The following is a 54,984-nucleotide window of genomic DNA, read 5'->3' as shown; positions in this document are numbered from 1 at the left end:
ACCTGAAGGACCCTGAGATCCGCGCCCGTTACGCGGGCAAGCGCACCGCGGTCATCGGCTCCGGCGCCTCCGCCTTCACCGCGCTGGCCTATCTGGCCGACCTCGCCAAGGACGCCCCGGGCACCCACGCCGTCTGGATCCTGCGCCGCGGCATCAGCGGCTCGACCTTCGGCGGTGGAGCCTCCGACCAACTCCCCGCCCGCGGCGCGCTCGGCCTCGCCGCCAAGGCCGCCGTCGACAACGGCCACGCCGACGCGGTCACCGGGTTCCGCACCGACACCGTGGAGGAGGACGGCCGGCAGGTGGTGCTGGTCGCCGACGACGGGCGCCGCCTGGAGCCGGTCGACGAGGTCATCGTCCTGACGGGCTTGCGCCCCGACCTGTCGTTCCTCTCCGAGCTGCGCCTCGGGCTCGATGAGCGCCTTCAGGCCCCCCTGGAGCTGGCCCCGCTGATCGACCCCAACCAGCACTCCTGCGGCACCGTCTACCCGCACGGGGTGAAGGAGCTCTCCCACCCGGAGAAGGACCTCTACCTCGTCGGTATGAAGAGCTACGGACGCTCCACGGCCTTCCTCGCCATGACCGGCTACGAGCAAGTCCGCTCCGTCGCCGCCTTTCTCGCCGGCGACCGGGAAGCCGCCGAACGCGTCGAACTCACCCTGCCCGAGACCGGCGTCTGCGGCGGCGCCGGCCTCTTCGACCAGCCCGAGGCCGCCGAGCCGGCCGGTGGCAGCTGCTGTGCAGCCCCCGCCACGCTCACGATCGGCGCCCCGGCCTCTTCCGGCGGCTGCTGACCACCGTGCAACCCATCCAGGCCGACGCGGCCGCGACCGGAACGGGGACCCGGGCGCGGCCGCGCGCCGTACTACCCGCGCTCTGCGCCACGCAGATCACCAGCTGGGGAATCGTCTACTACGCCTTCCCCGTCCTCCTGCCACGCCTGACCGCCGACACCGGCTGGTCCACCAACGCGGCAACAGCCGCCTTCTCCCTCGCGCTCCTGGTCTCGGCCCTAGCCGGAATCCCGATCGGCCGAATCCTCGACCGGCGAGGTCCGCGCGCCGTGATGACCGCCGGCTCCGCACTCGGCACCCTCGCCCTGCTGCTCATCGCGGCCGCCCCCAACCTGATCACGTTCACCCTCGGTTGGCTGCTCGCGGGCGCCGCCATGGCCGCCACCTTCTACCCGCCCGCCTTCGCCGCCCTGACCCGCTGGTGGGGCCCCGACCGTGTCCGCGCCCTGACCATCGTCACCCTCGCCGGCGGACTGGCATCCACCGTCTTCGCACCCCTGACCGCGCTCCTCGCCGAGCACCTGAGCTGGCGGGAGACGTACGCGGTCCTCGCGCCGATCCTCGCGGTCATCACCATCCCCGCGCACGCCCTGGCCCTGCGGGCTCCCTGGCCGACCGCCCCACCGCAGCCACCCACCGTCAAGCGCACCTCCGTCCCCCGCAGCCGCCCGTTCCTCCTGCTCGCCGCGGCCTTCACCCTCTCCAGCTTCGCCATGTACGCCGTCGTCATGGGACTCATCCCGCTCCTCACCGAACGCGGCGCCACACCCACCCAAGCCGCCTGGGCACTCGGACTGGGCGGAGCAGGCCAGACCCTCGGCCGCACCCTCTACGCGAGCCTGTCCACCCGCACATCCGTCACCACCCGCACGGCCACCCTCATCGCACTCGGCGGCGCGACCACCGCATCACTGGCCCTCATCTCGGGACCGATGCCGCTGCTCGTCGTCCTCGCGGTCCTGGCTGGTGTCGTACGAGGCAACCTCACCCTGCTCCAGGCCACCGCCGTCACCGACCGCTGGGGCACCACCCACTACGGCCGCCTCTCCGCCCTCCTCGGAGCCCCTGCCCACATCACGGCAGCCCTGGCCCCCTGGGCATGCGCCGCCCTCGCGGGCCCCCTCGGCGGCTACCCCCAACTCTTTCTCCTCCTCGCGGGCCTATCCGCCGTGGCCACAATCCTCTCGCTCGTTCGTATTCGGGTGATCACGTGAACCTGTCATCTTTGCCCACAGGGATGAACCTCGCGGGAGGCGGCCAATGACGGCAAAGGGGCGCCGCGGCCCCGGCCGGCCCAGCGACTTCGTCCTCGGGTGCGAGCGCCGATTACGGGCGGCAGGCATTTTGAGCCGAAACGGTGAGGCGTCTGCAGCTCGGTGACACCGTCGATCACACTGAGCGTCAGCCATCACCGCTGCTCGCCGCGGCTTGCTGCGGATGTGGACGCCGAGTCCAGCCGTTGAAGAGGAGGCCCCTGTGGCTCTCAAGAGTGTGACCGACGCTTCCTTCGAAGAGGACGTCCTCAAGAGCGACAAGCCCGTACTGGTGGACTTCTGGGCCGAGTGGTGTGGTCCATGCCGACAGGTCGCCCCCTCCCTGGAGGCCATCGCGGCCGAACACGGAGACAAGATCGAGATCGTCAAGCTGAACATCGACCACAACCCGGCAACGGCCGCCACATACGGCGTCATGTCCATCCCCACGATGAACGTCTACCAAGGCGGCGAGGTCGTCCAGACCATCGTCGGCGCCAAGCCCAAAACCGCCCTCGAGCGGGAGCTGGACCCCTTCCTCAGCGCCCACTGACGCCGGGAGAGGCGAGGCCGTCCGGACAGCGTCTCTCTTTGAGGGAGGAACACCCCACCAGCTGCGGATCGGCTACCGGTCCCAGGACTGTCTCGCAGACCGAACCGGTCCTACCTCAGATCGCTGCGGGCAGGCCACCTGCCCAGCAGATCTCAAGAGGCCATGGTTCCGCGCGTTGCGCCGCGTTGACGGGGAAGGCTCCCCGCCTAATGGTGCGGCCGCAACAATCGCAGAGCAGCCTGGTGCGGGCGCCCGCGTCCTCAAGAATCCCAGCCGCCTCGACAGCGGCTTCGAACCAGCCGGCTGCCGCGATCTCTACGGGTGCGCCGGCGAGCAGAAGCTTGCTGTTCCAGAGACTGAGGCCGGTGACCGTCCGTATCGCACGAGTTGCCTCCATCTTCCGGTCTCCTGCTTCTGTCAGCAGCACACGGAATCCTGGCTCTTCCACACGCTCTCCCCGGCCGTCCTGAGCTGTCCGGCAAGTGAACCATCACGGCACGGCTGACTGCCGTGGGGTGCGGGTGGTCGATAGGCCCAACGATGAATTCCTCTGCGCGCGTGCCAGGGGAAACAGGCAGCCCTACGGCCGCCTTTGGGCAGCAAGGTTGCCTAGGCTTCGGCTTCCTCAGCCTCGGTCAGCGCCCTCTCCGCCCTGCCCAGCTCGCCCCGCGAATACGTGACCAGCGTCCGCAGACGCGGCAGGTGACTGTATTCACGGGTTGTGGTGCTGTGCCAGAACCCTGTCTCATGAACAAAGTCAGTGGTGGGATTCGGCGACCTGCCCCGACTCGCGCCGAGTAGCATCCCGCACCAACGCACATCCCCCTGAGAAGGAGCGTGGATCCCAGTGGCGAACGAGCCGGTCAACACCCCGACCCAGACCGAGTACACGGACCACCTGGCCGCGGCTCTCGCGGCCAACCAGGCCGAGCAGGCGATCCTCACCGGTCGCCTGAGCAAGCTCCAGGGAGAGGAGAAGTGGCTCGCCGCGGCGCTGGCGGACACGCCGCAACATGTCCGTGCTGAGCCGACGCTGTCACCGGTGCCGGCACCTGCACCTGTTCAGCCCGCACGCCGCACTCCCCCTGTCGTCGACGGCACGGACCCGGCGGCCGTGCCGCTGCCCAGGACGGAGAGGACCGCAGACAGCGACGCTCCGGCGAAGCATGCGACCACGACCAAGAAGCCGGCAGCCAAGAAGGCCACGGTCAAGAGCGGCACGGCCCCCGCGAAGAAGACCGCGGCCAAGAAGACGGCGGCCAAGAAGACCGCAGCATCCGGGGGCAACGAAACCGCGAAGGCGGAGCCCACCCTTGGTCAGCTCCTCAGCGCGCTCCTGTCCAAGCAGCCCGGCGAGCCCAAGAAGGTCAGCGAGATCCAGAGCGAACTCCAAGCGGCGCACCCCGAACGGGCAACCTCGGTTCAGACGGTCCGCAACGCCCTGCAGAGGCTCGTGGAGAAGGAAGAGCTCGAGCGGGTCAGCCAGCAGGGCACGGTGTTCTACACCTGGCCCGCGCCCGAGGCCATCCCTGCGTCGGCGGACGAGACCAAGGCAGAGGAGCCTGCACCGGCCGCCGTCTGAGAGCAGCCCGCCGGCCCCGGCGGTGAAGGCACCGTCCTCAGCTCATACCCGGACGCGGAGCTGTCCGCGCGACCTGGCCGTCGGGCTGCTGCGGCTGAAGCGTCGTGGGCGCCGTCGCTGTGGGCGACGGCGCCGGTGATGAATGGAGGGGTCCCGCTGGAGGAGGGATTCGGTGACGCGTATGCCGGTGTTCAGGTTGGACCGAATGGGCATGCCGCTCGTCGCCACCGACGGGGCGATGAGGAGCAGCCGCTGCGCTTGCGGATCCGCAACACCCGCAGACTGCTGACCGTCGCCGCCCACGCTCAGCGCAACGCCAGGCCCATTGAAGGACCCGGGTCTGGGGCAATACACGCTGGTCAGGGGACTGTACGCGTCAGGACGCGAGGCGAAGCCGCAGGGGGGCACTACGGAAGCTGACCGACTACCGCGTTCGCCTACCTCGGATCGTCGCTTTCCCATGGATGGATGAAGAGGTCGGGTTGGACTTCCCATGCGTCGAGCACGGTGTTCAGCTGAGACTCGTCCCCGGCGTCGGCGGACCCGAGGAGGGCTGCGTCGATGTCGTAGTCGAAGCCATCAATGCGCTCGCGGTCGTACTCCCAGTGCTCGATCCGGAAGCTACGTTCAACGTCGCTGCGAACCCATCCCTCGTCCCGAGCCTGGACATCAGGCTTGCTTTGCTGGGGGCGGATGTCCACGAATGCGCGGCGATCTGGCCGTGAGGCCGGAACCTCCGCAACCAGCCTCCTACCGAGTCGGAGCGCGGTCAGTTTGTCCGTCGGCCAGCCCGATCCGTCCGTCATTCACAAGGCTCATTCTGTTCCTGCCTCTGGAGGGCTGGGGAGCGGGGGCTAGGCCGGAACTCTGTGAGCCACTCAACCGGGCCCCGCCTGAACAGGTGCAGCGCACTTCCGCGGACAACGCATCCGTGGGTCGGCTGGGAACTCCGAGCCGATCCACGGCTCACGCCGCTCGCCAGACAGGGCAGTGATTACGTGTTGCGGCGATCCCTGGAATCCGCCTGATGCCGGAGGGCGGGGTCGCAGGCTGCATTGGCCTCAGCCCTCCCAGTAGACGTAGCCGTCGGGGCGGACCAGCATCGCGGTGCGGCGGGCCGGGTCGGCCCAGGTGGCGGTGGTGGCCGCGCCGGGGGCCTTCGGCGCGTCGGGCGCGTCGGCGCCTTGGGGGGTGATGAGGACGAACGAGCCGTCGCGGAGCAGTTCATAGAGCCGGCCGCGGTCGAGTGCCGCGTCGGGCGCGCGGTGGCCTCCGGTGCGGTGCGCGGCGGGGCCGGTTCCGTACGCGATGCCGATGCCGCTGATCATGCCCGCCGCCTTGTCCGAAGCCGGGCGTATCGCGCCGATCAGGCTCGTCGTGACGGCGCGGAACGCGCGCTGCAGTGGGGTGCGGGCCATCGCGAGCCGGACGGCGGCACCGCTGCTGCGCAGCACTGCCGCGCCGACGGGGTGACGCTCGGACTGGTAGCTGTCGAGCAGCGCGTCGGGGTCGGAGGCGTCGCCGCGCAGGACGGTGGTGAGCTTCCAGGAGAGGTTGGCCGCGTCCTGCAGGCCGGTGTTCATGCCCTGGCCGCCGGCGGGGGAGTGGACGTGGGCGGCGTCCCCGGCGAGGAACACGCGGCCGGAGCGGTAGGCGGGGGCCTGGCGCTCGTCGCTGTGGAAGCGGGAGATCCAGCGGGCGTCGTGCATGCCGAAGTCGGTGCCTAGGGCGAGACGGGCGATCTCGCGAACCTCGTCGAGGTCGACGGGCTCGCTGTCGGGGACCTGGCGGGAGCGGTTCCAGCCCATGACGCGGTACCAGCCGTCGCCGAACGGGGCGATGAAGGCGAAGGCATCCCCGACACCGTTCACGGTGAGCAACTCCTTGGGCTCCTCGGCCAGCTTGACGTCGGCAAGGACCATGGAACGGATGACCGAGACGCCGGGGAAAGGTATTTCGAGGGCGGTGCGAACGGCGCTGCGGATCCCGTCGGCACCGACGAGGTACCGGGCGGTGAGGGTGCCGGGCCTGCCGGCGGGATCGGTGATCTCGGCGGTGACCATGTCGGTGTCCTGACGCAGTCCGCCGAGTTCCGTGCCGTAGCGGAAGTCGACCCCGGCGCCCAGCGCCCGGCGCTCCAGGAGGCGCTCCACCTCATATTGCGGAGTGATGAGCAGGTACGGGTAGCGGGAGGGCAGCCGGCCCAGGTCGAGGGTGAGCCGGTTGAACAGCCGCAGCCGCGTGCGCGGGGTGCCCTTGTCGACCAGTTCGTCGGCGAGGCCGCGGGCGTCGAGGACTTCGAGGGTGCGGGCGTGGACGCCGAAGGCCCGGGTCATGTTGCTGATGCCGTGCGGGCGGCGCTCGAGGAGGGTGACCCGCACGCCGGCGGCGGCGAGGTCGCCGGCGAGCAGGAGGCCGGTGGGGCCGGAACCCACGACTAGAACGTCCGTGTCGGTCTTCGTGTGCTGCACGACTGCCTCCCCGGGGTGGCCGACTGCTGTCGGTCCGCTGTGGTGTGCCAACGCTTGTTGGTCAACGATTGTTGGCAACTGTAGGCCCGACCGGATTGGCATGTCAACACCTGTTGGCCTACAGTCGTTGACATGATGACCGCCCCACGCCGTTCCGATGCCACCCGCGCCGCGATCCTTGAGGCCGCACGCGAGCGATTTGCCGCTGACGGCTACGAGCGCGCCACCATCCGCGCCATCGCCCGCGACGCGGGGATCGATCCGTCGATGGTCATGCGGTACTTCGGCAACAAGGAGGGGCTGTTCGCGGCCGCCTCCGCCTTCGACCTGCGGCTGCCCGAGGTGGGCACGCTGCCCGCGCAGCACATCGGGGCCGTCCTCGTGACCCACTTCCTCGACCGCTGGGAGCGGGACGAGGTGCTCACCGCGCTGCTGCGCGTCGGCGTCACCAACGCGGCGGGCGCGGAGCGCATGCAGGCGATCTTCAGGGAGCAGTTGGGCCCGATCGCGGCCGGCGTCTGCCCCGACCCGGCCGAGGCCCCGGCCCGCGCCGCACTCGCCGCCTCCCAGATCCTGGGCATGGCGCTCGCCCGCTACGTCCTGCGGCTGCCGCCCGCCGCGGCCATGTCCTGCGAGGAGGTCGTCGCCTGGCTGGGGCCGACGGTGCAGCGGTATCTGACGGCGGAGGCACCGTAGGGCCCCTGTGCCGGAGCGGCTCCGTTACGGATTCGGTGCTGTTCCTGGACTGGGACGGGGATGGCCACGGGCACCGGCGCCACGACTACCCAGGCTTGCCCGTCATCTGACCCGCTTGGGCCGGTCGGCGGGCGGTGTCACCCGTCACCCGCGGTCGGGGTGCCAGTCGGCGGGGCCGCCCCCGCGCCGTTCGATGATGTCCCCACCGTCTGCGGCGACGTCGTCGAGGTCGAGGCTGCGCGGCCCTACTTGCCTCGCACAAGGGGTTGGCAGGGGCCCGTCCCTTCGGGCGTTTCACGCTGCACCGGGAGACGGATTCCGGACCGGACCGGACCGGACCCGACGCGGATGCCAACCGCCGTCCCTTCGGCGTCCAGGGTCCCGCGTCAGCCGGTGCGCACCGCCGTGACCGTGAAGCGCTCGACCGCGGAGATGTGCCCGCCGGTGGACGCGACGATGGTCAGCACCGGGTCACTGGCGCCGGTGAACGACACGGTCGCATTCCAGGGCTGTTGGTTTCCGCCGGCCGGAACGCAGCAGGATGTGCCGATCGGGGCGGTGGACGAGGGCTGGCGCACGTCCACGCGGATGCTCTCGTCCACACCGGTGAGCCGGCCGCCGGTCCCCACCGGGGAGCGCACGACCGATCCGTAAGCTGGCGTGGTCAGCGAGAACGTCGTGTCGTCGGTGCCCACGACCTCCCACGGGGCGTCCGGGCCGGCGCCGTACCGCACGAGGTGGATGACCGCGACGGTGCTCTTGTAGCCCTCGGCGCCCGGGGGCAGGCTCAGGCCGACGCCGATCCGGGCATCGCGGCCGGTGACGGTGCGCTGGGTCACTCGGCCGACATCCTTGAAGCCGAGGTAGCCCTGGGTGAAGGAGAGCGCGGTCTGGTCCGGGTCGAGGTGCCAGGGCTGGTGGCCCCCGGACCGGTACTCCTGTTGCCAAGCCTGGGCTTGGGCGAGCGTAGTGAACGGCCACACGGGCTGGAGGTGCGCCGAGCCGAGGGGCGGCGCGTCTCCGTCGGGCTCGGGCGTGGTGGAAGCGGGCGTACTGGGGGTGGTGGTCCCGGGCGCGCTGGGTGCGGTCGCAGCCGCGGTGGGCGCCGAGGACGTGCCCCGTACGACGGAAGGGGATGGCCGCGGAGGTTGCCCGCCGGAGCCGCCGCAGGCGGTCAGCGCACCCAACGCGGTTGTCGCCACGAGGAACTGGGTGAATCGGTTGAGTCGGCCGAGTGGGAGCCGGATGTTCATGTTGACCCCAGAACGTCGGTACCGAGCGTCGGCACCGCCTGAACTCATGGTGCCATCGAGTGAGGTCGGCAGCGAGAGGGCCGGGGGGTGAAAGTGTTCCGGCGCCGCCGAGGCGGGAGGGGTCCCCGTCCACGCGCGGTATGGGGAGTGTCCGCTGCCCCGTGGTCAACGCACGCACGGGCAACGCCCAGCGGCAGGATCACCCCCCACGCAGGGGCACCGGCTCGAACGGGCCGGTGCCCCTGGGACAGTTCGCGGGCCGGCAGGAATCAGGCCTGCGTCTCGGCGCTGCAGACCCAGTCGCCGTAGCGGACGCCGTCCTTCGAGCGGACGATGCAGGTCCGGACCGTGTCGTTCTCGGTCAGGTCGTAGTTGCAGAACGAGTAGCCGTCGGTCGTGTCGTTCTTGGTGGTCGTGTCGTAGCAGCCGGTGCGGTGGTCCACCCAGCTCCACGCGTCGATGTTGACCTTCTGCCAACGCTGGATCTTGGCCTGCACGGAGTAGCCGTCCGCAGACGAGTCCTTCACCCACAGTTCGTCGCCGTAGGTCTTGAAGGTTGCGGTGCCCCAGGTCCGGGAGATGGTCACATTGCTTCCACTTGCGTAGGCCGAGCCCGCCATGCCCCCGACGATGATGACGCTCGCCGCGAGAGTCATACCAGCCTTTGCCACCATGTCGCGCTTCATCGAACGTTCCCCCTGTAGGTGTCGGGTCGTACGCGTGCTAGATCAAAGCGCCGTCCCGGATCACCTGTCAACTGACCTTCTGGTGCCATGGGTTGTGCTGATCCAGGGCCGGTCGTTCCAGCTGCGCAGGACATGGGATCACTTCGTCCGGCCGAGACGCCTGGAGGTCCGACTCGATGACGAAGTCGCGAGCCGGTGAGCAGGCACGGCCAGTCATCGACTCTCCCTCCGCTGTGGAGGTGGTACCGGGCCACCGCCGATGAAGTTACCCAGGGGTAGCCATGGGTGCGCCGGGACGGTAGCGTCGGCCGCCGAGAAGGGGAGAGCCATGGCTCGTACGTTCACCGTGTCCGACAGCATCGTCGTCCACGTCCGTCCCGCCGACGTCTACCGGCGCGTCTCCGATCCCGCGCGGATGGGGGACTGGAGCCCGGAGAACCTCGGCGCCACCGTCCACGGCGGTGCCGGCGAGATCCGTGTCGGGATGGTCTTCGACGGGCGGAACAAGCGCGGGGCCTTCCGCTGGACCACTCGGTGCACGGTGACGGCGGTCGAGAAAGACCGGCTGTTCCGGTTCCGAGTGCACGCCATCGGGGTCCGGCGCCCGCGGATACGAGGCCCCATCGCCACCTGGGAGTACCGCTTCGAGCCGGTCCCCGAGGGCACCCGGGTCACCGAGACGTGGACCGACGACCGCCGCTCGTGGCCGGACTTCGCGGCCCACGCCTTCGACCGGGTCGCGACGCGTGGACACACCTTCGCCGAGTTCCAGCGCTGGAACATCAGCACCACCCTGCGCAACCTCAAGCAGGCCTTGGAGCCGGCACCCGACAGGGCGTGACGTGTGAAGGGGCGGTCAACGCGTTGACGTACTGGGCGAATTAGGTTCGTTGCCTGTCGGTCGGTGTGGTGTAGAGCGGCGCCTATAGCTCATCCGTGAGCTGCTCGGCACGCTGCCATCGGGGGATCAGGAGTGCGGCTACGGGATGTGGCTCTTGCCAGCCGTGGTGGGTTGCCTGCTCGGCGCCGAGGTCGGCGGCTTCCTCAGTCGGCATCACGGGCCGTCCCGCCGGCCAGCCCGCGGATACCAGGCGGGGACCGAGGAAGCCCTGTACCGCTTGGACCACCGAGGCCGGCGCCTCACCGAGCACCCCGAACCGTCCGCGGCCATAGAGGCCGCAGCCCGGGGAAAACCCGGCGTCCAGGCCGATGGCGGCGGTCGCCTCGTCGGTCCCGCCTGCGCAAAGTTCAGGCGGCGGACGTCCACCGGGCTTCGACGAAGAGCGGTACAAGAAGCGCAACACCGTCGAGCGGGCCATCAACGGCTCGAACAGCACCGGGCGGTGGCTACCCGCTACGACAAGCACCGTTACGTCTACCTTGGCACCGCAACCGCCGCAGCCCTCGCCACCTGGCTCCGATCGTGATCGGCCGGACAAGTCCCAGAAATCCCCCCAGGGATCGCTTCTCCCGTTCTGAGGCGAGCCGACCCGATCGGGAACCCCTGGACAGCGGGTGTCAGGGGGTGCATCTACGCTCCCGTTCATGCACATGGAGCGGCCTCGCCCGAGTCGGCGAGTGACGCCGTGAAGTCGTCGGTGTTTGGCAGGGCATGACCACGCACAAGACACACACCGGATTCATCTTTACGGCGGTCGCCGCGGGGCCGTGGTCGCCACGGCCTCGCCCGCGTCGGCGGGTGGGGCGGGTGACTTCCTGTCGCCGCCCTTCGGAGCCAGCTGCGCCAGGGATAGCGGCCACGAGTGGATCATGCACCTCGACGTTGGCTCCCCCTTCGATAAGAGTGCGGATGAGATGGGTGGCCGGAGTGTTGCGTGCGTCGTAGACCAGGTTCAGGACGTAGCTGATCACGATCAGGACCAGCCCGGCGCGCAGCGGGCCGTGGACCACCCGCGCCAGCAGCCGTCCGGGCCGAGAGCCACCCCATGGACGCAGACCAGGCGCGCGCCGAAACCGAAGCCCGCCTTCGGCACGCGACACTCTTGGACCTTGCCGAACTGCAGGCCCGCCACCGGCATTTACCGAGACCCACACCCCCGCGGCGCACGCAGAGAGTGCTCCGGTCGCATCCTGCTCGCCGGCGAGGCCCTGGCCACCGGCCTGTGCAGGCCCTGCCGGGCAGAGCACCCCACCTACGGTCTTTTGACATCCCGGGCCCGGGTCAGCTTGGCGCTGACCTCCCGACCCGGCGACGGGCCGCAGGAGGGGCGCGGCCCGTCGCCGGATCTGGGGGCGTCAGAGGCGTCACTTCTTGACGTAGAGCTCCTGGACGGGTGTGAAGGGAAGCTTCTGGTAGCAGATGTACGCGCTCCATCGGCCCTCCGTGACGCCTTCCTTACCTGCGGCCTGGCACGCGGCGGCTCCGAAGAACGAGCCCTCGTGAATGTAGTCGGCGGGAGGGGTCCAGGCGCTCGCCGTAGACGCGACGGGCTGCTGCTTCGGAGCGGCGGCGAAGACCGGTGAGGCTCCCAGAACAAGAGCGGCGGTGGCGGCCAGGACGGCGACGGGAAGTGCCTTACGCATGTCGGATTCCTTCTGTACGGTCGCGCCAGTGCAACGACCACGGGGTGGGTGGGAGGTGGTTACGAGTACTGCTGTTTCTTGACGTGGAGGTGGTTTGTAGATGTCGGTCGGCGTGTCTCCTGGTGGCAGACGTGCGCACCACTCTGGTTGCCGTCCGCGATGCCTCGCCTTGGACGCGACAGGCTGTTGCGCCGGAGTGGCGGCGCAGAGGGTGGAAACTAAGTCTTGGCAGCCGCAGCCCCGCTTGCTGTGCGGCGACGGACAGCTGATCGACTGACAGCTCGACGATGCGGCTCACGGCCCGCGCGCCGTGATCGACCCCGGCCTCACGACGCAGCGGTATGAGCCCGGTCTGGCCCGCGACCATGCCAGTTCATATGCGACATTGGGATGATGATATGAATCACAAAGCGGGCGCATGCTCCTTGTTCCTTTACTGGATCAATACCTCCTAGGCTGCCTGTCCACCGGCCAGGGCTGACCACCACAAGCCGGCGCAGATCTTGACGTAGGGGGCACACACCGTGAACAACCTGTCGGCATTGGGGATCTCGGCGCTCGAGGAGCGGGTATACCGGCACTTCCTTCGCAACCCCCACACCACGGCCAACGACCTTCTCCTGCGCACCCCTCCAGCGGACACCGAGCGGGCCCTTCGGCGGCTGTGCGAGCTGGGGATGGTGCGGGTGGACGAGGAGCGCTTCGGGACAGTCGTCGCGACGGCGCCCGCCGTCGCGATACGGCGGCTGATCGAGCAGCAGGTGTCGGACATCCATCAGAAGCTGCAGGATGTAACGCAGACGTCCCGTCTGATCCCCGCTCTTGAGGAGGAGGCCGCCGCGACCGACGAGGAACAGCCGGGTGTCGAGCGGCTGGAGACGCTGGACCAGGTCCGGGGTCGCCTGGACGACCTGGCCTTCTTCACCCGCCACCACATCGACTCGGTTGAGCCGTACGCCCGGCTCACCCAGGAGGACATCGACTACGCCCGCCCATTGGACCTCCGGTGCCTGCGGCGCGGTGTGCAGGTGCGCAATGTGGTCCTCAAAGAGGCCACCAGAGATCCGCTCACCCTTATCTACCTTCAGGAGCTCACGCAGCACGGGGCCCGGATCAGGGTCGCGGACAGCATCGTGGAGCGGATCCTGATCTTCGACCGGCAGACGGCGATCATCCCGCAGGACCCGTCCGACACCTCCCGCGGTGCCCTGCTCACCCGCGAGACCGGCCTGGTCGACAACATCCAGCGGCTGTTCGAGAAGATCTGGGACTCCTCGCTCGAACTGTCCCAGGTGGTGGCGCCGGACGACAACGAGCTGTCTGAGATGGAGCGGCAGGTCCTCGAATCCATGTGCACGGTCGGCAAGGACGAGATCGGCGCCCGTGACCTCGGCGTGTCGGTACGCACCTATCGGCGCCACGTGGCAGATCTGCTGCGCACCCTCGGCGCGGTCAGCCGCGCGCACGCCGCGCTCCTTGCGCGCGAGCGCCACTGGATCTGACCGAGTCGGCTCCGTACCCGCGGCTTCTGGGGACTCGTGCCGTCTCAGTAGCGCCATCGCCAACCCCGTAGCGCCGGCTCGGCGAGAACCTCCCCGAGCTGGGAGCGCGCCTCCGCGGGGGCGCTCCCAGCCGCCCGGATGCGTATCGACACACGTTGCTCCTCGGCCACCGGCCGGCACTGCCACCGCGCGGGCAGGGCCGCGAGCAGGCGGACCACCGCCGTCTGCCAGGGCGGCGCCGAGGCGTCGGTGCGCTCGCCCACCACCTCGAGCTCGGTGCAGGGCTCCGGCGTCCCGGCGGCGCTCATGCGAGGAGTCCGCGGAGCGTGTCGCGGGCGCGGGCCGGGCCGAACAGCAGGGTCAGCCGGGGGAGCGCGGCCTGGACAAGGCGTTCGCCCAGAGCGGCGTCCCTGATCAACTGAACGATCCGGTTGGCCAGTTCCGACGCGCTGTCGCCGACAAGGACCTCCGTGCCGTGGCGTAGTCCCATGCCCTCGAAGGCGAGCGTGGTGCCGACGACCGGGCGGCCATGCTCAAGCGCCTCGCCGACCTTGCCCTTGACGCCGGCCCCGAAACGCAGGGGCGCGGCCACCACCCGCGCGGCCGCGTACAGCGGTGCAAGATCCGCCACCCAGCCGTGCACCGTCACCGCGTCCCCGGCCAATGAGAGCACCGCTTCCGGCGCCGAGCTGCCGACCAGGTCGAGCCCCGCCTCCGGAACCTCCCGGCTGACCAGCGGCATCACCTCACGCGCCAGCCACCGTGCGGCGTCCACGTTCGGCTGGTGCAGGTAGTGACCGACGAAGAGCACCCGAGCGCCGTCCGCCGCGCCCGGCGCGGGGCCGGTGGGGGGGAGGTGGATGTTGGACAGGACGCGGACGTCGGCGCCGGGGACGAGCGAGCGGAGCGTGGTCCGTTCCTCCTCCGAGACGACAAGCGTGATGTCGCAGGTGCGGGCGAGGAGCAGTTCGAGGGCCCGGGTCGTCTCGGCCTGGGCACGCAGCGTGAACCGGTCGGTGCGGCCCTCCCGTTCGGCCAGGTCGGCGGCGCGGCCGAGACGGCGGAAGTGGAGGTCCACTGTGTCGTAGACCACGGTGCACCGTGGTGCGTGATCCCTGATCTCCCCGAGGAGCCGGATCGCGGGCTGGGGGCGGCAGAGCAGCGCGAGTCTGATGCGGTGCCCCTGATCCCGCAGGAACCGCAGCTGCGCGGCCGGGTCACCGAGGACCGCGACTCCCAGTTCCTTCAGGCGCGTCGCGTACGACATGTCGGTACGGCCGTCCAGCGGGAAGAAGAGCACCTGGCGGCCGAGCCGTACCAGCTCCTCGATCATCCGGGACAGCCGCACCGATCCGGAGTCCTCGTCCGGGGCGGGCAGCCGCTGGTCGACGACGAGTACGATGCCCGCCGTCCGCGGGCATGTGTCGGCCATGATCGTTGTTTCCCAGTCCCTCAGTTTCTCAGCCCGCGAACAGCACGGTGATCAGGGCGCTGCCCAGGCCCTTGAACGCCTCGGCCCAGGGGCCGCGGTCGTGTTGGGCCGCGACTAGCCGGCCGGCCCGCTCGGCGATGGCCTGCGGGTCCTCGCCGGGTAGCACGGCGGGCAGCGCGCCGATGCCGTTGAGGATCATGACGAGGAGGACGGTCGACTCGTCCGGCCCGCCGTCGCCTGCCCCGTCCCCCTCCCCGGTGACGGCGGTGCGGACGCGGTCTACGACGGACGCCTCATACGAGGTGTCCTCGGCCGGCCAGGAGTTCGTACGGATGAGGCCCAGGAACCGTCCTTCCTGGTGGCGCACCAGGCCGCGGCCGGTCAGCGCCTCCATCAGCGGCTCCCAGCAGGCGTGGCCGATGTTCTCCGCGGCCCAGGCCAGCTTCCGGTCCTTGGCGGTGAGCATGGACAGGGCACGGTCGAGCGCCGCGTCGCCGGTGGGGGCGGCGTCCAGGACTACCGGCCGGGCGTCCTTCGGGTCTCCGCCCGGGCGGTCGACGGCCACCCGGCCGACGCGGACCAGGTCGAGCAGGATCGCGCTGCCCACCGCCCGGTGTCGGCGACCGATGTCGACGGTGCTCCGTCCCGAGCTGTCGTCGAGGAGCAGCAGGGCGAGGTCCTGAGCAAGAGCGGACATGATGTCCATACCTTTCTTCGTGGGTTGCTTCGGGTCATTCGTAAGATCGGGACGGAGGTCGAATTCGGGGTCCGCGACGCGCTGGGGCTTCGCCGACTGTCCCTACGGCTCAGAGCGGGCGCTGCAGCGCCCGCTCGCGGCGGGTCGCCATGACGGAGCCGGATTCGCGGCGGGCCATGCGGCGCAGCACCACCGGTGCGATCAGCAGGCCGGCCACCGCCCAGACGCCGAGCACGCCGACTGTCTCGGCATGGCGCCAGGAGTCGCCGATCTCCGCGGCGACCGCGGAGTCGGGGAGGAGGGCGGAGCGGGCGGCCAGGCCGATCCAGTACAACGGAAAGATTTCGGCCAGATGCTGGACCCAGATGGGCAGTTGGGAGGCCGGATAGAAGATGCCGGAGACGGAGGCGAGCCCGAACAGCGGCAGCATCACCAGGCCGAGGTTGCGCGGGCTGTCGATCAGCGAGCCGAGGATCGCGCCGACTGGGAGCATGGCGAGCAGCCCGAGCGGCAGCGCCCAGGCGAGAGCCGCCCAGAGTCCGGGGTCGGCGGCGGAGACGTCCGGCAGCATGACGATGCCGGTCAACGCGACCACGGCGCAGGCGGACAGAACGGTCCCCGAGACGGAGACCAGCTTGCCGACGAGGTAGGCCGGCATGCCGTGGGGGAGCGCCTTGAGCCGCAGCAGGGTGCCGTCCTGGCGCTCGACGATCAGCTGTTGGGTCAGGCCGAGCATGCCGTTGAAGGCGACGCACATGCTCATCAGGCTGGGCAGCAGAAAACCGGCGACGGTCATGCCGGTGTCGGCCAGTTGCTCGTCGCGCAACATGTACAGGGGGGCGAGCAGGCCGACCAGCCAGACGAGGTTGGCGGCCAGATCCTGCTTGGTCGTGGCGATCTGGTGCAGTTCGCGCCCGCCGCGGCGTACCCCTTCGCGCAGGACGTATCGGAGGCGGTTCACGCGGCGGGCGGCGGCGGGCCGGGCCGCGCCGGGCGTGGCGGTCGGCGCGGAGGCGGGGGCCGGGGCACTCGGGCGGGAGGCCGTTCTGTCGGCGCCGGTCGCGCGGATCGTCGTGTCGCTCATCGCGCCGCTCCTTCGAAGAGACGGGCCGCCTGGTCGGAGCGCCCGGCCTCGGCCTCCCTGACGGTGGTCAGATAGACCTCCTCCAGGCCACCCCGCCGGATGTCCAGATCGTGCACGTCCTCTCCGTTCTCCTGGAACAGCCTGCGGACGAACCCGGTGACGTCCTGGGTCCGATGGCGGTGGACGGTGCCGTCGGCTGTCCAGCCGACCTCGGCGTCGGTGCCGATACGCCGGGCGAGCTCGTCGACCGTCCCCTGCGCGACGATCCGGCCGCCGACGAGGATGAGGACGCGGTCCGCGAGCTTCTGGGCCTCCTGAAGGTCGTGCGTGGTCAGCAGAATCGTGTTCCCCGCCCCGGCCAGGGTCCGCACCAACTCGTGGAACTCCTGCCGGGCCTCCGGGTCGAAGCCGACGGTCGGCTCGTCGAGGAAGAGCACCTCCGGCCGGCCGAGCACACCGACCGCGATGTCGAGGCGGCGGCGCTGGCCGCCGGAGAGGCTGGAGATCCGCTGCTGTTCCAGGCCGTCGAGCCCGACGAGGGTCAGCAACTCGTCGACGTCCCACGGCTTCGGGTGCGCGGGGGTGGAGTAGGGGGTGTAGAACGCGGCGAAGTGGCGCAGCAGTTCCGCCACCCTCCACTTGCCGTGGTCCCGCCAGGACTGGAGCACGATCCCGAGGCGGGAGCGCCAGAGTTCGTCGCCCTCGACCGGGTCGGTGTCCAGGACCCGTACCGTGCCAGAGGACCGTGCGCGGAAGCCCTCGAGGATCTCGACAGTAGTGCTCTTGCCCGCGCCGTTGGGGCCGAGCAGGGCGACGACCTCGCCCTGGTGCACCTGGAAGTCCACTCCGCGCAGCACCTCGTGGCTGCCGTACCGCATATGCAGGTCGCGCACGTCGACGACCGGCTGTGCGACGGCCGGCTGTGCGGGGGAGCATGTCGCCTGCGTCCTCGTCACCGCTGTTCCTCCCGAATGTCGTCCCGATGCTGCCTGGGTTCCTGGTGGCCCTGTCGGCTCTGTCGGCCCTGGAGTTCCGTCCGGCGTGCGAGTGCCGCCTCCACGACGTCGGCGGCCGCGCGGGCGCCGCCCGCCGCCGCGGCCTCAGCCCGGATCGCGGACAGCCGGGCGGGTACCGAGCTGTCGGAGAACAGGTCCTGTACGGCTTCGGCGAGCGCCTGCTCGTCGGCGGAGTCCGGCCCGGTCGACGAGACGGCTCGTAGCACCCGTCCCACGCCCAGTGCCGCGACTCGTTCGGCCGTCACGAACTGCTCCACGGCCTGGGGCAGTACCACGAGCGGGACTCCGTGCGCGAGCCCTTCGAGCACGCTGCCGGTGCCGCCAGCCGTAAGGAACAGGTCGGTGTGGCGGAGCACGTGCTGCTGGGGCACCCAGGTGTGGATCTCGACACCCTCCTCGCGGGCCAGATCGCGCAGTTCGTCCGTGGTGGCCGGGCTGCCGGTGGCGACGACCACGTGCCGGTCGTCGCCGAGGCGGCGCAGGGCACGGACGCACATGCGGAAGACGTCGGTGCGCCGGTTGTACGTCGTGCCGAGCGAGACCAGGGCGCAGGTACGGCCGGGGTGCGGCGGGGCCCAGTCGCCGTCGGTGCGGCGCGGGCCGCCGACCGGGCCGACGAAGACGTGGCGCCCGCTGATTTCCTCCGCCCGGAACTGCAGCGACCGCGGCATGGCCACCACACAGGGCACGGTGCCGTCCAGTGCCGCCCGGCCCGCGCCGACGGCGGGGCCGGTCACCGCGTCGGGGAAGGCGTGGGTGGGCGAGAACTGCACCTCTGCCGCGCCCCAACGGCGGGCGAGCAGCGGGGCGCAGCCGGTCACCGTGTCGTACACGACGAGCTCGGGCACATCCCGCGCGTACGCCTCGGCGAGCTGAGGCAGCGCCGTGCGGCACTCCCGGTCGAAGGCGGCCACGGCGAGGCTGCCGTCGTCCTCGGCGGGGATCCAGTCGCCGGAGCCGCCGCGGGCCGAGGGGAAGCCGGAGCGGTAGCCGACCGCCGTGGCGCCGGACTCCTCGACGAGCGGGGCGAAGTCCTCGCCGGTGGCGAAGGTGACGCGGTGGCCGCGGGCCGTCAGCTCGGCGGCCAAGCCGAGCATCGGGTTCACGTGTCCGTGCAGGGGCACGGACATCAGGGCGATGTGCGCACCTGTGGCGACCTGCATGAACGGCTCCTCTCACGGGTGGGATGGGGATGGCCTGCGGGGAGGGGGGTTAGCGTGGCCCGGGCTCCGGCGGGTTCGCGGCCTTCGCGATGGCCCGCAGATGGGCGAGGTGGGCGGTGAGCGCGGCGCGGCCCTCGGGCGTGAGGGCGATCCAGGCTCGGATGCGGGAGCCGAGCGGCTCCTTGTTCAGCTTCACGTACCCGGCCGCCTGCAGGATCTTGAGCTGTTTGCTGAGCACCGAGTCGCTCAGGCCGAGCTCGTCCCGTACGACGGAGAAGGCGAGCGAGTCCACCGGCGCGAGCATCGAGCAGATCCGCAGCCGGTTGATCGGGTGGATCACCTCGTCGAACTCCGGCTCGCTCACGCCCTCAGCTCCTCTGCGACGGCGCGGTCCACCCGACGGCCCGCGACGACCGTGCCAGCAAGGGCGAGCACCCCGCACACCGCCATCGACCAGCGCAGGTCCGCACCCCATTCCAGGGCCAGGCCGATGCCGATCAGCGCGATGACGAACGGACCGTAAAAGGTCGTGATCCGCCGGGCGCCCGGGGTGGCGTGGAAGCGGTCGAGCGAGACGCCCGTGGCCCGGGCCGCGGCCATCGTCACGAGGAGGGGGCCGAGGCCGATGCCGACGATGACGCCGTACGGGATGAGGTCCCAGTCGATGCTCACCGAGGCGAAGGCGAACAGCAGGCAGCCGCCCAGGGCCGGGTAATACCAGCGCGGGGCCGCGGCCCGTGCCACCGTGCTCGCACGGTCCGCGCCGGCCTGTTCGAGAGCGCGGCGCGCCTCTTCGGAATCCATGACTCTCCTTCCCGTCGGGCGGTGCGCCCAAGGTCTTTCCCTGCCGCGATCCGCCCCTTTCCATAGTGGAAAGATAGCCTTCTGTTTCCATGGTGGCAAGAGGGCGGAGGTTCACCAGCGTGATCACTGGCGGATCGCCAATTCCGTGGTCAGCCAATCCAGTTCAATGGCGCCCAGGGCGACGACGGTCTCCGTGGTGGGCACGAAAAGGTGCGCGGCGGCAGCAGCCACCTCGTCCCCCGTCACCGCGTCGAGCAGTTGTGGCCGGCTGATCACCCAGTCCAGGCCGCGCCCGGACCCCGTGGTGTGCCGTAGCGCGTCCGCGAGGAGGCCCGGCGAGTCGAAGGCCGACAGTAACTGGGCCGCGCAGTATCGCCGTACGGTGTCCAGCTCGTCCCGGCCCGGGGGAGCGGCGGCCAGGGCGGCGGCCTCCTCGGCCACGTCGCACACCGCCCGCGCCGCCTCCGCCCGCGGCGCGGTGACCCGGACCAGCGCCCGTGCCCGGCCGGCGACCACGTCCCGGCCCGCGAGCATCACGTGCCCGGCGCGGCCGAGCCGTCGGCAGCGTTCGGCGAGCCGGGCGCCGTAGTGACCGCCGAACAGCGCGGTGGTCAGGTAGCGGGCCGGGAGGTCCGGGGCGCCACCGACCCCTCCCGCGCCGTCCGGCTCCGGTGCGCACAGCGTCAGCGCGACGGTGTCGCCGGCCGAGGGCTCGCGCAGCACCAGTACGGCGGGGGAGGCCATGCCGGTGCCGGTGCCGCTGGGCGGTTCTGGCGCGGCGGCCGACGCCTGCCAGGGGCGCAGGGCGCTGGCGGCCTGGTCGACGGACCGCTCCGGATCCACGTCTCCGACGACGACGAACACCGCACCGCGGGGCGCCAGCATCCGTGAGTGGAGGCCGGCAGGCGCGAGCGGCTCCGCCGCCGCCCCGCCCAGCCACTGCAGGCGCAGCGCCTGGTCCATCCGCTGCTCCGGGGAGAGTCGCGGCGCGGCGGCGACGGCGGACGCGGGGAAGGCGTCCGGGAACCGTGGTGGAGTGAGCAGGCCGGCCACGACGCCGAGGAGTTCCTGGTACGCCTCGCGCGGCGCCCACGCGCTGATGTCGGCCCACTGGCCCCCGGTCGCGACCCCGAGCCGCCCGCCCAGCCGGCGGACCCGCGCCGACGCCCCCGTTGCGGCGTCCGCGTGGCGCAGCAGCCAGGCGGCCTCCGCGGGCCTGCGCCAGCCGTCCGGCCCGAGCGGAACCCGCAGCCGCACCTCCACCTGCCCGGCCCGCCGGTCCAGTACGGCGAGGATCCGCGGCCCGCCGTCCGCCGCGATTTCCACGGCACCGTCGAGGCGCGGCCCGGCCGCGCGGCCCAGCGACGGCAGCGGACGTGGTCCGCGCCGCGTTCGGGCGAGCGCCTCGGCCCCCCGCCAGATCTGCGGCCCGGGTCCGGCGGGCGCTTTGCCTTCGCCCCCTGCTGGTGTCTCGCCCTCGGTTGCGGCGGACGCCTCCGCCACGGTCCCGGAGCCGGCCCGTGCGGTCGCACCTCCCGGAGTGCCGGCGCCTCCGCCGAGGACCAGGATCGCGCGGGGCGCGGATGCCAGTTCGGCGGCGGCGTCGGCGAGGTCGGCGGGGGTGACGGATGCGACCAGGTCCGGCAGTTCGTCGACGAGTTCCGGGCGGCCGAAGAGGAGTTCCGCACGGCCCAGGGCCCGGCAGCGCTGCTCGAGGTCCGCGTGCTCGCGGCGGAGGCGTGCGGCCAGAGAGCGGGCCGCGTCCGCGGCGCTTTCGCTCACCGCCTGCGCATCGCCGAGGCGGTCCCAGAACGCGGTGAGCCGACCGAGGAATTCGTCCGCGGTCAGGTCCGGCGGCAGCACCGAGGTGACCACCAGGGCGTCTGTGCCCCGAACGTCGAGCGGCCCGAAGAAGCCGCAGGAGGCGCTCACCGGTGCCCCGGCCTCGACGGCCGCCGCCTGCTGCGCCAGCTCCGCCAGCACCATGCGGGCCACGTACGCCTCCGGCCCTACCGCCGGGTCCGGCAGCCGATGGCCCACCGCGACCGCGGTGCGCGGCACCCGAGGGTCCGTGCGATGCAGCACCCGGTCCTCGGTGAGCGGCGGCTCGTCCAGCGGCGGCGCGGCGGCGGGGGCCCGGCCCGGGATGTCTCCGAAGTGCCGCTCCACCAGCGGCCAGACGTCCTCGGTCCGGTGCGGGCCGACGACCGTGAGGACGGCGTTCGACGGGGCGTAGTAAGCCTCGAAGAAGCGTGCGCAGTCCTCGACGGTGACCAGGGCGAGCCGCCGCGCGTCACCGTAGCCGTCGTGCGCGCTGGCGAAGCCGCGGAACATGACCTGGGGCAGCAGCGGCCACGGCAGTCCGCCATACGGCCTGCCGTCCCTCATCTGCTCGATCTCCCGTGCTACCTCGGCAAGTTGGGAGGCGAGCTGGTCCGGTACGAACCGGGGCGCTCGCATCCGGTCCGCCTCGCGGAACAGTGCCTGCTCCAGGGCCTGGGCGGGCACGGTCTGGAAATAGTCGGTGTAGTCCTGGTGCGTAGTGCCGTTGGCGGCGCCCGCGACCGGGTGCAGCGCGTCGTAGAATGCGCCGTCCGGCAGGCTCTCGCTGCCGCGGAACATCAGGTGCTCGAAGAGGTGGGCCATGCCCTCCTGGCCGGGCCGCTCCGCACGGAAACCCACCCCGTAGTGCACGGCGACCGCCGTGCGCGGGGTGGGCCAGTGCGGAGCGACGACAACCCGCAGCCCGTTGGGCAGCGTACGCCGGTGCAGACCGCCGGCCCGCGCCGGACGAGGGATGGTCATGTACGTGCTCCTGGCAGGCGATCGGGTCGGGGAAAGCCGAAAGAACAGGGCCGGGGGCCGGGGGCCGGGGGCCGGAGGCCGGGTCAGCGGTCGGCGGTCGGGCCTCCGAGGTCCAGCAGGAACGTGGCGAAGCCCGTGTACTTCTCGAAGTTCCGCTCGTCCCAGCCGACATAGGCGGTGTAGTCGTGCAAATGGAGCAGGACGCGCAGGGCCGCCAGGGACGACCAGTCGTCGCCGAGGCTCCGCCCGTAACCCTCGAACAGCGCGTCGAGCAGCTTCGGCCAGGCGGGTCCGCTGTCGCCGCGGTACCACTTGAGCTCGACGAGCTCGCCGAGCGTCCAGCCCAGGTCCCAGTACCACGGGGCGAGGCACAGGTCCTCGCCCACCAGCATGTCCGCTTCGCCCAGCGCGCCCGCCACGGGGACGAGCGAGCCGAGTGCCGCAGCCCCGTGGCACGGCACCCGGTCGCCGTCCGCGGCGATCCGCTCGCACAGTCCGTGCAGCCGCGCCATCCGCGACTCCCCGAGCCGGGGCCGCAGCAAGGACTCCGCGTACGCCGCGCGCGGCTCGGGGGAGCGGCCCGCCAGCCAGTAGGTGAACCGCACCAGGCCCCGCGGCAGCGGCCCCGGGGGCACGGCCCCGGTCGGCACGGGCGTGTCGTGGAGCGTCCGCAGCGCACGACCGAGGCCGCGCAGCGTGTCCGCCAGTTCGTCGTCCGGGCCGTGGTACAGCAGTCGGCCGGCGGCCGACTCCGGGCCGCGGACCTGGTAGACGCGCCCTTCGCCGTCGGCCGTCGGCGTCCCCGGGGCCCACCGTACGGAGGCCTTACCGCTGTCCAGGAGGCGGAAGACCGCATCCGCGACAGGGGCCGCGAACGGCGCGGGCGCCTGCGCGCCCGGTCGCCGCTCCCAGACGTAGCGGCCCGCGCCGGTGCCCGACGCGTCGCCCGTCACCCGGGTGCGCAGCAGCCCGGTGCCGAACTCCCTGCGATACGCGCCGCCGCCGCGGCCCGCCGACGCGTGCTCGGCCGTGCCCGTACCCGTACCGTTCATCGCCCTGCCTCCTGCTCCGTCTGCGCCGGTACGCCGGGCAACGCGCCCGCGCCATCGGCCGTCATGGCCTCGTACGAGGCCGGCGCCGTCCGCAGGTGCTCGCGCTCCGTCCTGCGGTCCTCGATCCGCCGCACCACGTCGCTCACCGGCGGCGGCACCCAGCCGTCCTCGCGCCCGGTGGTCAGGCTGTAGCCCGGGACCGGGGGCACCAGGACGATGTTCTGGCGGGCCGCGAGCGCGGCCCAGTGCCGGCGGAAGGCCGGGCTGTCGAATCCGCCCGGCGGCAGCGACGGCGCCACCGCCACCAGTGCGTCGGTGCACTGGAGGGCGAGCAGTGCCGGGGTGTCGGCGAGGCCGAGGGCGAGGCGCGCGGTGAAGTGGAAGGTCGCCGGGTAGACGAGGACGGCCTCGGCCCACTGCGCGTACGCCACGTGCCGGGCCTCGTCGCACTCCTCCCAGGCGTCGGTGTCCACCGGACCGTCGGCGCGCAGGCCGAGCGACAGCGGTGTCACGAAGCGCTGCGCGCTGCGGCTCATCACCACCCGCACGGTCAGTTCGGGGTATCCCTGGCGCAGCCAGGTCAGCCACTGGGGCAGTCCGGCCGCCGTCGTCGAGCCGGTGACCACGAGGAGCAGTCGGCGGATCCCGAAGGGCGGCACGACCAGCGCGTCTGGGGTGGCTTCCGGGGCGCTTCCTGGCGCCTCCAGGGCCTGTTCCGGCCGTGTCATGGCGTGGCCACCAGCGGAATCAGCCGCTCCAGCTCCCGGAGGGCGGCGGTACCCCCGTGCGTCATCGCGACGCCGGTGACATTGAGCACGATCTCGTCGACGCCCGCCTCGGTGAACTCACGCAGCCGATCGCGTACCTCGCTCTCGTCCCCGAAGAGGAACGCACCGCCTCCGGCCAGGGCCTTGGCGCTCTCCTCCGGGGCGTTGCGCATGTCGACGTCGATGCCGGACCGGCGGAGCATGTCGGCGTAGTGCGGCAAACTCATGTGGCCGGCGTTGCTGGCGAGCGCCAGCTTGGCCGCGTCGCGCTCCGGCCCGTCCAGGGCCACCGGCACGATCGCCACGACCCGCGGCATCGGGCGATCTGCCGTGTCCGCCCCGGCGCGCAGCGCGGGGACGACACTGTCGCGCAGATAACCGGCCGGGGTCAGCCAGGTGATGGCCGCGTCGGCCAGCTCGCCGGCGAGCTCCGCCATGCGCGGCCGCAGTACCCCAAGGCCGATACGGACCTCGGGCAGCGGCTGCCGCGGCAGGGCGGCGTTGCAGGTGTAGAACTCGCCCTCGTGGGCGGCCTTTCCCTCGGTGAGCAGTCCTCGCAGGATCGTCACGTAGTCCCGCACCGCGCCGAGCTGGCTGCGGTAGGGCGCGCCGAGGATGCCGCGCTGCAGGACCGCGGCGCCCGGCCCGTACCCGGCGATCACCGAGTGCCCGGTGGCCGCCGCCAGGCTCTGCGCCCGCAGCGCCGCGTCGTACGGGTGGCAGAAGGGCATCAGCGACACCGACGTGCCCACCGGCACGCGGAAGCCGCTGGCGGCCGCGTGCACGAACGCCTGGTGGGTGTCGCTGACCGTGCCCTGTCCCTGCCAGAGCCGGACCGCGCTGCTCCACTGCGCGAGCGCGGCGAACGGCAGCAGCTGCTCGGGCCGGGTCGGGACGAACGGGACGAGGAAGGAGACGTCCGTCATGCTGCGGCCTCCGTCTCGACGACCAGCATCTGGCCGTGCACGAGCCGTGCGTACGCGGGGCAGTCGGCCATCAGCGTCGTGTGGTCGCCCTCGCCCACCGTGCGGCCGTCCTCGAGGACGATGACATGGTCGGCGTGCTGCACGGTGGAGATCCGGTGGGCGACGACGAGCAAGGCGCACTCCCGCGAGAGTTCGTCCACGAGATCGCGCAGCTTCTGCTCGTTGATGCTGTCCAGGTGCGACGACGGCTCGTCGAGCAGCACCAGGTCGGCGCCGGAGAGCATGGCTCGCGCGAGGGCGAGACGCTGGCGCTGTCCGCCGGAGAGGTCGACGGCACCGGCCAGTACGGTGTCCAGGCCGCGCGGTCCGCCGCGGAACTCCTCGGCGAGACCCACCCGGTCGAGGACCAGCCACAGTTCCTCGTCGGAGACCGACGACGGGTCGCGGCCGAGGGTGAGGTTGGCCCGGATGGAGTCCTGGATCAGGGTCGAGGACTGGTCGACGTACGCCATGCGGCCGCGAAGGCCGGCCAGCGACCAGTCCGCGACATCGCGCCCGAAGACCTCGACGCTGCCGCTGTCGGCGGCGGCGAACCGCTGCATCAGCTCCAGGCTCGTGGTCTTCCCGGAACCCGAGATGCCCACCAGCGCGGTCAGGCCTCGCGCCGGGACACGGAAATCCGCGCCCCGCAGCACGGGCGCTTCGCCGTAGCCGAAGTGGACCTGCTCGAAGCGGACGGCGGGCACGGCCTGCCCGTCGGAGGAGGCGGCGGCCTCCGTGAGCGCCTGCTCGCGGTCCCCGTCCTGCTCCTGCTCCCGGGCGAAGAGCGAGGTGAACCGGTCGCGCGCGACGTTGCCCATGCGCAGCGCGGTCACGGCGGACGCGATCATCATCAGCGGCCCGGTCAGCTGGAGCAGATAGAGCAGGAACGCCACGAAGTCGGCGAGCGACAGCTTGCCGTCGAGCATCCGGGCGCCGCCGCCGGTGATCACCGCGACCAGCGCGATCTGTTGACCCAGCGTCATCGCCGGCATCATCAGAGCTTCCATCCGCGCGGCGGCGATCTCCCGTCGCGCCACCTCGCCGGCCTTCTCGGCCAGGTCGTCGCCGACCTGCCGCTCCGCTCGGTACGCCTTGATGACCTTCACGGCGTCGGCGGCGGCGACATATCGCTGCGCCAGGCCGCTGGTGGCCTCCTGCACCGCGGTGTAGCTGCGCCGGAGCCCCTTGACCACGGCGAAGATCAGCACCGCAGCAGCCAGGAACGCGCCGAGGGTCACCAGGAGCAGCATGCCGTCGATGAATCCCATGATCACGAGCGTGCCCACGGTGGTCAGCGCGGCCATGGGCAACTGGACCGGGCCCGCGTCGACGAGCCTCTTCACCCGCGCGGTGTCCGCGGTGATACGGGAGACCAGGTTGCCGCTGCCCTCGTGCCGGATGTCGGCGACCCGCATCCCCAGGGTGTGCCGCATGGTCCGCACGCGGAGTCGGCAGATCATCCGCTGGCCGAGCCGGGCCAGGAGGTACGTGGCGCCGGCGCCGGCCAGCGCGGAGCCCAGGCCGAGCCCGACGAGCAGCCAGGTGTAGCCGTTCAGGCCGTCGCCGCCGAGCGAGGCGATGAGCTTGCCGACCGCCCAGGGCAGCAGCAACGTGGAGGCCGTGGAGAGCAGGGCTAGGAGGGCGATGGCAGCAAGCCGGCTGTAGCGGCCCGCGGCCAGCTCCCGCATGATCCGGAAGTCGCGGTCGGCGGCCGGTGTCGTGGCGGGTGCCGTCGCCGGTGCCGCCGCACGAGTCCCCGTCCGTGCCGTCGTGCTGTCAGCCACGGTCGCCGCCCTTCTCGCGGTACGCGTCCGCCGATTCGGGCGTGACCGGGCCTGGACGGGGCGTCAGCTCCACCAGGGAGCGCGGCCCCTGGACCGGTCCCCGCCATGTGATGTCGAACCCGGCCCGGTCGCAGAGCCGCTCCAGGTCCGTGACCGAGCGCGACGGCGCGGGCATCATCGAGCGGTACTGCAGCTCGACCGCGGGCCCGCCGGTCGGCATGGCCACGTCCGCGAGGAGGACCTTGCCGTCGCGGCCCGCCGCCTCGCGGCAGCGCTCCAGGATGCGTACGGCGTCGTCGTCCGACCAGTCGGCGAGGATCGCGGAGAGCAGATAGACGTCGAAGCCCTTGGGTAGCGGATCGAAGAAGCTGCCGACGACCGCAGTGGCGCGGTCGGCGACGTCACTGCGCGCGAAGCGGGCGCCAGCCTGCTCGGCGACGTGTCGCAGGTCGACCAGGGTCCCGCGCAGATCAGGGTGCGCACGGAGCAGGCCGATCAGGATCGCGCCGAGGTGGCCGCCCACGTCCGCCACGGTGCCGACGCCGCTCCAGTCGTAGTCCTCCACGATGTGCTGTGCGCCCCAGGCGAGTGGCTGGTCCTGGGCGGCGTCCGCAGTGAGCGCCTGCTCGGCCCATTCCGCGGTGAAGGACGGGTCGTTGTTGACGGTCTCCCAGTAGCCGCCGCCGGGGACCGCGGCGTGCGCGGGCTCGCCGGTCCTGACGGTGTGGTCGAGGCGGAGCAGGGACTGCGCGCCCCACCCGATCATGCTGTCGTTACGGAGGACCCGGCGCAGACCGGTGGGGTGATCGGTCAACAGTGGCTCGCCGAGCGGGGTCAGCGCGAAGTGCCGCTCACCGCCGTCGCCTCCGCCCTCGCGGTCGTCGCCGCCCGTCGCGCTCAGGAGGCCGATGTCGGTGAGGTGCCGCAGCAGCGCGTCCATGACGTCCGGCTGGGCATCCGCGGCGCGGGCGATCCCGGCGGATGTGGTCGCGCCGGCCTGGATGTGGTCCGCGACGCCGAGCGTGGCGGCGGCACGGATGGCGGACGGGGTCAGCAGGTCCGCCAGGGACAACAGTTTCTCGTAAGGCCGGGGGTCCGCCATCTTTCGCCGCCTCCAGGTAGGTAGTCAGGGGGTGGGGCGTGTGCGGGCCGGAGACCAGCCCGCACACGCCTGGTTCATGCCAGTCGGCTGATCAGCAGCCGTCGTCGACCGTCTTGGAGACGACCTGGCCGCTCATCCAGCTGATGCTGGCCGACACCGCGGCACAGCCCCAGGTGGTGGCCGGCGCGTCCGAGGCCGCCGAGAGGTTGATGTCCTCGGCGGAGGCGTACGCCTCGTAACCGGACAACAGTTCGATGACAGAGGTTGCCTTCTCCATGGCTATGGCCTTTCGTTGCGTGAAGGAGGTGGAGCGAGGTGCCGCGAGGTCAGCAGGTGGCCTCGTACGTGACGGCGCTGAGGAAGCTGGCCGCGGCGGAGGCGCAGTACCAGGTGGTCGCCGGGGCGTCGGCCACAGCGCTGACGTCGAGGTCACCCGCGTCCATGTAGGTCTGGTAGCCGGCGACGAGGTCCATGACACTGTCGGTGTTGTTCATGGATTCCCTTTCATGTCCGAATGTCTGAACTCAAGGCTGAGAGCGTCGTCGACGCCCCCAGCGATGGGCTCAGCTGTCGGCTCCGGACCGTGCCGCCCTCAAGCGGCGCTCGGCGTCAGATTGCGCGCCGGGGCGGCCGGGTCGATGCCCGCCTGCCTGAACTGTTCGACGACCGTGCGCTCGGCCGTTCCCGGGCCGGCGTCGGGGGCACCGGCGCTGTCGATCAGCGCGGTCGCGAGCACGCTGGCGCGGTGCTGCCCGAAGCTGAGCCCCTGCCGGCCCGAGTGGGGATCGGCTGGTTCCCAGGCGGTCGCCACGCCGGGGCGGAGCTTCTCCGTGAACGCGGAGACATCGGCGCGTACCCCCGGCAGACCGCCGACGTGCGTGGCCAGGTCCGGTGCGGCCTGGGCGTGTTCGGCGTCCAGGTAGACCACGACCGCGTCCCGCCGCGGGTACAGCTCGGGCGCGGAGAGAACCTTCGCCCGGTAGGGAAGCCCACGGCCCTCCAGGAAGGTCAGCGCGGCACCCCAGACTCCCACCACGTCGTCCACGTTCCAGACATTTACGTACACCCGCAGCACACCCTGGCCGCCCCGGCGCTGCCGGGAGCCGTCGACGAGGAAGAAGCCCGGCGACAGACCGGCGCGCGCGGACGGCAGGGTCACCTCGGCGACCGCTCCCTCCACTGGCTCCGCGGTGCCCAGTGCTGCCAGGGGGATCCAGAACCTGACCCCCTCGCGCTCCACCAGAATCCGGGACTCCCCCTTGTCGTCCGACTCCACCGCGGACCGGACCCGTGCCGGGGCGATGATCTCCCGGTGCGGCACGACGGCCGCGAGGCGGGCCTCAAGGCCCTCGTCCCTCAGCCGGGTCGGCACCCTGCCCGGCTCCTGCCCCGAATGGAACACGTCGTAGATCGCCTCGGAGAGCAGACGACGCAGTTCCCGGGGCGTCTCCGCTTCGATCTCCCGCTGTCCCACGACGGCCTTGGAGCGATCGGCCGCGACGCTGATCTTGTCCATCACTTCGCGTACGCTCGACGCCAGCACGTCAATTCCCCCTTTTTTCTCGTGATTTCTCGTGTTCCGGGCTCAGGAAACGAATCCGAGCGTCGCCGTGAACCTCTCCGGATTCACCACGGCGGCCCGCCCCACACCCGCCGCGGCCCGCTGAATTCCGGTGAGCCGGGAAGTGGAGAGCGCACCCGCCACGAGCCGGTCGAGAAGGTGCCATCCGGCGAACGCGGTCGCCCGCACGGCGAGGGTCTCGTCGACATCGGGAAGGACGTCCCGGTAGCCCCGCCAGAATTCCCCCACCAGGGGCAGCAGGCGCTGCATCTTCTCGGCCCCCCGCCGCAGCACCATGTCGTGCGTGAACTGCATGTCGACGAACACGTCGTCGCCCCGGTTCGTCACGAGGTCGAGCACGGACCGGTAGATCCATTCGCCCGCGAAGGCACCGACGTCACGCGCCGGATCCGCGAGCCGGAACTCCTCCCAGTCGGCGACGTAGACGGCCTCGGGCCGCACCAGCAGCTGGTCCACGCGGAAGTCGCAGTGCGACGGGACGCGCGGCGCGTCCGCCTCCCACGCCCGGAGCCGCTCCAGGGCCCGGATGAGGGCCTCGTCGTTCTGCAGCAGCCGCCATGCCTCCAGCTCTCCCGCGCTGGAGCGGATGTACACGGACATCGGCAGTCCGCGCAGGAAGGAGACCGGCGGGAACGGCGGCGCCACCTGCTCGACCTCGACCGTCCCGACGGGCGGAGTGCCGTGCAGCCGGCCGATGACGCGACCTATCCGGTATGCCTGCTCCCCGGTGAACACCTCGTCCACCATCAGCTGGGCGCCGTTCTCCGCGTCCACGACGCGCTCGAAGGCCACGATGTGCCGGTCGGAATCGGCTCCCAGGAACTCGGGCCGGAAGAGCTCCGGAGGACGTGCCGCCTTCGCGTACTCCTCGAAGGCGAGCATGCGCCGCAGCCGGGCCTCCACATCGGCCCTGGCCCCCGTGAGGCGCTTGACGAAGACTTCCATGCCGCTGGTGGTCGTTCCGGCCCAGGCGTCGTTCCGGCCGATCGGCGCGGTGACGGAGTCCCGCACCAGCGTGCCGACTCCGAGACCGGTGAGCAGTTCGTCCACCTCGGGAGCGGCATCGAGGTCGATGGCCGCCACGTCTCTCTTCATGCCAGTCATGCGAGCAGTCCCCCTGAATCCGGTCGACCCCGTGTCACTTCCACTCGAAGACGAGCGGGGGGATCCGCGGGGTGACCTCGATGCCCGTCGGCTCGCTCTTCCACTCGATCACGAACGCGGAATCGGGCACCACGCCGTTCTGCGAGTCCGAGACCGAGTTCGCCTCGGCGTGGGCGGGCACCGCGCCGGCGAAAGCCACTCCGGCGACGGCCAGGGAAGAAAACGCGATGCGAACGGTGCGACGCTTGTTCATGACTCTCCAGCCCAAGACGAGTGTCATCCCCCGGGAGCGGATCTTCTGTCCGAAAGATTGCCATCGAACGAAGTACGTCCGGCCTGAAGCGCATGTCAGCTTGATGCAAGGCTCTTGCAGCTTGATGCGAGGCGGGCACGAGCTTCACGGGGACCGGCCGGGATACCTGCGACAGCTCGGTCTCTACGGCTTCACGGAACGGCGCTCAGCCTGTTCCGGCACCTCCCGCAGGGGCACGCTGGAGCGAACCGAGAGCGTGGGAAGGCTGACGCCTCACCGCGGTGCGGCTGCCGAGCGGCGACGCCGGCGGCCTGCACGGCCACAAGTACGCCACCCACGTTCTCGTCGCCGCTACAACACGTGCCTCCAACGCGCCGTAGAAGAGCAATCGGACCCAGCTCGGCATCACCGTCTCCTCCCTCGTGCTGGGTGCGGTCGCGGAACCCGCCATCGCGCACCTGCTGGAACCCGCGTTCCACGCGGCAGGCGTGCCCGAGGCGCTAATCCACCCGATCGCGTTCGTCATCGCCCTGACGCTGGCGACCTACCTGCACATGCTGGTCGGCGAGATGGTGCCCAAGAACATTGCCTTGGCCACTCCGGCGCCTACCGCGCTGATGCTGGCCCCGCCACTGGTCGCGCTGACCCGGGGCTTGCGACCGTTCGTCTTCGGCATCAACGGCTTCGCCAACACGCTGCTGCGGATGCTGAAGGTTGAACCGAAGGACGAGGTCGGATCCGTCTTTACCGACGACGAACTCGCCCGCCTCGTGAAGGACTCCAGCGCGGCCGGCTTCCTTGCGCCCGAGGGAGGCGACCGCCTCAGAGACGCCCTGGAACTCGGCATCCGGCCCGTCGCCGAGGTGATGGTCCCCCTCGACCAGGTGGTCAGCGTCGGCCACGACATCACCCCCCGCGGCCTTGAGCGGACCGCCGCCGACCATGGCTTCTCCCGACTGCCCGTCCTGGGGACACAGCAACAGATCCTGGGCTATCTCCACATCAAGGACGCCCTCGGCGCCCCCGACCGCACCAGTCCGTTCCCCCGTACCGCGATGCGGCCCGTAATCAAGGTCACCCACGACACCCCGTTGGACGACACCATGACCGCCATGCGCGCCGCCGGAACCCACCTCGCCGCCGTCACCCATACCGACGAGACCGTCATTGGATTCGTCACCATGGAAGACCTCCTCGAAGCACTCGTCGGCCAAGCCGCCGATTCAGACGCCTGACCGCCGCCCAGGAGGCCAACGACCCGCTCCCTCCGCCCGGCCACCCGGGCGGAGGCCAGGGCACGGTCGATGGCCTCCGGGTGCGCCTGGGTGTCTCGTGCTCGGCCCGGAGCGACCACAAGCGCCTACCAGCCGGCAGGCGCGTTCCTGTATGCGGACGAGCGGCCCGCTGTAGGGCCGGGCTGGTTCGTCAGCCCCTGGTGGTGGCCGTACAACGCCCCTGGCCGGACCGACGACGAACCCGAAGACCCTCCCGCCGCTGCCGTCGTCCGCTGACGTTGCCGTCAGCATTGCCGTCAAGAACAGCGGAAGTCTCGCCAGAAAGCTCTGGCGAGACTTCCGCTGTTCTCCGCCACAGTACGCGGACGCATGCAAGCGGTACGCGCATCCTGCGCCAGAGACTGCCGATGCTGTCTCCATCGCAGGCCCTCAAGTACGTGAGCGCGTTGCTGCACGCCGATGTCCCAGCCCAGCTTGTGGCTGTCGCCGTTGAACAACTCATCGAACCCATGAACCCAGTGCTCGCCGTAGAGACCATCCGCCTGGGAAGGCTCGGCTAATGGATCTGACTCACGACGGTTGACTTCTCCATGGGGAAGCGACTGAGCTCGACAGTTGGCGGAGTGTCGGGGCTCCTGATGGGCAGGTGGGACGGTGGGGTAGCGCGGACCGGGCCCCGGAGCGGAAGGGTCGTTTCGTGTTCGAGGAATTCGCCACCAGGACGGTGCGCACCAGTGAGGCGTCCGTCTTCGTTCGGTACGGGGGCGAGGGCCCGCCTCTCCTGTTGTTGCATGGCCACCCGCGCACATCGGCGACTTGGCACCGGGTCGCGCCCCTTCTGGTGCGGCGCGGTTTCAGCGTCGTCTGCCCCGACCTGCGCGGGTACGGGCGCTCCCGCGGCCCGGTGCCCGCTTCAGATCATGTCCCGCACTCCAAGCGCGCCGTGGCCAAGGACATGGTCGAGGTCATGCAGACGCTCGGGCACCAGCGCTTCGGTCTCATCGGCCACGACCGGGGGGTTGCCGTGGCGCTCCGCGTGGTGCTGGACCACCCCTCCGCGGTGACCCGGGTGGCGTTCCTGGACGGCCTGCCCCTGAGCGAGCACCTGACCCGTGCGGATGCCCGGTTCGCCACCGCGTGGTGGCACTGGTTCTTCTTCGCCCAGCCGGAGATCCCCGAACGCGTCATCAACGCCGATCCCGACGCCTGGTACCGCGGCGACCCCGAAGCCATGGGGCAGGAAAATCACGACGAGTGGAGGACCGCCACCCGCAACCCAGACGTCGTCCGCGCCATGCTGGAGGACTACCGCGCCGGGCTCACCGTGGACCGCCAACACGAGGATGCGGACCGCGCCCGAGGCGCGCGGATCGACTGCCCCGTCCTGGTCCTGTGGTCGCTACGAGACGACCTGGAGGACCTGTACGGCGACCCGCGCACCATCTGGCGCGACTGGGCCGACGACGTCCGGGGCCACGGCATCGACGCCGGCCACCATGTGGCCGAGGAAGCCCCCGGCCCGCTCTCCGCCACCCTGGGCGACTTCTTCAACGGCTGACGCTGCCTCGCTCCGCCGCCGGAGAGGCGTTGCGTCCCCCATGGCCGAGGAACTGTCCGAGAACCTTCATCGTCGACGGTGGATTTGAGCACCACAGTTGGCCAAAGCCGCCAACTGTGGTGCTCAGTCACAGTAGGTGTCGCCTTCCGGGCCGGGCCGGTCCGGCCCGGCGGACTCTTGGAAGGGAGGACGACAAGGGAGGCTGCAGGATGACCTTGAGACCGCCGGTTGAGCCGATGTTGGCGCAGGCCGCGGAGGTGATGCCGCCCGTGCGTCCGCTCGGTTCGGGGGTGGCGTATGAGCAGAAGTTCGACGGGTGTCGGGCGTTGGTGTTCACCCCCGCCGGGGCGGGTGGGCGGGTGCTGCTCCAGACCCGCCGCGGCGCCCTGGTCCAGGGCGCGTTCCCCGGTCTCGTCGCGGCTGCCGAGGCGCAGTTGCCGCAGGGCCTGGTCCTCGATGGCGAACTGCGTGATCGTGGGTAAGCCACCCCCGAAGGAGGCTTACCCACGGCCCCCGCAGCGCACTGAGATGGAACCGGCCAAGGCGACTTCCCGCGCCGCGGCCGCGGTGGGAGCCGGCCTGTCCCGCGCTGCGCCTTCCGATGCCGCGCCGGTCGTGGGGAGGGTTGCACCGGAGGGCGGCTCAACCGTTGTGAACCGGCGCATCCTGACCAAGCTCCGGATGAAGGTCCAGATCGCGGCCACCCTCCTGTGGGCTCTTCTGGTTCTGACCCATTTGAAGATCACTCGCTGACAGACGATCTTTCGTGATCATGGCCGCCCGGTCAGCCGACTCGCGCCACACCAAGCGCTGTCCATCACCTCCCACCTGCACAGAGCAGGTGGGAAAGTGCTTATCGGTGTCACCCCAACCGATGTGCAAATGTGTGTCTGGGCCGGGGGTGAGCGGTCGGCGTGGCCATCAGGCCATCTGCTCAGGGTTTTGTGGTCGGGGCCGCAGATCGGGCCGCTTGCCTGCTGCAAGGCCGATCAGAGGTACGAACTCGAGCCGGCATGTTGGATGCTGTCGGTGTCACCGGCCTGCCGCGTTCGGTCTTCCCAGTTGGCGCCCGCACTCGCTCCACCACCGACGGCTCCGTCACCCGTGGGGAGCAAAGAATGTCCGACAGGCGCGCCCAACGCCGAAATTTATCTGAATCGCCGGAATGGCGGAATGCTCGCACGCGTGGAGGGGTCGGATTATCGGGCAGGGGTGAGGGGGATGGTCCACATAGGGTAAATGCACTCTCGACTTGAGTTGCATATCTGATGATCTCCGCCGTGAATTCTAATATTACCTGCACGTCTTTTCCTTTTCTTTATCCCGGCACGCCGCCGCCCTGCTTGGGGTCATACTCGCTCTGGAGAGTTGCTGCGTAATATGCCGTTTCATCCATCAGGCATCCCGGGCGATCGGCAGGGCCCGGCATGCCACGGCCCCTCTAGGAAACGGCCTCTCGATGAAACTGAGAAACCTTCAAGCGGCGCGACGCCGTGCTTTGTCCGGCGGGCTGGCCTCGGGTATCGCGGCGACGGTCGCTGCCGTCATGGTCGCCGTCACTCCGACGATGGCGCTGGCGATTGCCACCCCGGTGCCGCTGGCCACGGCGGCGAGTTACTCGGTGCTGGCCGGCTCGGAGGTCACGAACACGGGCCCCTCCGTGATCAGCCACGACCTCGGTGTGCACCCGGGCACGGCGATCACCGGGTTCCCGCCCGGTGATGTGCTCGGTGCGGTGCACTCAGCGGACGCGGCCGCCCTCCAGGCCAAGAGCGACCTGGTCACGGCGTACAACAATGCCGCAGGCCAGGCCACGGACTTCGCGCTGCCGGCGGGAATCGGCACGGGCACCACCCTCCTTCCCGGTGTCCACACGGCCGTGGCCGGTGTGGGGATCACCGGCGACCTGATCCTGGACGCCGGCGGAGATCCGAACGCCGTTTGGGTGTTCCAGATCCCCGAGGCGCTGACCACGGCATCGTCCAGCCGGGTGCTTCTCACCAACGGTGCTTCGGCATGCAACGTGTACTGGCAGATCGGTAGTTCGGCCACGCTCGGCACCAACTCCACCTTCGTGGGGACGATCATGGCGCTGACCTCGATCAGCGTGACCACGGGTGCGAACATCGAGGGCCGGGCCTTGGCCCGCAACGGCGCCGTGACACTCGACACCAACCGGATCTTCCTGGGGACGTGTGCGACCGGCGGCACCACGAGCGGCACCACGACCGGCACGACGACCGGCACCACGACCGGCACGACGACCGGCACCACGACCGGCACCACGACCGGCACGACGACCGGCACCACGACCGGCACCACGACCGGCACGACGACCGGCACCACGACCGGCACCACGGGCGGTTCGAACGGCGGGACTTCGGGTGTCCTTGGCGGCGTACTCGGCGGTGTGACGACGGGCGGCGGGCTGCTCGGCGGACCCATCGCGAACCTCGTGACCGGCGGAACCTCGGGGAACATCTCCGGCAACACTTCCGGTAACACCGCGGGGAACACGACCGGGGCCGCTACCGCGGGCAATACGACCGGCGGGCACATCACGGGCGGAAGTATCACCGGCGGGAACATTACCGGTGGGAACGTTGGCAAGCCTGGCAAGCCTGGCAGGCCTGGCCACGGTGAGGGGCCGGGTAAGCCGGGCCACGGCCACGGTGAGGGACCGGGTAAGCCGGGCCACGGTCACGATGAGGAGCCGGGTAAGCCGGGCCACGGTCACGATGAGGAGCCGGGCAAGCCCGGCCACGGTGAGAAGCCCGGTGCGCACCATGGCTATGGCGCCGAGCCCGTGAACTTCGACTACAAGGCCTTCGAGGGCTAGGCACGGGCCGTACGAAGTCCGCCCAGCGGACCGCGGCGTGCGGTGGAGCTCTCATCGGGCTCCACCGCACCCTATCGGGCGCAGCAGGAAGGCCGGACGTGAGAAACCGTTACGAGAAGGGCAGGGTGGGGCGTGTTGAGCGGAATCGAATCGCCGACGGTGAAGGAGCGCCAACAGGCCGGATTTCATCCGGATCCGCAGGAACAACACGATGAAGCAGTGACGCCGCAGCGGCCGGCCCTAGGCGCCCGTGTGCTCACGGTGACCCTCCGCACCGCGGTGGCCGCGTGTCTGTTGACGACGTTGACCCACGTGGTCCTGCTGTTCCTCCACGTGGCGCCCCCCAACTCCGTCTCCAACCGGTTCAGCCCGCAGATCAACGCCTGGGTCTTTCCCCTTTTTGAACAGAACTGGCGGCTCTTCGCACCTGAACCAGACTCCGTAAATCGCACGATTCTCGCAAGGACCGCCCACACTGCCCCCAACGGTTCGGCTCAAGTGAGCGCCTGGTTCGACCTGAGCGCCGTGGACAATTCGGCGGTGGAGCACAACGTCTTCCCGAGTCACACGACGCAGAACCTCCTGCGCCGCGCCTGGACGTCCTACGCGGAAACACATGGAGGAGACGACACGGCGCGCTCGGACCGCGCCGTGATGATGCAGAAGTACCTGCGGAACATCGCCGTGGACCGTGTCAGCGCCCACCGCGACGGTGGCGCCTTCGACTTCATCCAGCTTCGCGTCCTCACGCAGCCAATCGCCGCACCGGGCACTTCGGCCGGCAACCGCCCGCCGACTCCTGCCGACGAACGGCTGCTGCCCTGGTGGAAGGTGACGTCCCGTGAGAACTGAGGACACCCCCCAGCCCCCGCCCCGAATCGCCGCGCCGACGGGCTCCACGGGGGGCAACACGCAGAGGATGGCACAGCGCTGCCTCACAGCCGTCACCACCCGGCCCGTATCGCTGTACGCGGTGGCGGTCATGCGAGCCGGCTACGGCATGCTCTACCTGCTCTTCCTCCTGCGCGAGTTCCCCCACCGCCACCAGATCTGGGGGCCCGCCTCCCCCTGGACACCCGAGCTAACACAGCAGCTCTTCGACCAGACGGGCTGGAACAGCATCCTGGCCCTGTCCGACAGCCCCACCTACTTCGAACTCTGCTACGTGACGGCCCTCCTCACGTCAGCGCTGTTCATGCTGGGCTGGCGAACCCGTGCCACGTCCATTCTGTTCGCCATCGTGGTCACCTCCTTCCATGCGAAGGCCATCTTCATGACGGATGGAGGCGACAACCTGATCCTGCTGATGGCCGTCTACCTCGCCTTCACCGCGTGCGGCCGCCACTGGTCCCTGGACGCACGCAGACACCGCCGCCGCACGGCCCGTACAACCAGTGCGCCCGAACAGCGGGAAAGCCGTGTATCGCCCCGCCTCCGTGAAGCGCGCACCACCTTGACGGCGGTCGTGCACAACTGCGCCCTCTTCGTCATGGCGGCAGAAGTCTGCTTCCTGTACGGGTCAGCAGGCCTGTACAAGGTCCAGGGCGCTTCCTGGGGCAGCGGCACCGCGCTCCACTACGTCCTGAACCTCGAACTCTTCCAGCCCTGGCCGGCGCTCTCCCACCTCGCGGACGACTACGCGATCCTGATCGCGGTCGCCACCTACACGACGGTGCTCCTGCAAGTGGCCTTCCCCTTCGTGCTCTTCGGCAGGCTCAAGTACCCGGTCCTGGCCATGCTGCTGGGGATGCACCTGGGCATCGCGTTGCTCATGGGACTGCCCCTGTTCTCCGGAGCGATGATCGTGGCGGACGCCGTGTTCCTCCCCGACCGCTTCTACACCTCACTGGCCGCGCTGTGCCGCCGCACGGTCCGTCACACGTGGCGGCAGCCACCCGGTTCCCCGACTTCCGTAAGGGTCCCCCCACAGGGCGGGCAGCTTGGCACACAGCCCGACTCTGCTGGACTCGGCGGGCGCCCGTCGGCTCATCCCGCATAGGGTCGCGCCGTCCGGGCGATAGGGCGCTCGGTGCGCTCCGGGTCCAGAGCTTGGGCCCGGAGACGGTCATACATCACACTGAAGCTCCGGACCTCCGAACGATTCTGCAGGTAGAAGTCGTTGGTCAGCCGCTCGAGATACACCGCCCCCACCCCCGCTCCTGTCCCGGGCGGATCGGCGAAGTGTAGGACGGAAAACTGTCCGGACAGCCCGGGATGGGCCCCCACATCATGGGGGAGGACCTGCACGCTGATGTGCGGCTGTGCACCGAGACGATTCAGGTGCTGGAGTTGTTCGCGCATGATGTCAGGGCTTCCCACGACACGGCGCAGCACCGCTTCGTCCAGGACGACCCGCAGGCAGAAGGGACGGGCCGGATGGTGAGCCCGGTGCTGTCGACGCATCCGTACCTCCACGCCTGCCGCAACCTGCTCGGACGTGGGCTGAGGGATCATTCCCGCGATAACCGCGGTCGCATAGGCGGGGGTTTGCAGAAGGCCCGGGATCACCATGGGCTCGTAGGAACTGATAGAAGTGGCTTCCATCTCCAACCCGATGTAGACCGAGCAGGGGACCTCGCCGTCAGCGCCCCACCAGCCCCGCCGCCCTGATTCCCTCGCCATCCGCATCAATTCCTCGACGACCTGCTGGTCCGCGACTCCGTACAGACCGCACAGATCCCGTACGTCACGTGGACTGATCGCCCGCCGGCCGGTCTCAATGAGGCTGATCTTGGGCTGGGAAACCATCAGCTGCTCAGCCACTTTACGGCCGAGCCCAGGCGAAGCCACTCGCCGTGCATCAATGTACAACGAGCCTCGCTATCCAGCGTCACAGCGGGATCACGGCAAGTACGAAGCTCTTCCCTGTACGCGTCCGCCTAAGCAGCTTGCCCGAGGGCCTGGTCCTCGACGGTGAGCTCGTGGTCTGGCACACCGCAGCCGTGCGGCTGTCCTTCGAAGCCCTCCAGCGCCGGGCCGCCGCCCGCGGTCGCACCGCGACCGCGCTCGCCGCGAAGACCCCGGCATTCTTTATCGCCTTCGACGTCCTTCCCGGGGCGGCCAGGCCGGACCAGGACATACATTGTGTTCCTCAGGCGGGACCCGCCACACCGGCGAAGTTCCACCCGCCACTCGTATGGCAGCAGACACGGACGATCAGCCCGTGCTGGCCACCGCCCCGGCCTCCAGCTTCGACACGATGTCGTCGGCCTGCTCGTCCGAGATCCCGACGGCGGCCAGGTCCTGGAAGACCGTGAACCGCGCAGCCGTGGCCTCGCTCCGGTGGTGGCTGATGCGGGCCAGCTCCTGGCCGTACGCTTCGACGTCGTGCTGCTCGGTGCTCACGGGGTGCCTCCCTTGTCTGCCTGGGTACGGTGGGCGACCCAATCCGGATCGCGCTCTGGTGTGGGCACCCGCGTGTCGGCGGGGGTGCGCATGATGCGCCGGCTGGTGCGCGGCGCGGTGACGACGTGGACCAGGACGACGACGGCCTGCCGCCCCGCGCCGCCCCGGACCCACGTCCCGGTGAACCGGACCTCATCGGCCGCCCAGTCGCCCGCACGACGCCGAGGGCGCAAACGTCCGAGCAGATAGCCAGGTCGGCTCCTCCCACTAGTCGTCGACCGGTCCGTGGATCTTCGGCAGCACGGCCTGCTGGCCGCCGGCACCATCGTCGCGAAGGAGGAGGAGATCCACGTCAATCCATGTCAATCCACGTCAACTCCAGGGCCAGATCAAGGACACTGCGGCGACGCCGCCTACCGCGAACAACTCGGCCAGTACCACGGGCGTGCCCGCATCTGACCCATCACGGCTGCGGGGCCTGGGGACCGTGAGTGGTGGCATCGCGGTGACACCGGGTCGCCCTAAGTGTTCAGCACCAGTTGCAGCAGCTCGCGCAAGGACTCGCCCTGCTCCGTGGTGAGCCGGTCCAGCGGGGCGCTGGCGAAGGGCATGCGGGCGCGGAGGTCGGCGGCGACGGCGCGGCCGGCCGCAGTGGCGGCGACGAGCTTGACGCGGCGGTCGCTCGGGTCGGGATGCCTTTCGACCAGGGCGCGGCGTTCCAGGCGGTCGATGATCGCGGTGACGTTGGAGGGCTCCGCATGCAGGTGGTCCGCAATGCGGCGCATCGGGACCGGGTCCTCGGTGGCGAGCAGCGCCTTGGCCTGGAGTGGGGTCAGCTCGTGGGCGGCGGCGGCGGCTTCGGATTCCCGTGCGTAGCGGCGGTTGATGGCCGCGAAGAGGCCGACGACCTCCCTGTTCGTCTCATCCGGTGGCGTGGGCATGACCCCAGTCTACCGATGTGCTTGACAACATGAAATATCCCGCCCCATAGTTATGAACAACATTAGTTATCTTCCATAAGTAAGGGCCGAAAGATGAACACCAAGACCGTTTTGATCACCGGCACCTCCTCCGGCATCGGCCTCGCCACTGCCGTTGCCGCCGCACAAAGCGGCTGGCACGTCGTCGCCACCATGCGCGACACCACCAAGGCGGGCGGGCTACTGGCGGCGGCGGAGGCGGCCGGGGTGAACGTCGAGGTCCGCGCGCTGGATGTGACCGACCCGGCATCTGTCACAGCCTGCCTGGCCGGCCTTGACCGTCTCGACGCGTTGGTCAACAACGCCGGCGCCGGCCACCTTGGCACGCTCGAGCAGGAGAGCGTCGAGGATGTGCGCGCCGTCATGGAGGTCAACTTCTTCGGCGTCCTGCACGCCACCAAGGCGGCCCTTCCCATGCTGCGGGCGAGCAAGGGCCGTGTGGTGACCGTGACCAGCGTCGGCGGCGTGGTCGGCCAGCCGTTCAACGAGGCATACTGCGCGGCAAAGTTCGCGGTCGAGGGCTTCATGGAGTCACTCGCGCCGGTCGCGGCAGCAGTCGGCGTGGCCGTCAGCGTGGTCGAGCCGGGCGCAGTGGCCAGCGAGTTCGTCAGCAACGTAGGCGGCCGCGACTCCGTGGTGGAGCAGGCTGGTCCGTATGCCCCCGCGCTGGCCGCCTATCTGGCCCGCACCCGCGACGCCTTCGCCGCCGCGCAGACGCCGCAGGAAGCGGCGGCACCAATCGTCGAGCTGCTGGAGGCCGAGCAGCCCGCCTTCCGGGTACAGACCTCGGATGCTGCGCGCGCGTTCACCGCCGTGAAGCTCACCGACGGCGACGGCTCGACCGTGCAGGAGCTGACCAGGAAATGGATCGCCTAGAGAGGGGACTTCCGGCGTCGGCGTTTACCCCGGGTTACTTGCTGCCGGCGTCCGAATTAGGAGTCCGAGGCTGGGGGGCAAGAACCAGGTCGACGTCTGCGTGGACGGAGGCTCCCAGGCGACGCCGTAAGCGTGTCGCACCTAAAGTGGAGCGAATCTCTCATAACGTTCACGTCTGTAATTTCCATCCGAAGGATGGTTGCGGCTCTGACGAAGAGGAAATGCTGTGCGCAAGCTTCGCAAGGCTGCCGTGGTAGTTGCCCTGGTCGGCAGTGTCAGTGTGTTCGGCGCCGGTGCAGCCTCTGCCCACGGCGATAGGGAGACGGGCCAACCCGGCGACGGGATCGTCTGCAATCAGAGGTCTGAGGTCACGCAGGTGACGTACCAGAACGGCCTCATCAACGGCCCGCTCCTCGGTAGTGGCCCGGCGACCGCAACGTCTCCCCAGCAGATCTGCAGCGGCAGGGACAGCCGCGGCCTCAATGGCGGCTCCGCCACGACCGGTGACCTCCTCAGCGGCCTCGTTTCCACCGCCACGGGCCTTCTTCCCGGCGTCCTGTAACGACCCGACACGCCCGACCCGGGTGGCAACCCCGGTTGAACGGCGCGACTCCAAGAACCGGGCCCCGGGACGTCAAGGCTGATTGCTCCCCGGGCCTGTGGTGTGCAGGGCGCGGTCGCGTTCCTCCGGCTGCGCCCTGAGGTAGGGCGGACCTATGGGGCCGGTCGCCCGTCGCGACCTGACCACCTCTTCGACAACTGAGTCGTGTTGCAGTCAAGGGCTGCACATCCCGCTCGTTGTCCGCAATCTGGCGTTCCGTCCATCGCGGATGGCGATAAATCGAACGACAGGGAGAATGTTGTGCGCACGTTTCACCGGGCTGCTCTGGTAGCTGCCGTGGTCGGGAGCGTCAGTGTGTTGGGGGCTGGTGGTGCCTTCGTCCACGCCTACGGCGGTGGGGACACGGGACCGAGCGTGGTCGAGTGTGATCAGCGCTCTGAGGTCACCCATGTGGCGTTTCAGAATGGCCTTCTCAATGGCTCGCTCCTTGGGAGCGGGGCGGCGAATGCGACCGCTGCCCAGCAGATCTGCAGCGGGAGGGACAGCGTCGGCGTGAATGGTGCCGCAGCCCAGTCGGGTCCCGTCGTCGCAACCACCCCCACCCCCACCCCTACCCCACCCCCCAGTGGTGAAGTGGTGTTCACCTCCGACGGAACCTTCACCGCACCCGCGGGCGTCACGTCCGTGATCGCCCGGGTCTGGGGTGCGGGAGGCGGAGGCGGCGGAGCCGGTGGCTCCGGCCCCGGAGTCGGCGGTGGAGGCGGTGGAGGCGGAGCCGGCGGCTACGTTTCGTGCACCGTGCCGGTGACACCGGGCACCGTCTACACCGTCGATACAGGCGAAGGCGGAGCCGGCGGCGAAGGCGGTGCGGCTGGTCCCGTCGGCACGCCCGGCGGTAACGGCGAGCCGGGAGAAGCTGCTGCCCTGCTCGCACCCGATGCCACCGCCCTGGCCAGCGCCACCGGCGGGCAGGGAGGCGGCGGTGGTGGAGCAGGAGGTGGTCCTGGGGGAATCATCCCCGGAGCCGGCGGCGAGGGCGGCACCGGGATGTGCTCAGGAGCCGGCACGATCCAGAATGGCGGCGACGGTGCCCCCGGCATCCTCGACGCCGGCGGCCAGGGCGGCCTGCCCGCCCAGCCCGCACCGGACGACCGTGCCGCAGGCGGCGACGGCGGCGACGCCGGAGCTGGCCCCGGCGCCCCCGGCGGCTCTGGAGAGCCGGGCGGCGACTCCTACGTCGTCATCTCATACTGACGCCTCTTCCCCTGGAATCAGTCGGAGAACGGTCATCGACAACAGCCGTCCAAGGCTGCGGCCTGACCGTCACAGGCGGCACCCCCCCGAACCAGTTCGGCGCCGTGCAGGCGGTCCTGATGGTCGGCGCCAAGCGTGAAAGCCTGCTCCCGAAGGTCCTGGCCGACGGGACCGGGACAAGACATCTGGACAACATAGGCTCGCCCCCGCCGTGGGTCCGCGGCGGAACCACCACCACACGGGCCAGCGGGCCCACACTCCGGTCCAGCGGGGTGTGGGCCCGCTGAATGTTAGGACCCTACCGTCGGCTGACAGCGTCTGAGCTACTCGCGCTTCCCCCGATGGCCTGCCAAAGTCCAGGGCCCCGACGCGCCCCTTCCTCGGGGCAGCCCGGGGCGCGCTACGCCCACCGCATTCCGACCTTGGACAGCTGCTCCACCCGTTCTGGCGTCAGCAACGCCCGACGGCCACCGGTACCCGCGCCGGGGCGTGCCTGCCAGGGCCGGGTCCGTAGCGTCGAAGGCGAGGAGCCGCTATGGCCGGCCCCTCTACACGATCCCTCGACCGAGACAGCCCCCGAAGTGGCGGAGCAGGACAAAGCCGAGAACGAAGAAGACGGCTGGCAGTCCTCGCCCTCATCCGCCTCAACCAGCCCGACTCCGACGATAAACAGCAGTGCAGGGAGAAGTCGCTGGCGCTCGGTTCGGGGGTGGCGTATGAGCAGAAGTTCGACGGGTATCGGGCGTTGGTGTTCACCCCGGCCGGGCGGGGTGGGCGGATGTGGCTCCAGACCCGCCGCGGCGCCCTGGTCCAGGGCGCGTTCCCTGATCTCGTCGCGGCTGCCGAGGCGCAGCTCCCCGCCGGCCTGGTCCTCGATGGCGAACTGCTCGTGTGGGACGGCGAGGCCGGCGCCCTGTCGTTCGAGGGATTGCAGCGCCGGGCCGCCACCCGCGCCCGCAGCGCTCCCGGCCTGGCCGCGAAGCTGCCGGCCCATTTCGTGGTGTTCGACGTCTGCAGATGGACGGCCGGGAGCTTTTGCACCTGCCGTATGTGGAGCGCCGCGCCTGCCTTCAGGCCCTGTTCACCGACCACGCCCTGATGACCCCATGGACCTTGTGTCCGATGGCCACGGACCCGGCCAAGGCACGCGAATGGCTCGAGTCGTGGACGGACGTGTCCGGCGTAGAGGGCATCCTTTGCAAACCTCAGACCCGCCGCTACCTGCCGGGCCATCGGGGGGCGTGGACCAAGGTCGGACGACGGGACACCACCGAGGCGGTCATCGGTGGCGTCACCGGCACTCTCACCCGCCCGCAGCTCCTCGTCCTCGGCCGCCATACCCCGGACGGCCGGCTGCGCCCGGTCGGCCGCACTGTCCCGCTGCGCACGGAGGCGGCCCGCCTGGTCGCGGAGCATTTGACGGCCGCCGACCCCGGACCCGTGGGAGGGCGTCACGTTCGCCGCGCCGTGGGGGAGCCGTGACGTCTTGGACGTGCGCCTGGTCCGCCCCGACCTGGTGGCCGAGATCTCCGACCGCTCGATTGACCGGGGCGGCGTGTGGCGCCACCCGGTGCGCTTCAAGCGGCTGCGCCTGGATGTGGGCGTGGAGGATGTCCCGGTGTTCGGGCAGGGCCCGGCCACCGCAGCCGGCTGACCCGCTTCCCGGGATGCACACGGCGAGGCTAGGCTCACGCGCCATGAGCGCCCGGCGCAAGCCTCGCAGCCGGAGCACTCCGATTCGGCGCGCAGCGGGCCCAGAAAGGCCCAGGGGTCCTTTCTTCTGGAGCGTGTCCACTGGTCCAACTTCGGTGGCAATCAGTCCAACTCGCTGTCACAGGACACGAGGGGTACGGGTGCCCCCTGCCGCCAGAGGCTGACCGCCAGATGCCTGCTACCGAAGCCCTGGGGGCTTCAGATTCTGGGCCTCACAAAGTGGTTCGCGTGCGCCAGGCGGTCAGCCCAGGATGCCACTGGGCAGGAGCCCATCCGGCCCGGAGATAGCGCTGCCGCTGGTGACGCCGCCGAGGAGGCCAGTCACCGTGCCCAGAAGGCCGCCCAAGTCGGCGGTGCCCGCAGGGGCGAGGGGCGCTCCCGGGGCTTCGGCGGCATGGGCGCTGGCGACGCCCAGTGCAAGCACACCGGTTGTCAGCACAACGGTGGTGGTGATGCGTGCCATGGTCTGTCGAATCGGAGTGGTGGTTGCCATTGGGTTCGTCCTCCATGAATGTCAATGTCGGCTGGGTGCTCAGGGAGCAGTGCTTCCGAGCACCCCACCAACAGGACGGCTCGCTGAAAGGTAACTGTGCGTGTCGCACAAATGGGGGCGAGGTGCGTCTACCGGAACCCGGCCCCGGGCCTCGTCAGGAGTCACCAGTGGGTGGAGACAGCGTGGACTGCAGGGACGTCGAGGACCTGCTCAGACAACACGCCGTGGACGGCGCACACCTGGATGTGGCGCCGCCGGAGACCGGCGACCGGCTCATGGACGACCCCGAGGTGAGGGCCGGGTTCCGCGCGGACGCGTGGCGGCCGTGCGACGCGTCCACCACGCCATGCTCGGCATCGCCCACCTGCACAACCTCGCACTCGCCGGATGGCCGTGTGGCCCGCACCGCGGCCCACACCCCCCAGGCAGCTCGAAGATCATTACGGGGCAGCCAGTCTTCACCCTCGCATTCCCATCACTCGGGCCGCGGATGTTTTCTCCTGGTACGGGGGCGCGGCCGCGGGGGCGGTCTGCTCAACGCTCGTTGCAGTTGGTGCATGGCTGGTCCAGGTGGAGGGTGGCGCCGTCCTCGCACATCGGGTCCGGGCAGTCGGTGGAGGGGCGTACCAAGCCCACTGCGTCCCCGACGGGGGAGGACAGTTCGCCTTGCGCCAGGGCGCGGGCGTAGCCGTGGCTCCACCACCGGCGCTGGATCCGATCGAGGATCTGCTGGGGCGTGCGTCCGCCGTCCAGGGCCTTGAGGATCGCCTGCCGTAGCACGGCTGAACGGTGGGCCGGCAGCAGTCGTGCCGGCTCGGGTGGCCAGCCTGCTTCCGCTGCTCTGACCGATTCCGCCTCTCTTTTCGATATCCGCTGGCGGGGCGCCTTACGGGACTGGGCTGATGGGGCGGGCGCGGCGTAGCCGCCGGCCTTGCGCGCTACTACCTGTAGGAGCCCTGCGGGCGTCATCGGCGCTACGCGCCGCAGGCGCTTTCGGGGTTTCTTTGACGGGGAGGGTTAAAGGAGAGGGTTGGGGGACTGACAGTCCCCCCTCCCCTCCTAGTTGGGTCGGGGTGGGGGAGGGGACTGACAGTCCCCTCCCTTCTGGCGCGCCTTCCCTCTGTCGCTGCGCTCTGTCCGTCCCAGGGGCGGCGACAGAGCCGGACGGGTGTGCTCCGTGAGTGGCGGCAGACCGCGCTGTGCCCGGTCCTCGTTCACCTGCCCAGGCGCTCCGGCCGGTACCAGGCGGCCGGGATGTGCAGGTCGTAGACCTTGGGGCGGGCCTCTGCGGGGACGTAACCGGGCGGCTGCCTGGTCTCCCAGCGTGATCACATCCCGCTCGGCGAGACAGGCCAGACGCCGCTGGACCGTCTTGACGTCGCACAACGCGATCCGGGCGAGTGTCCGCCGCGAGGGGAAGGCGTTGGTGCCGTTCGGATCGGCCTTCTCGGCCAGGCCGGAGAGCAGCATCCTGCCTGTGGTGCTGTTTACGACGCTGTCTTGCAAGGCCCGCAGGATCGGCTCAAGTGCCATGGCGCATCACCACATGCGGGGTGCGCCCCTGGACGTCGGGGGAGGTGGCTTGTGGCGGCCTCATGATGGTTCCGCATGAGCTCATCCCTCAGCGCACCTCTCAGTTCACGCAACCAGGTGCTCTTCCCCGCGCGGGCGGTCCAGGCCTTTGGTGACCTGCGAGCCCCAACCCGTGGCGGGGCTTTTCGGTACGGGAGAGTCGTCACGCCGTGCACAACGCCACCGGTATCACCGTCGTGATCACCGGCGGGCCTGGTGCGGCATCAAAACTGGGCGACGGCTCACCCGGTGACTCACCGGTGACTCACCGGTGAGTCACCGGTGAGTGACCGGCCGCTACGGCACGTGGCCAGCCAGCGGCAGCCCCCTAGTGCAGCTTCAGGCGGTCGGTAGCACTCATCCCCCGAAGGGTTCGAGTACTCAGCCATGGGCGTATGTCCGCCAGGCTGACCGGCTGTCGGCCCGATGAGCAGGGCTGGCGCCGGGTGCGCTACGGCGGTGTCGCCAACGGGGTCGTGCAGCGTCCGGCTGACATCCGTGTCTTTCTCGAGGCCGCTGGGCTGGAGTCCGCCGAGGAATGTGGACCTCACCGATCCCGACTTCGTGGAGTGGCGAGGCGCCGGCCCTGACGGGTGGGATCCCTCCCCCTGAAGTACTGACCACTTCCGTGTGGGACGGTCAATTACGCCCGGGCGCTCCGCGTGATGGTGGGTGAGTGGGCAAGCCCGTCACCCACCGGTGAGTGACAGGGTTCTGTAGTCACCACTGCCATCTCCCGTGGCAGATCAGCGCCAGGAGTTGGTGGGCAAGCCCGAACCGGCGGGCAGTGGACATGCCGCCGAGGCCGCTTCCGGGGCCGATGGTGATCCCACTTGCCGGCCCCGAGCATCCGGGACGGCTCCGGGAGCCGGTCTGTCGGCCTGAAGCGTTGCACACAAGGGAGGAAGCATCGGGGGAACCTAGAGGGGGAAGCAGGGAGGGAACCCAGAGGGGGAAACACAAGGGGAACTGCATCCTGCTTCCGCTCTGCGTTCATGCAGGTCAGGCCACATTTCCAGACCGGTGAGTTCTCAGACTTATATCTCAGGAGGGGGGTGGGTGTTGGTTGTGGAGGCTGATGCTGGGTGTCGGGCGGGGGTGGCGCTGAGGTGCGTTGCCAGATGGGCCGGAGTGGGGGCAGGGAGGTGGGCTGGTGTGAGCTCGGCCAGGCGCTTCTTCGGCCGGGGCTCGGCGTTGAGGAGGGCCCACCAGGCGTGGCCGTCGTGATCGGTGTGGGAGCCGCAGGCTTCCACGGCGCGCAGTACCGCCGCCTCCGGTAGGCGACGCAGTGCTCCTTGATGAGGAGCCGGGCGATACGCAGCAGCATCCGGTCAGCCGGTCGCAGCCCGCTGGGTACGGCGAGGTGGTGTTGTGCGTGCTGCTGCACGATGTGGAGGTCTTCCACGGCGAGCCGGAGTCGGGCGTGCCGCTCGTAGTCGTCGCGGGAGAAGGCCGCTCCGGAGAACCGGCCGGACGCCACCTCGCTGCCGATGAGGTGCAGACGGAAGGTGCTCCCCTCCATCACGTGGTGGTAGAGGTCGAGGGCCTGGAGAGCATCGCCACAGGACAGGCTGGTCAAGTCGAATGCGCAGTTCACCGTCGTTTGAACACTGGCGTCGTCGGCGTGGCAGATCGCGATGCGGCACCCGGTGAACTGCAGGTCCAGGCTCCGGACCAACCGCCCCTTCCCCGACGCCCGCACGGTCCCCTCGTACGCCGGTCCGACACAGGTCGAAGCGTCGACGAGGATCCGGCCAACCCCCTGCCAGTGCGCTGCGCCCATGGCAGCCGAGCGGGGACTTCTTCCCGCCGGTGATGCCCTTCCTCACCCAGGCGGAAGTCGCCTTGCCCGGGGGTGCGGCCCGGAGCGGGCGGGTCGAGGCCGCCTGGACCCCTGTCGGCACCACTGCGGATCTGGGCATGGACGCGCTAGGGAACTCCCAAGGCTGACGTCGCTCGACCCGATGGTGGATCGCCGTACGGCACGCGGACGACCACATCCACATCGCGGCGAGCTCGCCCGCCAGGACGGCCGGCACCCGGCTGCGCGGCGGCATCCCCGCGATGCACGCCGCCGCCCGCGGTTGCGAAGCCCGCTGGGTCCTGACCCCGATGCCGCCGCTGGACCGGACCGCGCGCCGTCCGCCGGTCACCGGCGAGGCCGAGAAGGCCGCCCGCAGCGGACCGGCGGAGACGGCCCGGGAGTCCCTGCAGCGCACAGTCCGCGCCGCGGCCGCGCTCGCTCACGGCGACGCCGACTGCCTCGAGCGGCTTCGCGACGCCGGCTGCGTGTGCGCGAACGCCTGGGCGAGGACGTCACCCTCGTCGGGTATGCGGCGACACCGGTGAGCGGACGGCCCACAGATTCAAGCACTCCCGTGTGGTCGTTACCGCAGTACGACAGGTGCGAGCGAACGAAGCCTTGTGTACCGGTGCGGTCCGCTCACCTGTTGACTCTGGGCCGTGGCGGTCATTGCCCCCGGCTGTTTGGGGGAACCGCGATCCACCCCGGCTCTCTTCGCCCCCGGCGCGTGCATCCATGGGTGAAACGAAAGGGAGACACGATGCCGCTCTATCTGTCGAGGTTCAGCTACACGCCGGAGACGTGGGCGAGGTTGATCGGCCACCCCGAGGACCGCGCAAAGGCCGCTCAGTCGTACATCGAATCCGTCGGTGGAAAGCTCCACGGCTTCTGGTACGCCTTCGGCACGCACGACGGCTACAACCTCTGGGAAGCTCCGGACAACGTGTCCATGGCCGCGGTTGCGCTGGCGATCAGCGGAGGTGGCGCGCTCAGCTCGTTCGAGACGACCGTTCTCCTGAGCGTCGACGAAACGCTGGATGCCCTGCGCAGGGCGGAGCAAGTCGGGTATCGGGCTCCTGGCGAGTAGCGGCCCGCGAGCAGGCCGTTGCCTCCGTTGATAACTGGTTGGTTGGTGGGCTGAGAACAGGGAGTCGCGGCCATGGGTCGTCTCGGACGAACTGTGTTCGCTGGTCGAGCCGTTGTTGCCCGAGCCGGGGGCGGTCGAGCGCACCATCGCCTGGCTGCACGGCTTCCGACGCCTTCGCCTCCGCTGGGAACGACGCAATGACATCCACGAAGCCTTCCTCGGCCTCGCCGCCTGCCTCATCACACACCGGCACGTGAAACGCCTTTGTTAGGACCTCTAGGGCCTCCTCTGGACCGCTTGTCTATGTAGCGCCGGTGCCGGCACGGGGGAGCAGAGCAGGGGGCGTCGGCGTGGGCGAAGGCATACGGCCAGTCGTGGCGTGCGAGGTGGGCTGGTGCGGCGCCGTATCGGGCCGGCTTCGGGTTCTACAGGTCGGTGTAGGGAGGGATGACACGGACGAGCGCGATGAGGCGTAGGCGGGGCAGGGGCAGGGCGTAGAACCAGCCGTCGGCAAGAAGGGGGATACGGCGCAGTCCGCCGGGGACGCCGCGGCGGGCTCCCTCACCGATGTCGGTGACATCCACGCCTACTTCGGCCAGCGCCACGAGCTCATCGGCCATGCGTTCGACCTCTGTGATCACGTGGTGCGGCAGGCCCTTGACGACGTGCTCGGCGTCTGGGTCGTACTCCCACCGCCAGCCGCTCAAGACTCCCCGCCGTGCGGAATGCCTGCTTCGAGCTCGTAACACGATCATGAATCGTGCTTCTTGAGACGTCTCCAGCAGATGAGGCCGCAGGCGAGGGAGACGAACGCGTCGTGGAGTTCGGTGCGGCGTTCCCAGCGGACGGCGAGTCGTTTGAACTGGTGGAGCAGGGCGAAGGTCTGCTCGACGACGTAGCGGAGTTTGCCCATGTCCTTGATGTTCGGGGCTCCCTTGCGGGAGATGACCGGCAGGATCCGGCGTTTGCGCAGCTCTTCCCGGTTGGGGTTGGAGTCGTAGCCCTTGTCTCCGAGCAGGGCCTCCGGACGCCTTCGGGGACGGCCGGGGCGGCCCGCCACTGGTGGAATGCCGTCGACCAGGGCGAGGGTCTGGGTGACGTCGTTGACGTTCGCCGCGGTGGTGATGACCTTGAGCGGGGTGCCGCGTCCGTCGCAGATCAGGTGGTGTTTGCTGCCCTTCTTCCGCCGGTCGACCGGCGACGGACCGGTGTCGGCGCCCCCTTTTTCGCGCGGATGTGAGAGCCGTCCACGCAGGCCCTGGACCAGTCGAGCTGGCCGGCTGCGTTCAGCTCGGCGAGCAGGATGCGGTGCAGCTGTTCGAAGACCTCGGCCTGCTGCCACCGCTCCAGGCGCCGCCAGCAGGTCTGCCCGGAGCCGAAGCCCAGCTCAGGAGGCAGGAGTTGCCAGGCGATGTCGTTGTGCGGACGTAAAGGATGCCCTGCAGACACAACCGGTCTGCCACCGGCCGCGGCCCTGGCGACCTCGTCGGCCAGGGCGGCAGCAGCGGCTCGATCAGTGCCCACAAGTCGTCGTCCACGATCCACGGCCGAGTGCTCACACACTCACGAACGGCCGAATCAGCACACCAGTTACGCCCGACCAGGGGATCTCACCAAGATCGTGTTACGAGCTCTAAGGGTGGCTCTGTTGGTTGGTTTCGAGAACGTCTGTTGCTCAGCGTCAGGAACACTCTCCTCATCCGGGAAGTGATGTTGCCGAGATTCGGGAACGCCTACGTGCTTGTGTCAGGAGCGTGGTTGTGCTCGGCCCGGGGCGCGCTGATCTGGCCGGACGTAGTGTCCTCGTGGGAGGGATCGCGGTAACCCGTTCGCGTGGCATGCTCCCGGCCGCGTACGTTCCGCCTATGACCAGGACAACGCCGGCCAGGCCGGTTGCCGTGGAGGCTGTGTTCCCCGAGCTGGCGGCATACCGGGGGCGGACGACCCGCCTGCACCCGCGGCCGGGGCAGCCCGGGCGGCATGACAGCCATGTCGGAGGGCCGTTGCTGTGGCCCAGCGACGAGCCGTGGCCGGTCTGCCGCGAGCCGCACGAGCCCGAGAGTGAGGGGTACGCACCGGAGGACATCCGCGCCGCCCGGGCCGCGGGCGTGTGGCCCCGGAGTCGCCCGTGGTCCGGCGCCGGCAGTCCGGGGGAGGACGGGCCGACGCCCTTCGTGGGGCTCGCCCAGTTCTTCGGCCGGGATGTCCCTGGCCTTGCCGCCGGTCCCGGCGGCGCTGACCTGGTGCAGCTCTTCCGTTGCCCGCGCACCCACGGCCCGTACCTGGAGCGCCGATACCTCCTGCAGTGGAGGCTGGCCGCGCAGACGGGGCGAGTGGACCGCTTCCTTGCCGCCGCGCCTGAAGCGCCGCTGCTCCGGTGGGAGCACGAACTTCCCGAACCCTGCGTCGTGCACCCCGAGGAGGTGGACACCTATCCCTGGGCGGAGGACGACACGCTGCCTGCGGCTCTGATCGCCAGCATCGACGCCTGGGACGACGCTCAGACGGCGGAAGGCGGCCGCAACGCCCCGAACTACCAGGGCGCTCTCTCCATCCCGCCCGGCTGGCGGGTCGGCGGCTTTCCCAGCTGGGCGTCGACGGGCCCGATGGACATCACTTGCGCGTCCTGTGGGGCCCCGATGCGGCTCCTGCTGACGGCCGGGGGCGACGAGATGGACGCCGGCTCGCACAGCTGGATGCCGCTGGAAGACCGCGATCCGTCCCTGCAGGGGATGGTCCCGATCCGGGGCGGCCAGTCCGTCGCCCAGCCCACCCGGCTTCGCTTCGGCCGTGACCGGGACCTACACGTCTTCACCTGCCCGGCCGACCCGGGACACCCGCCCCAATGGGTGCTCTCCTGATCCGTTCGAAGGGCGACAGATCCGGTCGGCATGCACCGCTGCGAGCCGCCGGCACTGTTCCTGGATCTCGCCGACATTCCCCACGACAACCAGCCGCGACCGTTCCCCGAATCCGGCTGCAACCGTTCCTGCAAGTCGCCTACGTAGCCACCATAAGGGCCTGTGTTCTTCTCACGCGGGGCAACCAGCCCGCCCCGTGAGCCGCCCGCGCTGCCTGATCTGCACCAGCGTGCGGGGCTCAGTCTGGTACGCCGCAGGTTCGCCCTTTCTCGCGCCTGCGTGAACAGCAGAGTGGTCAGGTCCTCACAACGGACCTGACCGCTCTTGCATGGGACTACAGGTTGGGCTGGTACGCAGTGCGGTTCAGGAACTGCCGGACACCGCGCAGTGTGGTGCGCAGAGTCCGCTGGGTTGCCCGGCTATCGAGGCGCACGTCGAGTGCGCCGGGAAAGGTGCTGTCGACCCGCAGGCCCGTGGGCAGTCGGGAGGCATCGAGTCCGTCCCGCTCGGCGATGAGCAGGCCAAGCTCGTGGCGGCTCACAGCGTCGGGGCCTGCGAGGTGGTGGACGCCGGCTGTGTCGGCGGCCGCCAGCTCCAGGAGGGCGACGGCCAGGTCGGTGACGTGCACGGGGCAACGGATGTCGTCGGTGAACAGGACGCCGTCGCGCGTGCCATCGGCGAGCTCGTGCACCACCTTCTCGTGTACAGACCGCCCGTAACCGATGATCAGCGATGTCCGGGCGACAGCGGCCTTCGGATGCACGGCGAGGACGCCGGTCTCTGCCGCGGCTTTGGCCGCGCCGTAGGGGGTGACGGGGTCGGGGAGGCTGGACTCCTCATAGTGGACTCGCGCACCGGAGAACACTGCGTCGCTGGACACGTGGACCATGCGGGTTCCGTACGTCGCCGCGACCATCGCGAGCCGGATGGGGCCCTCTGCCGTGGCCGCCCAGTCGGCCAATCCGCTCGACGCGTTGAGGACGAGCCGCGGGCGCACCTCAGCCATGATGGCGTCCAGGCTTCCCGCGTCCCGCAGATCAAGGTGGCGCCACGCGGTCGGGGAGGCGGGACCGGGCTTGGTCGCGTACGTCGCGACGGTCGTGTGCCCCGCTGTTCTCGCCTGCCGGACCAGCTCGGTCCCGAGGAAGCCGCTGCCGCCGACGATCAGAACTGTCATCACGACACCGTAGACCGGCTCCGCGACGATGAAGGCGGTCACCCTGGAGTTCGGGTGACCGCCTTCATCGTCAGCGTGCTGGTGGGGGAGGCCAGACGTAGCGGACGTCCGGCTCGCGCTCGTCGTTGCGCAGACCATCCGTTCGCTCGACCGCGATGAAACCGTGTCGCTCGTAGAACCGGTGCGCCGATTCGTTGACCTGGAACGTCCACAACGCCAGCCCGTCCGGCCGCTGGCTCTTGGCCAGGGACATGAAACGGTCGCCCAGGCCCCGCCCGCGCCACGCGGGGTCGAGGTAGAGCTGTTTCAGCTCCTGCCCGCCCAGCACCATGAGCCCCACCACGCTGCTGCCGGTGACCGCCACCCAGGTCTCGTACTGGGGCACGAGCACGCGGGCGAACCAGTCGCGTACGTCGGCTTCGCCGTGGGCGCACCGCACGGTCGGCAGCGCGGCGGCGAAGGAACGCAGCCACAGATCGGCCGCGGGGCGCGCGTCGGAGTCCTCGGCACGACGAAGAAGGACGTCGTCACTGATCATGGCAGGGCACCTCCGGCTTTCGAGGGCGTTGACGATGTGATGCGGACCTAGGGACTGTGTGATGTCGTGATCAGCTTCTGAGTTCTTCACTCTGCGCGGAGTGGGACCCGGTAGAACTGTGGTCGTGACCCGGAGGCAACTCA

Annotated in this window: 57 protein-coding genes and 4 pseudogenes (1 of these 61 only partly in view); 24 read left to right on the top strand and 37 right to left on the bottom strand. The window is 70.2% G+C overall.

What is annotated here, in order from left to right; translation table 11 throughout:
• The 3 genes from AC07FY_RS28750 to trxA all read left to right on the top strand — a co-directional run.
• A protein-coding gene (locus tag AC07FY_RS28750) for an NAD(P)-binding domain-containing protein (protein ID WP_479011907.1) crosses the window boundary here: on the top strand, window positions 1-794 show its 3' portion. 562 nt of this gene lie to the left of the window's left edge; the window shows 794 of its 1,356 coding nt (coding positions 563-1,356); its start codon lies beyond the left edge, outside the window; its stop codon occupies window positions 792-794.
• 5 nt (window positions 795-799) lie between these two features.
• A complete protein-coding gene (locus AC07FY_RS28745; RefSeq protein ID WP_479011904.1) occupies window positions 800-2,008 on the top strand; it encodes an MFS transporter in 1,209 nt (402 codons plus the stop codon).
• Window positions 2,009-2,270: 262 nt separating this feature from the next.
• Entirely contained in the window at window positions 2,271-2,600 is a 330-nt protein-coding gene (gene trxA, locus AC07FY_RS28740) for a thioredoxin (protein ID WP_479011901.1), read from the top strand.
• Between the two features lie 115 nt (window positions 2,601-2,715).
• Here trxA and AC07FY_RS28735 read toward each other — a convergent pair whose 3' ends face one another.
• Window positions 2,716-3,027 (bottom strand): ribosomal protein L7/L12, encoded by a 312-nt coding sequence (locus tag AC07FY_RS28735; protein ID WP_479011898.1) that lies wholly within the window; start codon window positions 3,025-3,027, stop codon window positions 2,716-2,718.
• Between the two features lie 420 nt (window positions 3,028-3,447).
• Between AC07FY_RS28735 and AC07FY_RS28730 the strand changes: the two genes are divergently transcribed.
• Complete coding sequence (locus AC07FY_RS28730; RefSeq protein ID WP_479011895.1) at window positions 3,448-4,182, top strand: hypothetical protein; 735 nt, start codon at window positions 3,448-3,450, stop codon at window positions 4,180-4,182.
• A gap of 437 nt (window positions 4,183-4,619) precedes the next feature.
• Here the strand turns inward: AC07FY_RS28730 and AC07FY_RS28725 are convergent, their stop codons facing one another.
• The gene (locus AC07FY_RS28725; RefSeq protein ID WP_479011892.1) at window positions 4,620-4,988 is read right to left on the bottom strand and encodes a hypothetical protein; all 369 of its coding nucleotides are present in this window, start codon (window positions 4,986-4,988) and stop codon (window positions 4,620-4,622) included.
• 255 nt (window positions 4,989-5,243) lie between these two features.
• Window positions 5,244-6,653: an FAD-dependent monooxygenase gene (locus AC07FY_RS28720; protein WP_479011889.1), complete on the bottom strand. Its 1,410-nt coding sequence runs from the start codon at window positions 6,651-6,653 to the stop codon at window positions 5,244-5,246.
• A 135-nt stretch (window positions 6,654-6,788) separates the two neighbouring features.
• Here AC07FY_RS28720 and AC07FY_RS28715 point away from each other — a divergent pair, with 135 nt between their 5' ends.
• Entirely contained in the window at window positions 6,789-7,349 is a 561-nt protein-coding gene (locus AC07FY_RS28715; protein WP_479012050.1) for a TetR/AcrR family transcriptional regulator, read from the top strand.
• Window positions 7,350-7,735: 386 nt separating this feature from the next.
• Here AC07FY_RS28715 and AC07FY_RS28710 read toward each other — a convergent pair whose 3' ends face one another.
• Window positions 7,736-8,332: a hypothetical protein gene (locus AC07FY_RS28710; RefSeq protein WP_479011886.1), complete on the bottom strand. Its 597-nt coding sequence runs from the start codon at window positions 8,330-8,332 to the stop codon at window positions 7,736-7,738.
• Window positions 8,333-8,871: 539 nt separating this feature from the next.
• Complete coding sequence (locus AC07FY_RS28705; RefSeq protein ID WP_479011883.1) at window positions 8,872-9,258, bottom strand: hypothetical protein; 387 nt, start codon at window positions 9,256-9,258, stop codon at window positions 8,872-8,874.
• A gap of 358 nt (window positions 9,259-9,616) precedes the next feature.
• On the opposite strand from AC07FY_RS28705, the gene AC07FY_RS28700 reads away from it, so the two are divergent.
• Window positions 9,617-10,129: an SRPBCC family protein gene (locus AC07FY_RS28700; protein ID WP_479011880.1), complete on the top strand. Its 513-nt coding sequence runs from the start codon at window positions 9,617-9,619 to the stop codon at window positions 10,127-10,129.
• Window positions 10,130-10,211: 82 nt separating this feature from the next.
• Here AC07FY_RS28700 and AC07FY_RS28695 read toward each other — a convergent pair whose 3' ends face one another.
• Both AC07FY_RS28695 and AC07FY_RS28690 read right to left on the bottom strand, forming a co-directional pair.
• A complete protein-coding gene (locus AC07FY_RS28695) occupies window positions 10,212-10,625 on the bottom strand; it encodes a helix-turn-helix domain-containing protein (RefSeq protein ID WP_479011877.1) in 414 nt (137 codons plus the stop codon).
• Between the two features lie 928 nt (window positions 10,626-11,553).
• Window positions 11,554-11,832, bottom strand: coding sequence for a hypothetical protein (locus AC07FY_RS28690; protein WP_479011874.1), 279 nt, complete (start codon window positions 11,830-11,832; stop codon window positions 11,554-11,556).
• Between the two features lie 524 nt (window positions 11,833-12,356).
• On the opposite strand from AC07FY_RS28690, the gene AC07FY_RS28685 reads away from it, so the two are divergent.
• Window positions 12,357-13,334 (top strand): helix-turn-helix transcriptional regulator, encoded by a 978-nt coding sequence (locus AC07FY_RS28685; RefSeq protein ID WP_479011871.1) that lies wholly within the window; start codon window positions 12,357-12,359, stop codon window positions 13,332-13,334.
• Between the two features lie 44 nt (window positions 13,335-13,378).
• On the opposite strand, the gene AC07FY_RS28680 is transcribed toward AC07FY_RS28685, so the two are convergent.
• From AC07FY_RS28680 to AC07FY_RS28590, 19 genes are all read right to left on the bottom strand, one after another.
• On the bottom strand, window positions 13,379-13,642 hold the full coding sequence (locus tag AC07FY_RS28680; RefSeq protein WP_479011868.1) for a hypothetical protein: 264 nt from the start codon (window positions 13,640-13,642) through the stop codon (window positions 13,379-13,381).
• Window positions 13,639-14,766 carry a glycosyltransferase family 4 protein gene (locus AC07FY_RS28675; protein WP_479011865.1) on the bottom strand — a complete coding sequence of 376 codons (1,128 nt, stop codon included), beginning with the start codon at window positions 14,764-14,766 and terminating at the stop codon, window positions 13,639-13,641. The genes AC07FY_RS28680 and AC07FY_RS28675 overlap by 4 nt, the downstream gene beginning before the upstream one ends.
• A 28-nt stretch (window positions 14,767-14,794) precedes the next feature.
• Window positions 14,795-15,463 (bottom strand): GOLPH3/VPS74 family protein, encoded by a 669-nt coding sequence (locus tag AC07FY_RS28670; RefSeq protein ID WP_479011862.1) that lies wholly within the window; start codon window positions 15,461-15,463, stop codon window positions 14,795-14,797.
• 109 nt (window positions 15,464-15,572) lie between these two features.
• A complete protein-coding gene (locus tag AC07FY_RS28665; protein ID WP_479011859.1) occupies window positions 15,573-16,547 on the bottom strand; it encodes an ABC transporter permease in 975 nt (324 codons plus the stop codon).
• Entirely contained in the window at window positions 16,544-17,425 is an 882-nt protein-coding gene (locus AC07FY_RS28660; RefSeq protein ID WP_479012047.1) for an ABC transporter ATP-binding protein, read from the bottom strand. The genes AC07FY_RS28665 and AC07FY_RS28660 overlap by 4 nt, the downstream gene beginning before the upstream one ends.
• 74 nt (window positions 17,426-17,499) lie before the next feature.
• Window positions 17,500-18,726: a nucleotide disphospho-sugar-binding domain-containing protein gene (locus tag AC07FY_RS28655; protein WP_479011856.1), complete on the bottom strand. Its 1,227-nt coding sequence runs from the start codon at window positions 18,724-18,726 to the stop codon at window positions 17,500-17,502.
• 49 nt (window positions 18,727-18,775) lie between these two features.
• On the bottom strand, window positions 18,776-19,090 hold the full coding sequence (locus tag AC07FY_RS28650; RefSeq protein ID WP_073921136.1) for a transcriptional regulator: 315 nt from the start codon (window positions 19,088-19,090) through the stop codon (window positions 18,776-18,778).
• A complete protein-coding gene (locus AC07FY_RS28645; protein ID WP_073921135.1) occupies window positions 19,087-19,530 on the bottom strand; it encodes a hypothetical protein in 444 nt (147 codons plus the stop codon). The genes AC07FY_RS28650 and AC07FY_RS28645 overlap by 4 nt, the downstream gene beginning before the upstream one ends.
• A 123-nt stretch (window positions 19,531-19,653) precedes the next feature.
• Window positions 19,654-22,335: a M16 family metallopeptidase gene (locus AC07FY_RS28640; protein WP_479011852.1), complete on the bottom strand. Its 2,682-nt coding sequence runs from the start codon at window positions 22,333-22,335 to the stop codon at window positions 19,654-19,656.
• 83 nt (window positions 22,336-22,418) lie between these two features.
• Complete coding sequence (locus tag AC07FY_RS28635; protein WP_479011849.1) at window positions 22,419-23,387, bottom strand: aminoglycoside phosphotransferase family protein; 969 nt, start codon at window positions 23,385-23,387, stop codon at window positions 22,419-22,421.
• The gene (locus AC07FY_RS28630; RefSeq protein WP_479011846.1) at window positions 23,384-24,115 is read right to left on the bottom strand and encodes a flavoprotein; all 732 of its coding nucleotides are present in this window, start codon (window positions 24,113-24,115) and stop codon (window positions 23,384-23,386) included. The genes AC07FY_RS28635 and AC07FY_RS28630 overlap by 4 nt, the downstream gene beginning before the upstream one ends.
• Window positions 24,112-25,080 carry an LLM class flavin-dependent oxidoreductase gene (locus AC07FY_RS28625; protein ID WP_479011843.1) on the bottom strand — a complete coding sequence of 323 codons (969 nt, stop codon included), beginning with the start codon at window positions 25,078-25,080 and terminating at the stop codon, window positions 24,112-24,114. The genes AC07FY_RS28630 and AC07FY_RS28625 overlap by 4 nt, the downstream gene beginning before the upstream one ends.
• On the bottom strand, window positions 25,077-26,906 hold the full coding sequence (locus AC07FY_RS28620) for an ABC transporter ATP-binding protein (protein WP_479011840.1): 1,830 nt from the start codon (window positions 26,904-26,906) through the stop codon (window positions 25,077-25,079). Before AC07FY_RS28620 ends, AC07FY_RS28625 begins: the two co-directional genes overlap by 4 nt.
• Window positions 26,899-27,978, bottom strand: coding sequence for a methyltransferase (locus tag AC07FY_RS28615; RefSeq protein ID WP_479011837.1), 1,080 nt, complete (start codon window positions 27,976-27,978; stop codon window positions 26,899-26,901). Before AC07FY_RS28615 ends, AC07FY_RS28620 begins: the two co-directional genes overlap by 8 nt.
• A gap of 121 nt (window positions 27,979-28,099) precedes the next feature.
• Window positions 28,100-28,285 (bottom strand): LxmA leader domain family RiPP, encoded by a 186-nt coding sequence (locus AC07FY_RS28610; protein WP_073921129.1) that lies wholly within the window; start codon window positions 28,283-28,285, stop codon window positions 28,100-28,102.
• Between the two features lie 49 nt (window positions 28,286-28,334).
• Window positions 28,335-28,502 (bottom strand): LxmA leader domain family RiPP, encoded by a 168-nt coding sequence (locus AC07FY_RS28605; protein WP_199885689.1) that lies wholly within the window; start codon window positions 28,500-28,502, stop codon window positions 28,335-28,337.
• Window positions 28,503-28,600: 98 nt separating this feature from the next.
• The gene (locus AC07FY_RS28600) at window positions 28,601-29,551 is read right to left on the bottom strand and encodes a T3SS effector HopA1 family protein (RefSeq protein ID WP_479011833.1); all 951 of its coding nucleotides are present in this window, start codon (window positions 29,549-29,551) and stop codon (window positions 28,601-28,603) included.
• A 42-nt stretch (window positions 29,552-29,593) separates the two neighbouring features.
• On the bottom strand, window positions 29,594-30,685 hold the full coding sequence (gene lxmK / locus AC07FY_RS28595; protein WP_479011830.1) for a class V lanthionine synthetase subunit LxmK: 1,092 nt from the start codon (window positions 30,683-30,685) through the stop codon (window positions 29,594-29,596).
• A gap of 43 nt (window positions 30,686-30,728) precedes the next feature.
• Window positions 30,729-30,947: a hypothetical protein gene (locus AC07FY_RS28590; protein ID WP_479011827.1), complete on the bottom strand. Its 219-nt coding sequence runs from the start codon at window positions 30,945-30,947 to the stop codon at window positions 30,729-30,731.
• Window positions 30,948-31,342: 395 nt separating this feature from the next.
• Here AC07FY_RS28590 and AC07FY_RS28585 point away from each other — a divergent pair.
• The 7 genes and pseudogenes from AC07FY_RS28585 to AC07FY_RS28555 all read left to right on the top strand — a co-directional run.
• Window positions 31,343-32,182 (top strand): annotated as a pseudogene (locus AC07FY_RS28585) (hemolysin family protein); the annotation flags it as partial.
• A gap of 697 nt (window positions 32,183-32,879) precedes the next feature.
• Window positions 32,880-33,740 (top strand): alpha/beta fold hydrolase, encoded by an 861-nt coding sequence (locus AC07FY_RS28580; protein ID WP_479011824.1) that lies wholly within the window; start codon window positions 32,880-32,882, stop codon window positions 33,738-33,740.
• Window positions 33,741-33,949: 209 nt separating this feature from the next.
• Window positions 33,950-34,222 carry an ATP-dependent DNA ligase gene (locus AC07FY_RS28575; RefSeq protein ID WP_479011821.1) on the top strand — a complete coding sequence of 91 codons (273 nt, stop codon included), beginning with the start codon at window positions 33,950-33,952 and terminating at the stop codon, window positions 34,220-34,222.
• 46 nt (window positions 34,223-34,268) lie between these two features.
• On the top strand, window positions 34,269-34,493 hold the full coding sequence (locus AC07FY_RS28570; protein WP_479011818.1) for a hypothetical protein: 225 nt from the start codon (window positions 34,269-34,271) through the stop codon (window positions 34,491-34,493).
• 706 nt (window positions 34,494-35,199) lie between these two features.
• Entirely contained in the window at window positions 35,200-36,579 is a 1,380-nt protein-coding gene (locus AC07FY_RS28565; protein WP_479011816.1) for an ice-binding family protein, read from the top strand.
• 135 nt (window positions 36,580-36,714) lie between these two features.
• The gene (locus AC07FY_RS28560; protein ID WP_479011813.1) at window positions 36,715-37,431 is read left to right on the top strand and encodes a DUF5819 family protein; all 717 of its coding nucleotides are present in this window, start codon (window positions 36,715-36,717) and stop codon (window positions 37,429-37,431) included.
• A 67-nt stretch (window positions 37,432-37,498) separates the two neighbouring features.
• Window positions 37,499-38,578 (top strand): HTTM domain-containing protein, encoded by a 1,080-nt coding sequence (locus AC07FY_RS28555; RefSeq protein ID WP_479011810.1) that lies wholly within the window; start codon window positions 37,499-37,501, stop codon window positions 38,576-38,578.
• Here AC07FY_RS28555 and AC07FY_RS28550 read toward each other — a convergent pair.
• The 3 genes from AC07FY_RS28550 to AC07FY_RS28540 all read right to left on the bottom strand — a co-directional run bounded on the left by AC07FY_RS28550 (window position 38,566) and on the right by AC07FY_RS28540 (window position 40,157).
• Entirely contained in the window at window positions 38,566-39,342 is a 777-nt protein-coding gene (locus AC07FY_RS28550) for a helix-turn-helix domain-containing protein (protein WP_479011807.1), read from the bottom strand. The genes AC07FY_RS28555 and AC07FY_RS28550 overlap by 13 nt on opposite strands.
• Window positions 39,343-39,735: 393 nt before the next feature.
• On the bottom strand, window positions 39,736-39,924 hold the full coding sequence (locus AC07FY_RS28545; RefSeq protein WP_479011804.1) for a hypothetical protein: 189 nt from the start codon (window positions 39,922-39,924) through the stop codon (window positions 39,736-39,738).
• Window positions 39,921-40,157, bottom strand: coding sequence for a hypothetical protein (locus AC07FY_RS28540; protein WP_479011801.1), 237 nt, complete (start codon window positions 40,155-40,157; stop codon window positions 39,921-39,923). Before AC07FY_RS28540 ends, AC07FY_RS28545 begins: the two co-directional genes overlap by 4 nt.
• Before the next feature lie 52 nt (window positions 40,158-40,209).
• On the opposite strand from AC07FY_RS28540, the gene AC07FY_RS28535 reads away from it, so the two are divergent.
• On the top strand, window positions 40,210-40,383 hold the full coding sequence (locus AC07FY_RS28535; protein ID WP_479011798.1) for a hypothetical protein: 174 nt from the start codon (window positions 40,210-40,212) through the stop codon (window positions 40,381-40,383).
• Between the two features lie 62 nt (window positions 40,384-40,445).
• Here the strand turns inward: AC07FY_RS28535 and AC07FY_RS28530 are convergent, their stop codons facing one another.
• Complete coding sequence (locus AC07FY_RS28530; RefSeq protein ID WP_479011795.1) at window positions 40,446-40,865, bottom strand: MarR family winged helix-turn-helix transcriptional regulator; 420 nt, start codon at window positions 40,863-40,865, stop codon at window positions 40,446-40,448.
• Between the two features lie 93 nt (window positions 40,866-40,958).
• Here AC07FY_RS28530 and AC07FY_RS28525 point away from each other — a divergent pair, with 93 nt between their 5' ends.
• From AC07FY_RS28525 to AC07FY_RS28505, 5 genes and pseudogenes are all read left to right on the top strand, one after another.
• A complete protein-coding gene (locus AC07FY_RS28525) occupies window positions 40,959-41,780 on the top strand; it encodes an SDR family NAD(P)-dependent oxidoreductase (RefSeq protein WP_479011792.1) in 822 nt (273 codons plus the stop codon).
• 226 nt (window positions 41,781-42,006) lie between these two features.
• The gene (locus AC07FY_RS28520) at window positions 42,007-42,342 is read left to right on the top strand and encodes a hypothetical protein (RefSeq protein WP_479011789.1); all 336 of its coding nucleotides are present in this window, start codon (window positions 42,007-42,009) and stop codon (window positions 42,340-42,342) included.
• Between the two features lie 798 nt (window positions 42,343-43,140).
• Window positions 43,141-43,596: a hypothetical protein gene (locus AC07FY_RS28515; protein WP_479011786.1), complete on the top strand. Its 456-nt coding sequence runs from the start codon at window positions 43,141-43,143 to the stop codon at window positions 43,594-43,596.
• Window positions 43,597-44,131: 535 nt separating this feature from the next.
• Window positions 44,132-45,078: pseudogene (locus tag AC07FY_RS28510) on the top strand (ATP-dependent DNA ligase).
• A 4-nt stretch (window positions 45,079-45,082) separates the two neighbouring features.
• Window positions 45,083-45,250 (top strand): hypothetical protein, encoded by a 168-nt coding sequence (locus tag AC07FY_RS28505; RefSeq protein ID WP_479011783.1) that lies wholly within the window; start codon window positions 45,083-45,085, stop codon window positions 45,248-45,250.
• A gap of 300 nt (window positions 45,251-45,550) precedes the next feature.
• Here AC07FY_RS28505 and AC07FY_RS28500 read toward each other — a convergent pair whose 3' ends face one another.
• From AC07FY_RS28500 to AC07FY_RS28490, 3 genes are all read right to left on the bottom strand, one after another.
• Complete coding sequence (locus AC07FY_RS28500; protein ID WP_479011780.1) at window positions 45,551-45,802, bottom strand: hypothetical protein; 252 nt, start codon at window positions 45,800-45,802, stop codon at window positions 45,551-45,553.
• Between the two features lie 534 nt (window positions 45,803-46,336).
• Window positions 46,337-46,582: a hypothetical protein gene (locus AC07FY_RS28495; protein WP_479011777.1), complete on the bottom strand. Its 246-nt coding sequence runs from the start codon at window positions 46,580-46,582 to the stop codon at window positions 46,337-46,339.
• Between the two features lie 279 nt (window positions 46,583-46,861).
• Window positions 46,862-47,272, bottom strand: coding sequence for a helix-turn-helix domain-containing protein (locus AC07FY_RS28490; protein WP_479012044.1), 411 nt, complete (start codon window positions 47,270-47,272; stop codon window positions 46,862-46,864).
• Between the two features lie 2,166 nt (window positions 47,273-49,438).
• Between AC07FY_RS28490 and AC07FY_RS28485 the strand changes: the two genes are divergently transcribed.
• The 3 genes and pseudogenes from AC07FY_RS28485 to AC07FY_RS28475 all read left to right on the top strand — a co-directional run.
• Entirely contained in the window at window positions 49,439-49,723 is a 285-nt protein-coding gene (locus tag AC07FY_RS28485; RefSeq protein ID WP_479011774.1) for a hypothetical protein, read from the top strand.
• A gap of 215 nt (window positions 49,724-49,938) precedes the next feature.
• Entirely contained in the window at window positions 49,939-50,265 is a 327-nt protein-coding gene (locus AC07FY_RS28480; protein ID WP_479011771.1) for a GYD domain-containing protein, read from the top strand.
• A gap of 133 nt (window positions 50,266-50,398) precedes the next feature.
• A pseudogene (locus tag AC07FY_RS28475) lies at window positions 50,399-50,536 on the top strand (transposase); the annotation flags it as partial.
• Between the two features lie 154 nt (window positions 50,537-50,690).
• On the opposite strand, the gene AC07FY_RS28470 reads toward AC07FY_RS28475, so the two are convergent.
• The gene (locus AC07FY_RS28470; RefSeq protein WP_479011768.1) at window positions 50,691-50,972 is read right to left on the bottom strand and encodes a hypothetical protein; all 282 of its coding nucleotides are present in this window, start codon (window positions 50,970-50,972) and stop codon (window positions 50,691-50,693) included.
• Between the two features lie 44 nt (window positions 50,973-51,016).
• Window positions 51,017-51,806: pseudogene (locus AC07FY_RS28465) on the bottom strand (IS5 family transposase).
• Window positions 51,807-52,130: 324 nt separating this feature from the next.
• Here AC07FY_RS28465 and AC07FY_RS28460 point away from each other — a divergent pair.
• Window positions 52,131-53,126: a hypothetical protein gene (locus AC07FY_RS28460; RefSeq protein WP_479011765.1), complete on the top strand. Its 996-nt coding sequence runs from the start codon at window positions 52,131-52,133 to the stop codon at window positions 53,124-53,126.
• Between the two features lie 334 nt (window positions 53,127-53,460).
• On the opposite strand, the gene AC07FY_RS28455 is transcribed toward AC07FY_RS28460, so the two are convergent.
• Both AC07FY_RS28455 and AC07FY_RS28450 read right to left on the bottom strand, forming a co-directional pair.
• Window positions 53,461-54,303 (bottom strand): SDR family oxidoreductase, encoded by an 843-nt coding sequence (locus tag AC07FY_RS28455; RefSeq protein WP_479012041.1) that lies wholly within the window; start codon window positions 54,301-54,303, stop codon window positions 53,461-53,463.
• Window positions 54,304-54,373: 70 nt separating this feature from the next.
• On the bottom strand, window positions 54,374-54,841 hold the full coding sequence (locus tag AC07FY_RS28450; RefSeq protein WP_479011762.1) for an N-acetyltransferase family protein: 468 nt from the start codon (window positions 54,839-54,841) through the stop codon (window positions 54,374-54,376).
• Between the last annotated feature and the right edge of the window lie 143 nt (window positions 54,842-54,984).

The organism is Streptomyces sp. NPDC045967 (genome assembly GCF_056430495.1).
This window is presented reverse-complemented; position numbering and strand designations above follow the sequence as displayed.

Coding starts and splice junctions, on each gene's coding strand:
- AC07FY_RS28605 (WP_199885689.1), bottom strand. CDS start 28,502: ATGAACAACACCGACAGTGTCATGGACCTCGTCGCCGGCTACCAGACC.
- AC07FY_RS28700 (WP_479011880.1), top strand. CDS start 9,617: ATGGCTCGTACGTTCACCGTGTCCGACAGCATCGTCGTCCACGTCCGT.
- AC07FY_RS28500 (WP_479011780.1), bottom strand. CDS start 45,802: ATGGCAACCACCACTCCGATTCGACAGACCATGGCACGCATCACCACC.
- AC07FY_RS28630 (WP_479011846.1), bottom strand. CDS start 24,115: ATGACACGGCCGGAACAGGCCCTGGAGGCGCCAGGAAGCGCCCCGGAA.
- AC07FY_RS28530 (WP_479011795.1), bottom strand. CDS start 40,865: ATGCCCACGCCACCGGATGAGACGAACAGGGAGGTCGTCGGCCTCTTC.
- AC07FY_RS28450 (WP_479011762.1), bottom strand. CDS start 54,841: ATGATCAGTGACGACGTCCTTCTTCGTCGTGCCGAGGACTCCGACGCG.
- AC07FY_RS28575 (WP_479011821.1), top strand. CDS start 33,950: ATGACCTTGAGACCGCCGGTTGAGCCGATGTTGGCGCAGGCCGCGGAG.
- AC07FY_RS28660 (WP_479012047.1), bottom strand. CDS start 17,425: ATGCGGTACGGCAGCCACGAGGTGCTGCGCGGAGTGGACTTCCAGGTG.
- AC07FY_RS28705 (WP_479011883.1), bottom strand. CDS start 9,258: ATGACTCTCGCGGCGAGCGTCATCATCGTCGGGGGCATGGCGGGCTCG.
- AC07FY_RS28455 (WP_479012041.1), bottom strand. CDS start 54,303: ATGACAGTTCTGATCGTCGGCGGCAGCGGCTTCCTCGGGACCGAGCTG.
- AC07FY_RS28680 (WP_479011868.1), bottom strand. CDS start 13,642: ATGAGCGCCGCCGGGACGCCGGAGCCCTGCACCGAGCTCGAGGTGGTG.
- AC07FY_RS28665 (WP_479011859.1), bottom strand. CDS start 16,547: ATGAGCGACACGACGATCCGCGCGACCGGCGCCGACAGAACGGCCTCC.
- AC07FY_RS28565 (WP_479011816.1), top strand. CDS start 35,200: ATGAAACTGAGAAACCTTCAAGCGGCGCGACGCCGTGCTTTGTCCGGC.
- AC07FY_RS28570 (WP_479011818.1), top strand. CDS start 34,269: ATGGAACCGGCCAAGGCGACTTCCCGCGCCGCGGCCGCGGTGGGAGCC.
- AC07FY_RS28480 (WP_479011771.1), top strand. CDS start 49,939: ATGCCGCTCTATCTGTCGAGGTTCAGCTACACGCCGGAGACGTGGGCG.
- AC07FY_RS28490 (WP_479012044.1), bottom strand. CDS start 47,272: ATGCTGCTCTCCGGCCTGGCCGAGAAGGCCGATCCGAACGGCACCAAC.
- AC07FY_RS28460 (WP_479011765.1), top strand. CDS start 52,131: ATGACCAGGACAACGCCGGCCAGGCCGGTTGCCGTGGAGGCTGTGTTC.
- AC07FY_RS28610 (WP_073921129.1), bottom strand. CDS start 28,285: ATGGAGAAGGCAACCTCTGTCATCGAACTGTTGTCCGGTTACGAGGCG.
- AC07FY_RS28675 (WP_479011865.1), bottom strand. CDS start 14,766: ATGGCCGACACATGCCCGCGGACGGCGGGCATCGTACTCGTCGTCGAC.
- AC07FY_RS28555 (WP_479011810.1), top strand. CDS start 37,499: ATGGCACAGCGCTGCCTCACAGCCGTCACCACCCGGCCCGTATCGCTG.
- AC07FY_RS28525 (WP_479011792.1), top strand. CDS start 40,959: ATGAACACCAAGACCGTTTTGATCACCGGCACCTCCTCCGGCATCGGC.
- AC07FY_RS28485 (WP_479011774.1), top strand. CDS start 49,439: ATGCACGCCGCCGCCCGCGGTTGCGAAGCCCGCTGGGTCCTGACCCCG.
- AC07FY_RS28690 (WP_479011874.1), bottom strand. CDS start 11,832: ATGCGTAAGGCACTTCCCGTCGCCGTCCTGGCCGCCACCGCCGCTCTT.
- AC07FY_RS28645 (WP_073921135.1), bottom strand. CDS start 19,530: ATGGATTCCGAAGAGGCGCGCCGCGCTCTCGAACAGGCCGGCGCGGAC.
- AC07FY_RS28655 (WP_479011856.1), bottom strand. CDS start 18,726: ATGCAGGTCGCCACAGGTGCGCACATCGCCCTGATGTCCGTGCCCCTG.
- AC07FY_RS28590 (WP_479011827.1), bottom strand. CDS start 30,947: ATGAACAAGCGTCGCACCGTTCGCATCGCGTTTTCTTCCCTGGCCGTC.
- AC07FY_RS28635 (WP_479011849.1), bottom strand. CDS start 23,387: ATGAACGGTACGGGTACGGGCACGGCCGAGCACGCGTCGGCGGGCCGC.
- AC07FY_RS28625 (WP_479011843.1), bottom strand. CDS start 25,080: ATGACGGACGTCTCCTTCCTCGTCCCGTTCGTCCCGACCCGGCCCGAG.
- AC07FY_RS28670 (WP_479011862.1), bottom strand. CDS start 15,463: ATGTCCGCTCTTGCTCAGGACCTCGCCCTGCTGCTCCTCGACGACAGC.
- AC07FY_RS28640 (WP_479011852.1), bottom strand. CDS start 22,335: ATGACCATCCCTCGTCCGGCGCGGGCCGGCGGTCTGCACCGGCGTACG.
- AC07FY_RS28715 (WP_479012050.1), top strand. CDS start 6,789: ATGACCGCCCCACGCCGTTCCGATGCCACCCGCGCCGCGATCCTTGAG.
- lxmK (WP_479011830.1), bottom strand. CDS start 30,685: ATGAAGAGAGACGTGGCGGCCATCGACCTCGATGCCGCTCCCGAGGTG.
- AC07FY_RS28725 (WP_479011892.1), bottom strand. CDS start 4,988: ATGACGGACGGATCGGGCTGGCCGACGGACAAACTGACCGCGCTCCGA.